This is a genomic window from Candidatus Berkiella aquae, assembly GCF_001431295.2.
Taxonomy (GTDB): domain Bacteria; phylum Pseudomonadota; class Gammaproteobacteria; order Berkiellales; family Berkiellaceae; genus Berkiella; species Berkiella aquae.
This window is the reverse complement of record NZ_LKAJ02000001.1, coordinates 865073-922743: the sequence shown is the minus strand read 5'-3', so window position 1 is coordinate 922743 and position 57671 is coordinate 865073. Positions and strand designations below refer to the sequence as shown.

The 57671-nt window shown below is 37.8% G+C and carries 56 protein-coding genes and 1 pseudogene (2 of these 57 running past the window's edge); 29 read left to right on the top strand and 28 right to left on the bottom strand.

The window, feature by feature from the left end; all coding sequences use genetic code 11:
- Positions 1-1849, bottom strand: partial view of an ankyrin repeat domain-containing protein gene (locus HT99x_RS04365; protein WP_259565484.1) — the 5' portion only. 281 nt of this gene lie to the left of the window's left edge; only the first 1849 of its 2130 coding nucleotides appear in the window; its start codon is at positions 1847-1849; the stop codon falls past the left edge of the window.
- A 350-nt stretch (positions 1850-2199) separates the two neighbouring features.
- Here HT99x_RS04365 and HT99x_RS04360 point away from each other — a divergent pair, with 350 nt between their 5' ends.
- Entirely contained in the window at positions 2200-3522 is a 1323-nt protein-coding gene (locus HT99x_RS04360; RefSeq protein WP_075066865.1) for a protein kinase domain-containing protein, read from the top strand.
- A 55-nt stretch (positions 3523-3577) separates the two neighbouring features.
- Here the strand turns inward: HT99x_RS04360 and HT99x_RS04355 are convergent, their stop codons facing one another.
- Positions 3578-5365 carry a protein kinase domain-containing protein gene (locus tag HT99x_RS04355; RefSeq protein ID WP_075066866.1) on the bottom strand — a complete coding sequence of 596 codons (1788 nt, stop codon included), beginning with the start codon at positions 5363-5365 and terminating at the stop codon, positions 3578-3580.
- A gap of 535 nt (positions 5366-5900) precedes the next feature.
- On the opposite strand from HT99x_RS04355, the gene HT99x_RS04350 reads away from it, so the two are divergent.
- Positions 5901-6479 (top strand): hypothetical protein, encoded by a 579-nt coding sequence (locus HT99x_RS04350; protein WP_075066868.1) that lies wholly within the window; start codon positions 5901-5903, stop codon positions 6477-6479.
- Positions 6480-6614: 135 nt separating this feature from the next.
- A complete protein-coding gene (locus HT99x_RS04345) occupies positions 6615-7985 on the top strand; it encodes an ankyrin repeat domain-containing protein (protein WP_075066869.1) in 1371 nt (456 codons plus the stop codon).
- A gap of 77 nt (positions 7986-8062) precedes the next feature.
- Here the strand turns inward: HT99x_RS04345 and HT99x_RS04340 are convergent, their stop codons facing one another.
- The 3 genes from HT99x_RS04340 to HT99x_RS04330 all read right to left on the bottom strand — a co-directional run bounded on the left by HT99x_RS04340 (position 8063) and on the right by HT99x_RS04330 (position 10210).
- Positions 8063-9013: a hypothetical protein gene (locus HT99x_RS04340; protein ID WP_075066870.1), complete on the bottom strand. Its 951-nt coding sequence runs from the start codon at positions 9011-9013 to the stop codon at positions 8063-8065.
- A gap of 97 nt (positions 9014-9110) precedes the next feature.
- Positions 9111-9932, bottom strand: a complete 822-nt coding sequence (locus tag HT99x_RS04335) for an aldo/keto reductase (RefSeq protein WP_075066871.1) — start codon at positions 9930-9932, stop codon at positions 9111-9113.
- 83 nt (positions 9933-10015) lie between these two features.
- Positions 10016-10210 carry a hypothetical protein gene (locus HT99x_RS04330; RefSeq protein ID WP_075066872.1) on the bottom strand — a complete coding sequence of 65 codons (195 nt, stop codon included), beginning with the start codon at positions 10208-10210 and terminating at the stop codon, positions 10016-10018.
- A gap of 533 nt (positions 10211-10743) precedes the next feature.
- On the opposite strand from HT99x_RS04330, the gene HT99x_RS04325 reads away from it, so the two are divergent.
- From HT99x_RS04325 to HT99x_RS04315, 3 genes are all read left to right on the top strand, one after another.
- On the top strand, positions 10744-11169 hold the full coding sequence (locus HT99x_RS04325) for a hypothetical protein (protein WP_075066874.1): 426 nt from the start codon (positions 10744-10746) through the stop codon (positions 11167-11169).
- Entirely contained in the window at positions 11150-11347 is a 198-nt protein-coding gene (locus HT99x_RS04320; protein WP_075066875.1) for a hypothetical protein, read from the top strand. Before HT99x_RS04325 ends, HT99x_RS04320 begins: the two co-directional genes overlap by 20 nt.
- Before the next feature lie 105 nt (positions 11348-11452).
- Positions 11453-12490 carry an arylamine N-acetyltransferase gene (locus HT99x_RS04315; protein ID WP_075066876.1) on the top strand — a complete coding sequence of 346 codons (1038 nt, stop codon included), beginning with the start codon at positions 11453-11455 and terminating at the stop codon, positions 12488-12490.
- Positions 12491-12544: 54 nt separating this feature from the next.
- Here HT99x_RS04315 and HT99x_RS04310 read toward each other — a convergent pair whose 3' ends face one another.
- Together HT99x_RS04310 and fabI are read right to left on the bottom strand one after the other, a co-directional pair.
- A complete protein-coding gene (locus tag HT99x_RS04310; protein WP_075066877.1) occupies positions 12545-13624 on the bottom strand; it encodes a hypothetical protein in 1080 nt (359 codons plus the stop codon).
- 205 nt (positions 13625-13829) lie between these two features.
- Positions 13830-14600: an enoyl-ACP reductase FabI gene (fabI, locus tag HT99x_RS04305; RefSeq protein ID WP_075066878.1), complete on the bottom strand. Its 771-nt coding sequence runs from the start codon at positions 14598-14600 to the stop codon at positions 13830-13832.
- 108 nt (positions 14601-14708) lie between these two features.
- Between fabI and HT99x_RS04300 the strand changes: the two genes are divergently transcribed.
- The gene (locus HT99x_RS04300; protein WP_075066879.1) at positions 14709-14996 is read left to right on the top strand and encodes a hypothetical protein; all 288 of its coding nucleotides are present in this window, start codon (positions 14709-14711) and stop codon (positions 14994-14996) included.
- On the opposite strand, the gene HT99x_RS04295 is transcribed toward HT99x_RS04300, so the two are convergent.
- The gene (locus tag HT99x_RS04295; protein ID WP_075066880.1) at positions 14993-16729 is read right to left on the bottom strand and encodes an ankyrin repeat domain-containing protein; all 1737 of its coding nucleotides are present in this window, start codon (positions 16727-16729) and stop codon (positions 14993-14995) included. The genes HT99x_RS04300 and HT99x_RS04295 overlap by 4 nt on opposite strands.
- Positions 16730-17036: 307 nt before the next feature.
- Between HT99x_RS04295 and HT99x_RS04290 the strand changes: the two genes are divergently transcribed.
- Positions 17037-20591 (top strand): hypothetical protein, encoded by a 3555-nt coding sequence (locus HT99x_RS04290; RefSeq protein ID WP_259565472.1) that lies wholly within the window; start codon positions 17037-17039, stop codon positions 20589-20591.
- 49 nt (positions 20592-20640) lie between these two features.
- Here the strand turns inward: HT99x_RS04290 and HT99x_RS04285 are convergent, their stop codons facing one another.
- Genes HT99x_RS04285 through HT99x_RS04275 form a run of 3 tightly spaced genes read right to left on the bottom strand, consistent with a single transcriptional unit; the run spans position 20641 to position 22878 of the window.
- Positions 20641-21375, bottom strand: a complete 735-nt coding sequence (locus HT99x_RS04285; RefSeq protein ID WP_075067687.1) for a M15 family metallopeptidase — start codon at positions 21373-21375, stop codon at positions 20641-20643.
- Between the two features lie 10 nt (positions 21376-21385).
- The gene (locus HT99x_RS04280) at positions 21386-22060 is read right to left on the bottom strand and encodes a GNAT family N-acetyltransferase (RefSeq protein WP_075067688.1); all 675 of its coding nucleotides are present in this window, start codon (positions 22058-22060) and stop codon (positions 21386-21388) included.
- 35 nt (positions 22061-22095) lie between these two features.
- The gene (locus tag HT99x_RS04275; RefSeq protein WP_075067689.1) at positions 22096-22878 is read right to left on the bottom strand and encodes an alpha/beta fold hydrolase; all 783 of its coding nucleotides are present in this window, start codon (positions 22876-22878) and stop codon (positions 22096-22098) included.
- 175 nt (positions 22879-23053) lie between these two features.
- Between HT99x_RS04275 and HT99x_RS04270 the strand changes: the two genes are divergently transcribed.
- The 4 genes from HT99x_RS04270 to HT99x_RS04255 all read left to right on the top strand — a co-directional run bounded on the left by HT99x_RS04270 (position 23054) and on the right by HT99x_RS04255 (position 26069).
- Positions 23054-23767: a hypothetical protein gene (locus HT99x_RS04270; protein ID WP_075067690.1), complete on the top strand. Its 714-nt coding sequence runs from the start codon at positions 23054-23056 to the stop codon at positions 23765-23767.
- Positions 23768-23925: 158 nt separating this feature from the next.
- On the top strand, positions 23926-24924 hold the full coding sequence (locus tag HT99x_RS04265; protein ID WP_075067691.1) for a hypothetical protein: 999 nt from the start codon (positions 23926-23928) through the stop codon (positions 24922-24924).
- Between the two features lie 126 nt (positions 24925-25050).
- Entirely contained in the window at positions 25051-25548 is a 498-nt protein-coding gene (locus HT99x_RS04260; protein WP_075067692.1) for a hypothetical protein, read from the top strand.
- 50 nt (positions 25549-25598) lie between these two features.
- A complete protein-coding gene (locus HT99x_RS04255) occupies positions 25599-26069 on the top strand; it encodes a VOC family protein (RefSeq protein ID WP_075067693.1) in 471 nt (156 codons plus the stop codon).
- 47 nt (positions 26070-26116) lie between these two features.
- Here HT99x_RS04255 and HT99x_RS04250 read toward each other — a convergent pair whose 3' ends face one another.
- Entirely contained in the window at positions 26117-27076 is a 960-nt protein-coding gene (locus tag HT99x_RS04250) for a mechanosensitive ion channel domain-containing protein (RefSeq protein ID WP_075067694.1), read from the bottom strand.
- Positions 27077-27180: 104 nt separating this feature from the next.
- On the bottom strand, positions 27181-27426 hold the full coding sequence (locus HT99x_RS04245; RefSeq protein WP_075067695.1) for a hypothetical protein: 246 nt from the start codon (positions 27424-27426) through the stop codon (positions 27181-27183).
- Positions 27427-27508: 82 nt separating this feature from the next.
- On the opposite strand from HT99x_RS04245, the gene HT99x_RS04240 reads away from it, so the two are divergent.
- Entirely contained in the window at positions 27509-28111 is a 603-nt protein-coding gene (locus tag HT99x_RS04240) for a short chain dehydrogenase (RefSeq protein ID WP_075067696.1), read from the top strand.
- A gap of 5 nt (positions 28112-28116) precedes the next feature.
- Here the strand turns inward: HT99x_RS04240 and HT99x_RS16035 are convergent.
- Positions 28117-28553, bottom strand: a pseudogene (locus tag HT99x_RS16035) (carboxymuconolactone decarboxylase family protein).
- A 161-nt stretch (positions 28554-28714) separates the two neighbouring features.
- Here HT99x_RS16035 and HT99x_RS04230 point away from each other — a divergent pair.
- Positions 28715-30583 carry a KUP/HAK/KT family potassium transporter gene (locus HT99x_RS04230; RefSeq protein WP_075067697.1) on the top strand — a complete coding sequence of 623 codons (1869 nt, stop codon included), beginning with the start codon at positions 28715-28717 and terminating at the stop codon, positions 30581-30583.
- A 147-nt stretch (positions 30584-30730) separates the two neighbouring features.
- Positions 30731-30880, top strand: a complete 150-nt coding sequence (locus tag HT99x_RS04225; protein WP_158003429.1) for a hypothetical protein — start codon at positions 30731-30733, stop codon at positions 30878-30880.
- Positions 30881-30916: 36 nt separating this feature from the next.
- Here the strand turns inward: HT99x_RS04225 and HT99x_RS04220 are convergent, their stop codons facing one another.
- Entirely contained in the window at positions 30917-31861 is a 945-nt protein-coding gene (locus HT99x_RS04220) for an IQM protein middle domain-containing protein (protein ID WP_075067698.1), read from the bottom strand.
- A 128-nt stretch (positions 31862-31989) separates the two neighbouring features.
- On the bottom strand, positions 31990-32442 hold the full coding sequence (locus HT99x_RS04215) for an NUDIX domain-containing protein (RefSeq protein ID WP_075067699.1): 453 nt from the start codon (positions 32440-32442) through the stop codon (positions 31990-31992).
- 179 nt (positions 32443-32621) lie between these two features.
- Between HT99x_RS04215 and HT99x_RS04210 the strand changes: the two genes are divergently transcribed.
- Together HT99x_RS04210 and HT99x_RS04205 are read left to right on the top strand one after the other, a co-directional pair.
- The gene (locus HT99x_RS04210; protein WP_075067700.1) at positions 32622-33314 is read left to right on the top strand and encodes a hypothetical protein; all 693 of its coding nucleotides are present in this window, start codon (positions 32622-32624) and stop codon (positions 33312-33314) included.
- 18 nt (positions 33315-33332) lie between these two features.
- Positions 33333-33683 carry a hypothetical protein gene (locus tag HT99x_RS04205; RefSeq protein WP_075067701.1) on the top strand — a complete coding sequence of 117 codons (351 nt, stop codon included), beginning with the start codon at positions 33333-33335 and terminating at the stop codon, positions 33681-33683.
- Positions 33684-33720: 37 nt separating this feature from the next.
- On the opposite strand, the gene HT99x_RS04200 is transcribed toward HT99x_RS04205, so the two are convergent.
- A complete protein-coding gene (locus tag HT99x_RS04200) occupies positions 33721-34620 on the bottom strand; it encodes a hypothetical protein (RefSeq protein WP_139016664.1) in 900 nt (299 codons plus the stop codon).
- Positions 34621-34744: 124 nt separating this feature from the next.
- On the opposite strand from HT99x_RS04200, the gene HT99x_RS04195 reads away from it, so the two are divergent.
- Positions 34745-35206, top strand: a complete 462-nt coding sequence (locus HT99x_RS04195) for a DUF4442 domain-containing protein (RefSeq protein ID WP_075067703.1) — start codon at positions 34745-34747, stop codon at positions 35204-35206.
- A gap of 5 nt (positions 35207-35211) precedes the next feature.
- On the opposite strand, the gene HT99x_RS04190 is transcribed toward HT99x_RS04195, so the two are convergent.
- The 5 genes from HT99x_RS04190 to HT99x_RS04170 form a co-directional block, all read right to left on the bottom strand.
- Positions 35212-36840 carry an FAD-dependent monooxygenase gene (locus HT99x_RS04190; RefSeq protein WP_075067704.1) on the bottom strand — a complete coding sequence of 543 codons (1629 nt, stop codon included), beginning with the start codon at positions 36838-36840 and terminating at the stop codon, positions 35212-35214.
- A gap of 144 nt (positions 36841-36984) precedes the next feature.
- Entirely contained in the window at positions 36985-37311 is a 327-nt protein-coding gene (locus HT99x_RS04185; RefSeq protein WP_075067705.1) for a hypothetical protein, read from the bottom strand.
- Between the two features lie 75 nt (positions 37312-37386).
- Positions 37387-38631: a DUF2608 domain-containing protein gene (locus HT99x_RS04180; RefSeq protein WP_075067706.1), complete on the bottom strand. Its 1245-nt coding sequence runs from the start codon at positions 38629-38631 to the stop codon at positions 37387-37389.
- A 158-nt stretch (positions 38632-38789) separates the two neighbouring features.
- Positions 38790-40313 carry a DHA2 family efflux MFS transporter permease subunit gene (locus HT99x_RS04175; protein ID WP_075067707.1) on the bottom strand — a complete coding sequence of 508 codons (1524 nt, stop codon included), beginning with the start codon at positions 40311-40313 and terminating at the stop codon, positions 38790-38792.
- A gap of 16 nt (positions 40314-40329) precedes the next feature.
- Positions 40330-41499 carry an HlyD family secretion protein gene (locus HT99x_RS04170; protein WP_075067708.1) on the bottom strand — a complete coding sequence of 390 codons (1170 nt, stop codon included), beginning with the start codon at positions 41497-41499 and terminating at the stop codon, positions 40330-40332.
- 273 nt (positions 41500-41772) lie between these two features.
- On the opposite strand from HT99x_RS04170, the gene HT99x_RS04165 reads away from it, so the two are divergent.
- Complete coding sequence (locus HT99x_RS04165; RefSeq protein WP_075067709.1) at positions 41773-42918, top strand: hypothetical protein; 1146 nt, start codon at positions 41773-41775, stop codon at positions 42916-42918.
- 46 nt (positions 42919-42964) lie between these two features.
- Here the strand turns inward: HT99x_RS04165 and HT99x_RS04160 are convergent, their stop codons facing one another.
- On the bottom strand, positions 42965-43375 hold the full coding sequence (locus tag HT99x_RS04160; protein ID WP_075067710.1) for a BON domain-containing protein: 411 nt from the start codon (positions 43373-43375) through the stop codon (positions 42965-42967).
- Positions 43376-43626: 251 nt separating this feature from the next.
- Here HT99x_RS04160 and HT99x_RS04155 point away from each other — a divergent pair, with 251 nt between their 5' ends.
- The 3 genes from HT99x_RS04155 to HT99x_RS04145 all read left to right on the top strand — a co-directional run bounded on the left by HT99x_RS04155 (position 43627) and on the right by HT99x_RS04145 (position 47611).
- Positions 43627-44655, top strand: coding sequence for a hypothetical protein (locus HT99x_RS04155; protein ID WP_259565457.1), 1029 nt, complete (start codon positions 43627-43629; stop codon positions 44653-44655).
- A 197-nt stretch (positions 44656-44852) separates the two neighbouring features.
- Positions 44853-45152 (top strand): hypothetical protein, encoded by a 300-nt coding sequence (locus HT99x_RS04150; RefSeq protein WP_075065534.1) that lies wholly within the window; start codon positions 44853-44855, stop codon positions 45150-45152.
- Between the two features lie 182 nt (positions 45153-45334).
- A complete protein-coding gene (locus HT99x_RS04145; RefSeq protein WP_075065535.1) occupies positions 45335-47611 on the top strand; it encodes an ankyrin repeat domain-containing protein in 2277 nt (758 codons plus the stop codon).
- An 18-nt stretch (positions 47612-47629) separates the two neighbouring features.
- Here HT99x_RS04145 and HT99x_RS04140 read toward each other — a convergent pair whose 3' ends face one another.
- Together HT99x_RS04140 and HT99x_RS04135 are read right to left on the bottom strand one after the other, a co-directional pair.
- The gene (locus HT99x_RS04140; RefSeq protein ID WP_075065536.1) at positions 47630-48475 is read right to left on the bottom strand and encodes a hypothetical protein; all 846 of its coding nucleotides are present in this window, start codon (positions 48473-48475) and stop codon (positions 47630-47632) included.
- Positions 48476-48634: 159 nt separating this feature from the next.
- Positions 48635-49234: a DUF4166 domain-containing protein gene (locus tag HT99x_RS04135; protein ID WP_083482810.1), complete on the bottom strand. Its 600-nt coding sequence runs from the start codon at positions 49232-49234 to the stop codon at positions 48635-48637.
- A 105-nt stretch (positions 49235-49339) separates the two neighbouring features.
- Between HT99x_RS04135 and HT99x_RS04130 the strand changes: the two genes are divergently transcribed.
- From HT99x_RS04130 to HT99x_RS04110, 5 genes are all read left to right on the top strand, one after another.
- The gene (locus HT99x_RS04130) at positions 49340-49747 is read left to right on the top strand and encodes a ketosteroid isomerase-related protein (protein ID WP_075065537.1); all 408 of its coding nucleotides are present in this window, start codon (positions 49340-49342) and stop codon (positions 49745-49747) included.
- 3 nt (positions 49748-49750) lie between these two features.
- The gene (locus tag HT99x_RS04125; RefSeq protein WP_075065538.1) at positions 49751-50341 is read left to right on the top strand and encodes a GNAT family N-acetyltransferase; all 591 of its coding nucleotides are present in this window, start codon (positions 49751-49753) and stop codon (positions 50339-50341) included.
- Positions 50338-51204 carry a nitrilase-related carbon-nitrogen hydrolase gene (locus HT99x_RS04120; RefSeq protein WP_259565451.1) on the top strand — a complete coding sequence of 289 codons (867 nt, stop codon included), beginning with the start codon at positions 50338-50340 and terminating at the stop codon, positions 51202-51204. The genes HT99x_RS04125 and HT99x_RS04120 overlap by 4 nt, the downstream gene beginning before the upstream one ends.
- Before the next feature lie 86 nt (positions 51205-51290).
- Complete coding sequence (locus HT99x_RS04115; protein ID WP_075065539.1) at positions 51291-51647, top strand: diacylglycerol kinase; 357 nt, start codon at positions 51291-51293, stop codon at positions 51645-51647.
- A 131-nt stretch (positions 51648-51778) separates the two neighbouring features.
- The gene (locus HT99x_RS04110; protein ID WP_075065540.1) at positions 51779-52327 is read left to right on the top strand and encodes a hypothetical protein; all 549 of its coding nucleotides are present in this window, start codon (positions 51779-51781) and stop codon (positions 52325-52327) included.
- A 48-nt stretch (positions 52328-52375) separates the two neighbouring features.
- Here HT99x_RS04110 and HT99x_RS04105 read toward each other — a convergent pair whose 3' ends face one another.
- The 3 genes from HT99x_RS04105 to HT99x_RS04095 form a co-directional block, all read right to left on the bottom strand.
- Positions 52376-52624 carry a hypothetical protein gene (locus HT99x_RS04105; protein ID WP_139016564.1) on the bottom strand — a complete coding sequence of 83 codons (249 nt, stop codon included), beginning with the start codon at positions 52622-52624 and terminating at the stop codon, positions 52376-52378.
- 259 nt (positions 52625-52883) lie between these two features.
- A complete protein-coding gene (locus HT99x_RS04100; protein WP_075065542.1) occupies positions 52884-54011 on the bottom strand; it encodes a D-alanine--D-alanine ligase in 1128 nt (375 codons plus the stop codon).
- A 107-nt stretch (positions 54012-54118) separates the two neighbouring features.
- On the bottom strand, positions 54119-55378 hold the full coding sequence (locus HT99x_RS04095; protein WP_075065543.1) for an aminotransferase class I/II-fold pyridoxal phosphate-dependent enzyme: 1260 nt from the start codon (positions 55376-55378) through the stop codon (positions 54119-54121).
- Positions 55379-55545: 167 nt separating this feature from the next.
- Between HT99x_RS04095 and miaB the strand changes: the two genes are divergently transcribed.
- Positions 55546-56868 carry a tRNA (N6-isopentenyl adenosine(37)-C2)-methylthiotransferase MiaB gene (miaB, locus tag HT99x_RS04090; RefSeq protein ID WP_075065544.1) on the top strand — a complete coding sequence of 441 codons (1323 nt, stop codon included), beginning with the start codon at positions 55546-55548 and terminating at the stop codon, positions 56866-56868.
- 47 nt (positions 56869-56915) lie between these two features.
- Positions 56916-57671: the 5' portion of a PhoH family protein gene (locus HT99x_RS04085; RefSeq protein ID WP_235528416.1), read on the top strand. It continues 294 nt past the right edge of the window; 756 of the gene's 1050 nt are visible here — the first part of the coding sequence; the start codon lies at positions 56916-56918; its stop codon lies beyond the right edge, outside the window.

Genomic DNA, 57671 nt, shown 5'->3' with positions numbered 1-57671 from the left:
CTCCGTGGATGTCTTGCTTATTTATATTAAAACCTTTTAAACTAGTAATAGCTTTAATAACATGACTATCTGCTCCATTACCAACAGCATGATGCAATATCGTTTTCTGCGATTGATCTACACGATGAATATCAACACTAGGCGCTTTTAGCAACCGTTTCTGCAAGTCAACATCGATGCCATAACTTAATGCATGAGACAATATGGTTCCACCCTCATTATCAATCACAAGGTGTGGATTGAGTTTCCCTTCAACAGCAAGTTTAGCGAGGAATGCTATTTCATCATTCGCACAACAATGCGTTATCTTTATGTTTGACACGTCGGCAACATCCTTTGCATTTTGTTTGTTGGCGTAGGATCTTAGTAAAGCTAAGAATATCTTTTCAGATTTAAGCATAATAGCTCGGGTGACAGGGCTGAATCCGTGTTGATCTTTAAGGGTTAAAGCAGACTGTGGTGCTGATTTTAATATATTGATTACTTTTTGTTCATCATTTTCCATTACTGCGTAATGTAATGGGGTAAATCCATTAGCAGAAGCCTTAGCTTGCGAACGCGCTTTTAGTGCTCGTTCATTTTTTGTTGTCATTTTGGGATTGTTATAAAACTTATAAGCATCAAAACCAATATCGATGCTTTCACCCGGAGCCAAATTGTTTTCTTTAATATAAAAACTTTTTATAATATGCTCAGCCAAGGATTGTGCACAAGTAAATGGTTGCGTTTTATTCTTAGCATTTGAATTATAATATTTAAATTGCCTATCTTTGGTTACATACAAGCTCACTGCATGTTCAGGCAAATGAATATCAACCACCGTTTCAGGCCAACGCTGCATAAACGCTAACATTTCAATTAATTGTGCTTTACTTAATGATAATCGGTTATACCCAAACAGGTGACGCAGACTTCGGTTGCTGGCAGCACTTTTTATTAAATCATATTGTTTAATTCTTTCTCTTTGTTGAATATTGAGTTGCAATTCATCTATTGCAGCAGAGTCGGAATGAAAAACTGCAAGATCATTAAGCAACTGATTAAATACTTCTTCTGGGTTTTTATAGAGCTTACGCAAAGAGCCTGGAAGATTATTTGCGTTTATTAAGAATTGTTTTTTACCGTTCCATTTTATCAACAATTCTAATATATCAAAATATTCTTGCTCTCTTCCTTGCGTTAAATAAACCATATATAAAAACGACCAACCATTACAATTACCAACATCATTTAATGCCTTTTGGCCTTTTTTATCTAAAAACCTCCTAAGCTTTTGCTCAAGGTTAAGTTGACCAATATCGTAGAAGGTTTTGCCATATCCTGCGATTGTATTGGGTTGAATATGCTTATTATTTAAAAGCAGTTTGATACCTTCATCCCATTTTGCATTCGCTGCGATATCTAAAGCTGTCCTACCAAAAATATCTTTATGAGCTAAAGACCCTTTAAATCGACTATCTTTCAATAGTGTGATAAGTGCTGATGCATCTTTTCTCTGAGCCGCAAGCTGTAATGCATTCATTTCTTCGAAATTGGTTTGCAATGGATTTTTTAGGATATTAGACTGTAAGAGAAAATCTATGATGCTTTTGTTTTTATTTAAAATTGCGACATGCAAAGCAGAATTTGAATCAGAATCTATGTGATTAATATCGAGCCCATGATTGATTAATGTCTTTAACGATTGAACATTACCATTAAAGCACACATACTGTACTAGACCAATACCTTCTTCATTGAGTACATTGATATCCCCAGTAGAAACAATCTCATCCAACAAATCCTGAGGGATAATAGCTTTGTTAACCAAGGTAACCAGATAGGATTTTAATCTTCTATTTAACGCCATGACATCTCACTTTGATTTCTAATTATTTTTAAAGATGTTAATAATAAAATGCCATATTACAAGCCATTAAAATTTTTATAACATCATTTCAGATGAGAAAGGTAAATAGCAGGACAAGAAATAAAAAGCATCGAACATACTTAAAGATCGGTGCTTGGGAAGGGGTATATCTCTCAATTTAGTTTTTTTTCATCATCAGGTAAGAATTACGTTGATATACACTAAATTACCAACTTTTCTTAGTCATAAAGTTAAGTTTTCTTGAAACTCTATGTTAAGCTGTCGACCCTCGAAAAATAAATAAAACGAGGCCTTACAACTTTAACCCGTTATTTACATGAGACAGCACTATGCCATTTTTAAAAGTGACAGCCAACGAATGGAAAAAAGCACGAGAATTCTTTGCGAGGCTTACTCAAAAACAAATTAATAAAGATCCTAAATTGAGTAGAAAGTCGCAAAATGGCACAGAGCATTCATTCGTAAAAATAAATGACAGAATTGTAGCGTTAGCAAATAAAAAAGAAGGTATTTTAGGTAAAGGGGGGTATGGGCTTGCTAAAATAGCACAAACGCAAGATGGCCAACCTTACACGATTAAGATTGAAAAAGGCACTTTAAGAAAAGCGAATAATACTGAATTAATGGCGATGAAACAGGCTGATTACTATCATGGTGAAGCTGCAAGAGGATCAAAGAACAAACGCTATACCTTGCTACCTTATATTGAAGGAACTGAATTAAAAAAATTAGTCAACAATAAGTTAAGTTACACCCAAAAACTGATTATTGCCATCAAATGTTGTCAAGCGATTCAACATGATTTTCATGCTAAACGTGTTATTCATGGTGATATAAAAGGAAGAAATTTTGTAGGTAGTATCGAAAATCAGAACATCCAGATGAAAGCCATCGATTTAGGTTATTCACTTGTATTACCCGAAAATACCAATAACATAACCTATCGTGCCAGAGGTACAAAGGGTTACACTGCCCCCGAGATATTATCTAAAAGAGAATATTCATTTGCTTCAGACGTTTATGCATTAGGAATGACAATGCGTAAGTCCTTGCGTTTACCCGCTATTCTATCTAAACCAATGATTCATACGCAAAGCAGTAAGCGTTGTTCTCTTGAAAAAGCTATTGCGACACTTATTCATAAATTAAAAAGTAGAGGCGACCTGCAAAAGCCCGCTATACAATTGATTACAACATGGGAAAATGAACAGAACAGTCGACAAGGCAAGCTCAAAAGTGCTCATGTTAATAAAGGCAAAAGAAGTAACGCTCAACATGAAACAGCTCAACGTCCCAGTATCAATCAAAACACCAACAGAAAATTCCCTGTAAAACTCTTAATGGGTTCATGCTTTGCTATTTTAATCGCTGGTTGTGCTTTATTACCATTAAGTCAGGGACTCATTTTGGGATTCACAGGCTGTCTGCTAGGTCTTGTAGTGAATAGTACCCATCAAAAATGGAGCACTATCTCAGCTAAAATAGCTGCGACTGCTACTCCTGCACTCGATCAAGAAAAAAATGAGGCTAATGAACATCCACCACAAAAGCATTTTTTACCCCACCAAAAAATTGTGAGGAAAAGAGAAATGCATCACACCCATACTACGGCAAGTACTAAAAAGAAAACGAGACGAACGATAGGCAGATGAGCTAGTAACAAGAGGATTTACCAAAATTTTAGTCCTCTTGTTACCTACATGTCATTTAACGTAGTACAAAGTTAGGTCGAGTATCGCTTTTATGTATGATTAGAGCAGCACTTTCCAAACAGTGTCTTAAGAGCCTTTCTTCACTTTCAAGATTCTCGAAACTAAATTTGTAAACTCTGTCAGATGCATACATAGCCTTAATACTATCTTTAAATTCAACGCATAAGCTAGCTAGCGCCGATTCGTACAGGTTATGCTCTCTTCGAATCGTTCTTTCCATATCATGCACGACGGCATACATTATTTTTGCTTTCTCGAATGTAGATAGATTTTCACCTTGAATATTATATTTTAATCTTTCAAAATCATTTAACCATGCCATACGCATTTCACGCTTATCACTGACTTTTTTACCCAAGGTTTTCATCCATTGTGTGGGTTTGGATGCTTGATGCTTTAGCTCTCGATATCGTTGCAGAACGTCTATCTCTAGAAGCGCTCTCCATTGTGAATTAATCCCACTCTCTTCCGGCTGTACTTTAATGTCAGGATTGGGTTGATATTCCATTCTTTGCGCAAAAGTAACATAAAATTCTTCTCGTCTTTGCGACACAGCAGGGCTCTTTACTGGAACGGGAGTGACAATCAGCTGGGGTACAGCGGGAGTCCGCATATTTGCCAATACTTGTTGGCAGTAATCTACATTATGACGATGATTTGGATCAAAATGTGTCATAAAATCGAAATTCCTTCCCAACTTTATATCACGATTAAACATCACACCCATTGCATAAATATCAGACGCGAAGGAATATCGTGATCTGTAATCATACTCTTTCATCTCAGGGGCCATATAAGGTTTCGACCCTAGACCTTTTGCCCTTATGTAATCACGGCCAGGAGGTAATTCTTTTGAAAAACCAAAATCAATCATTGCAATGGTATAATTGCCATCTTTTTCATTAATCACCAAATTGGCAGGCTTGATATCGCCATGAACTATCCGTTCTTTTTGCAAGGCACGTAACGCTTCACAACAAGCATTCGCAATTTGAATTTTCTGCATTTGGCTTAGTACATTATTTTTGAGAAAATGATCTAAAGATACTCCGTCATTATATTTAAATACGCTATAGTGCTTATACGTGGGGTGTATATATTTCATACTTCTAAAGGTTTTGTTGTAACTTCTAAATTCTTCACCACGAAGAATATCGAGTTTATTCAGAATACGAGAATCTTCTCCAATTTTTGTATTCTCTGCACCTTCAATTCTTAACCCAAAATCTTCTCCTTGCTTATTGATAACACGTTTAATTTTAGCATTAGTACCACGCGGTATGGGAAATTTATCAATGTGTCTATTATGGATCGCATAGATTTCACCATTGATATTGACAAAAGAGTGATTGAGTTTCGATATTTTTTTATCAAATTTGATAGCATGAGGAGAGCTCGCAAAAAATTCTTCTGCATACCTCCATTCCATCTGACTCACCGTAAATAATGCTGATGGTTTTACAGGTGCTACTGGTTTTACAGATGTTTCTTCTGTTGCTAATCTGAACGTTATTGCTTTATTTCTAAAATCATCTGAATTTGACTCAGAAGAAGATTCATTCTCATCAAAACTGGCATCAGAGATACCAGCAACTTCATTAACGGACGCAGATGCGTGTAATGATAAATTTTCTGTATAAACAGAAGATTCATTTGAATCAAAGGTTTCAGAATGATCAAAGATCGCTTTATAGTCAATGGTACTGCTCGAAGGTTCTGATTGTTCTTCTGCTTCAAAAGAAACCTGTGAATATGAAACATTATCATTTTCTAAATTTGGCATATTTCCCCCGTAAATTTGTCATTTACTTTGATTAATATTAATTAAAGCTATCAGAGGGAGGTATCAGATTTTTACCTAGATTTTCTGCAATATAGCTTTATTTCATTGATTATTAAGCTATTTTAATTTTACCGCAGCGAATATCGGTATTGGTGAGCAGATGAGTAGAAGGGGGCAAGTTGACTTGTCCCCTTTTTTACGGTTTATGCTGAACGCCTTCATCAGGAGAATTGGGGCTAGGAACTTCTTCACCTTCATAAACTGCGTCGTTTTATTGCTTTCATAATAAAATTCGCCAAATTTTTCTTTAAATTTTAGTGGTATATCAAGAAAAAAATAACTCCTAAGTTTACGACCTTCCATCTTAAAAGGCATACATCTTATCGACGCAATGTATGCCTTTATTGCAAAATAATGAACATTATCAAGCCTTTATTATAGAAACAATTCATTTCTAAGCAAAACTCTTACAGATGCCTCAAATGTCAAATGCTAAAATTGCATTCATTTTAGTACCACATTGCGAGTAAACAATATGTTAGGTGATTTTGATCGACATTCTCCTGAATTACAGTCTTCTTCGAATAGCTCTTCGACCCTTTGGGACTCTCTATTTTCAATACCAAGCCATATTGTCAATTTATTTTCTACCGCTGCCCAGTCTTCAGCAGTTAAACTAAAAGGCACTGAAGAAATATTGTTACCCAAACCTGCTACGGACAGCAGCTCCGACGGTGAAGGGACTGATAGCGATTATGATAGCGAGCTTGATGCCGATTTTCAGCCTAATTCAGAAACTGATTATGAGAGCGATGATAGCGAGCTTGATGCCGATTTTCAGCCTAATTCAGAAACTGATTATGAGAGCGATGATAGCGAGCTTGATGCTGATTTTCAGCCTGATTCAGAAAGTGATTATGAGAGCGAAGAGAGTGATTGCGACAATAGCAATGAATCAGAAGATCTTAACGATGATAGCAACTTTGATTTCAATGCCTATCTAGCTTGGAAAACGAAAGAAATAAAAAAGGAATCCGCCAAACGATTAAAGCGCGAAACAGATACCAGCGATAGTGAATGCAATAAGAACACAAAACGTCATTGTAAACGATAAAAGAAAGGGTTCGGCACTTACCCAGCCGAACCTATCTTACCTAAGACGCAGAATGAAAAAGTAAGACTTTTTCTGATTGCACCTCATGTTTGAATAAAGCAAACTAGCAAACTTCTTTGATTAGGAGTGGCTTCTATGACCAGCGGTGTTGGTGCATCTACAAATTCATATGTAAAAATACAAACAGATATTGAAAAAACTGATGTTGATATTTTTATCGAAAACATTATAAAAGCCGCAAAACAGCACAATCATCCCGAAATGAAGGCGCTCATCCTCAATGGACCTAATATCAATATCCTTGATAACAAAAAATTATCTGCCGCAATGTATTTAGTGCTAGAGGGTGATTTTGCCGCATGTCAATTCTTGGAAAAGTATAACGTCAATTTAGAAGACTTTGTATGTGGTGCAGCTATCACTGGCAATTTAGAAACCTACTACCATTACCGAAGTAAACTGGAAGAAAAGGGCATAACACAAAATTACAATCGTATTGCAGCCTATGCCGCATTTGGCGGCCATCTTGAATCCGTATTAAGCTTTCTCAATTCTCCTTATAATCCCAAACCTTCTTTTTACAAAGCAGCCAATTATGCGGCATTAAATAACCAATATGATGTTGCGCTTACTTTGTACAATCATCCTAATAATGTCTTTAAAGATCCTGCTGAGTTAATCGGCCATTTTGTTTTTGGTTGGCATGAAGAATCTGCAGTAAAAATACTTAAAAATCCAAGTGCCCTTGGCTTACCTGAAAATTACAATTATCATAAAAAGATAAGTCACTATGCTGCGGAAGGTAGGAATCTACGTCTTTTATTTGACCTATTAGATAATCCAAGCATCATCGAATGCAATATACTGAGCTCTCTCTCGGCTAAAGGAGGCCATTCTGCACTGACCTTCATGTTGCTTAAGCATCCCAATAATCTTCTTCCTGAATACAATTTGGCAGCATCTTATGCCGCCAGCAACGGCCATTTACGACTTGCCTCTACTTTATTAGCTGATCCAATGAATACACATCCTAATTTTAATAAAGTGGCTTCATTTGCTGCAAAAGGTAACCATCATGTGGGTGCAATGGCTTTGCTGACTGATCCAAAAAACCTAGAACCCGATTTCAACATGGCTGCAACCAGTGCTGCCAGTGAAGGTCACACGGCGTTAACGATGGCACTACTGCTCGATTCTCGAAATACGCAGCCTGATTTTAATAAAGCAGCAAGTGCAGCTGCATTTAACGGCCATCAGGGTTTAACACTTGCATTATTGACTGCCCCAAGAAATAATAATCCGGACTACGAACGAGTTAAATTGAGTGCTGTACAAAGTGGTCAGCATCAAATTATACAAAGTATTATACAATTAACAGCAGAGCCAATAATGGTAAGCGCCATGCCCCCTCTCCTCACTTTTGGTTGGAATCATGTCCAGCAAAATGATTTGGAACGACGAGTGTCAACTTATTCTGGGCAATTTGCGAAACGTCAACGACTTTAAAAATTTTCACCCCATGCCAATATGAATTGACAGTAGTGCGATTGGAGCAGAGTCATTTTATAGATGGCTTCACTGCATTATGGATTTTGCTTTTGTTGCGCCATCAGGGTGTTTATCTGCTTCAGCATCACCGCAAACACCAGCGCCATAATACCCGCTAATAATACCGTACCCGCAGAAGCGTTGAGATGCTCAAACCATTGGGTATAAAAATGAATGGCGCCAAAGATAGCAACGACATTTAATACCCAGCGACGTTTCTCATGCCAAGCCCAAGCACCAGTTGCAATCAATGCAATCGCCCACACCACCGCAAAAGTCACATCAGAAATTTCAATAGGTTTTGCTAAGTGCTCACTAAATTTATCGCCCCATAATGATCCAATCCAAAAACCAAGATTCACCATAAACAAACTGGTTCTAGCAGCAATAATGGCAAGCTGTGAGTAAACTAATGGGATAATTTTTGCCTGGATTATCTGCTGTGAAACCCAATAAAATCCTATCCCTATGACACTAAATACCACAATACTCAGTAAAGGTTCTTGTACGCTTATCATATAGGTTGCATGCATGTAACCTGAATTAGCACCGAGGATTGGCCCAATTGATAAAACGGCCAATGTGGTGAGCAAACCACTTTGGGCAAAAATTGCTGAAATAATATAAATAGCGGTAATGGCTATAAAGCTTCGCGGATTACCATTATCAGCAATGAGAATGCCCCCGCCTAACATAAGCGCACCTACTAAGATACAAATCTGCGCTAACAGTTTCCACTGGGCAACCCCTGTTTTCAGCAACGCAATTCCGCCGATAAGCACAAATGCACCAATAATAATGGCTGTAACCGGCGTTGGAACCAATGCTAATGCCGCCCCACTCACCGCAATCACGCCAAAGCCAATCAAGATATTAAAGGCAAGCGAACCAGTTGATTGATTCGCCAGCATCTTTAGCTTTTCATATTCTTGCTGAGTAAGGTGTTTATCCGCTAATAACTGTTCAAGATCAAGGGTTACTTTCATAAAATAATCTCGATTAATGAATCTAATTGTTAGGCAAAGGTTACTTGAACTTAGTTCCAATGCGTGTAATGCATCGAATTCCGTATTGTAATCACACTCAGATTAAATGGTGAATTTTAGCCATCTCTGCATCGGTAAGCTCAAAGCTAAAGATTGCTAAATCCTCTACCATATGACTATCGGAAGTTGTTCCTGTCAGAGGAACGATGCCAATCTGGGTTAAATAGCGAAATAGAATTTGCGCTGGCGTTTTATTATTTGCAGTTGCCATTGCGGTGATAGTGCTACTTTGAAGTAATGCGGGATTTGCCGTTAAGGTCCAAAAACTTTGATAAACAATTTTATTTTCTGTGCACCATTGACGAAGCTCTTTATCGTAATCCGTTTCTTTATAAAACCGGTTTTGTAAAACAGCAGGTTTAACAACAGCGTCTTGATAGAGACGTTGCATACTCTCTATATCATAACAATTACTGATGCCCAATTGTTTAACACTGCCTGATTCATAAATTGCCTCCATCGCTCTCCATACTTGTATAGTGTCATGGTGGGTGCTGAGCGGTGAATGAAGGATATAAGAATCGATAACTTCTGTTCCTAAATTTTCTTTTGAAGTTGCAAAAGATTGCATTACTTGCTCGTGCAAAGGGACACTTGGATCGTAAGGTATATTTTGAGGATCTTGTCCTTGTATGGCGGTAAACTTTGTTTGTAGAAAAAGTTGTTCTCGCGTAATACCCATTAGCTCTAAATCTTTCAGCGCTTGACCCACACCTGGCTCAAAATAATGCTTGGGTTGGCATGCCGTATCAATTCCTCTAAAGCCGTTTTTGATGGCTTTAACAACAAGCCCGGCTGTTTGTTCTTTCTTCCAAGCAGTGCCATAAATCAGGCTAGGCATTTTAATTCCATTGCTCATTTTTATATATCCATTATCTATTCATTTAACAGGGTAAGCATTGTGATTAGAATGCCTACCCTATTTGGGAGTCTTCACACTGATTATTTCAATCGATTTCGTGGTTTACCTGGTATCATTGCCCATACTGGAACAAACTTTGGTTTTTGCTCCGCTGCATCCGTATTAGACTCTCTTAATGTTTCTCTTATTGAACTCACTGCTCTTTCTGATAATTTGCTGCTAACTGCACCATAAAACCCACGAAACAGATTGAAAATAAAGGGTCCACCTATCATAACTCACCTCTTGAATAAATATAAAATAATCAATGTTTGTAATGCGACCCGGTATCCCTACCTTAATCGCATTACATCAAAGCTAATTAAGATAGGGTAAAGGGGAAAAGAGAAGAATCGCAAGGACAATAGGAAATACAGCCAAAACTGCTTGCTTCGCAACGCGGCGCTTAGAAACAAAATGAATGCAGTTTTGAGCTTGAAACATGATAATTCTTAATAATTCATTATTTTTTAATATTGAGATTTTTAACCTAACATAGCCTTTGCCATAACACAAGCATTCTACTTTGCATAATTTTACTTTTCGTCAGGTCCACAGTTAGTTAACTATTGCCCACTACTGCTTAAAAAGTAGATACACTTTTAAAAACAACATGCCAAACAGAACCAGAAATTCATATGAGACAATAGTTCATCAAAGGCTAGGGAAAATGACTGAATAATTTTTTTCAAAATGTAGTAAAACTTGTTAGATTTTAAAAGTTCTGCTCTAATTGCACTAGAAAAAATCAATTATTAAAATTTAACACATGGCATACATTGAAACCATTGATATAACAACTGCCGTCTCAAAGCAAGATACCATTGTTTATATCGGCTTTGATGAAAATGAGCTAAATCTTTTGTTGTTAGAACATAAAACAAGGCAATTAGCTGGCCCCTTTCTTGGTGAATATAATTCCTTATTAAAAATTTTCACTGATACCGGTGATGAATACACTGTTGTTTTTAAGGCGCTAGATGACGGCTTTTATCGTGTGCGTCATAGCTTCCCTCCCTTACTCATAAATGACAAGCTAATGCTTTGCGCCAATGGGCGGTTATATCGTTATTTAATTAATGAAAGAAAGAAAATGTATTTCAATTACAGATTACGAACTGCCACCTACCATATCGGCTCAACATTACACACTAGTCTCAGATCAATTCTCAATCATGATCATCGCCACCGTTGACGGGTTAGTTGCTATCCGTTGGGAAGATGAATTCTGGAAACAGCCATTTGATTGGGCCTATGCTGGCTATCTTGAGCTTCAAAAAATAGATAACGAACGACTTATCGTGAATTATGATTGCCCGGATTATGAAGGCCAGATAACGCTTGAATTGTTAACGGGTCAAAAGCTTGGCTAAATTCGCTATTACCTTATTTTTCTAGATCTTGCTCCCCTATCTTTGTTATAGTTTCTATTTCGCACATACTTAGAAATATAACAAACTTAATAAAGATGTCGAGCCATGCCCCCTACTGCAGTTCAAATTAAAGAATACCTTAAAAAAATTGGCTTTGAAGGTGAGCCTAGCGTTACCTTGGAATGCCTTACTCAAATTGTAGAGGCTCATTCCTTTGCCTTTCCCTTTGAAACGCTTAGCCTTCACGATAGCCATTTAGATCACCGCCCTAACCATCGAACGTCTTTAAACTTTGATGCACTATTTCGAAAACTAGTGCATGGTAATGGCCGAGGAGGGCGTTGTGTTGAACTCAATACCCTTTTACAAACCATGTTAAAAGCACTCAACTTTAAAGTGAGGCCTATTTTAGGTGAAGACTTATTGATGAGTTCTCATCTTCCGCGAAGAAAAAGACCTCGCCATAGCGCAGGGATTGTGAAAATCGGCGATGACAAATTCTTGGTAGATGCAGCATTTGGTGGAATAGGTATTATTGCCCCAGTACCCCTTAAACCGGGTGAATATCAGCAATATTCTGAAAAATTTAGATTGACCGCAAGCAAAGAATATACTTTTGAATTACAGATTTACCGAAATGGCCAACCTCAAAGTATTTATGGATTTAGTAAAAAAGCGGTAACCCAAAAAGCATTTGCTGACTTAAATAAACGAAATGCGAATGTATTAAATACTCAGTCTTTATTTAAAACATTTTTTTCCTGCACCAAGCCATTTAAAATCAGCGAACAACAAAATGGTCGTTACAATATTACTAATAATAAATTTAGTATTTCAAAAGATAACAATACGACTCATCGAGAAAAAATAGACAGTCAAGCAAGACTCCATGAACTATTAGGAGAGTATTTTAATATTGATCTTTCCAAACACTACATTCGACATAATGAAGTCGATATGTTGGCTTATCAGCAAGGCATTACTCGCCCCCCGACTCTTCATCGCTTTAATACCCGCTTGAAAGAGCGATATCAAACTATTAAAGACTCTGTAGAGACTAAAAATGCTGCAAAAGAAACCGCAAAGGCAACCTGTATCGTTTGCGATGATCCTAATCCTAAATGTCCGAAATTAAATCCCTAATTAGTGAAATGGCCGAAAAATCTTTCGGCCCAATATTAGGATGACGGGCACCCGTTATCTGCGTTGTCTGATGCGCTGTCTATTTGCATGACGAATATAACCCAAATCATTCATGAGTTTGGTCATCTTAGGGTTATTACGTTGATAGGCATCATTATTAACGATCATACCTAATTCAGGCGTCATCTTTGCGCCATCACGCAATGCGTGCCGTGCACCTAATTGCAAGCCATTCTTTATGCACCGCTCTAAATAAACTTGAGGATCGATAGATCGCTGCGGTCTAGGAGCTGCTTGAATACGTCGCATTGGCTGCTCACGCGGTGTGGCTTGTACACCTGGCACAGCTTGCACCACTCGTGGTAAGGCTCTACATTGTACAGGTTGTACTACTTGTGGGTTCACATGTCGCGCGGCGTATCGATTCTGCATTTGAACTTGTGGATTAGCTTGATTCTCAATTCTTAATAGATAATTAATGCGTTGCTTTGCAGCGGCAAAAGACGTAACACCTTCAAATTTATCACTATCCCTTGGATCTAGAACAGATTCACCATCATGATTACTAAATGCAAAACTAAGAAATCCATCTATAATAGGTTTTTCATTTATTTTACGTTGTGATAAAGATTGAGGATTGATAATTTTGGCATTGCCAAAATCAATAATATTGACATCAAAATCTCCGTTTTGTTCATAGCAGACAAAATTATCTGGCTTACCATCATATTGACATATCCCTTTATTGAGCATCGCTTCAAGGGCTTCAACCATTCTCAGTGCCTTTAAAAGATTTTTTCCTTTTTGTGACACAAATCCTGCAAAACCATTTTTTTCAAATGCTTCAAAATAATTTAAAAGTAGCGCATTGCATGAGCGATTTTGACCTGTATTCTGGAAAGGGGTTGGAATTTTTTTTTGATAGCCATAAGCTCTGCCTAATTTCTTATTGATTGCATATTCTTCTTCACCAACAGAATCAAAACCACTTATGTATGATGTTTTAAGAACGTATTTCTTTCTATTTTGATCTTCTACTAACGTTGCGAGACCATTCCTGCCGATTCCTAGTTCTTTAATTTTTCGCAGTTTTAATCCAAATAAGTCGACTGTTTCCGATGAACCATTAAGCATGTTGATATCCCCATATAATTTTTTTTGATGGCCTATTTCTACAACACACACAGACAGTTATCAAATCAAATACGACTAAACTTAAAAAAAATCAGACAAAAATGAAAAAGCTCATTGTTCTAATATTCCTCAAAATATTCGAATAATAAGGCTTTGATTTGATTGTGTTATTGAGAAAGAAGCGTATCAACAGTATATAGTTTTATTAACCTAGAAGATGGAATCCTGCATCAATATAAATAGTATCCCCGGTAATATTTTTGGCATAATCACTCGAAAGATAAGCGACCATTGCACCCACATCATAAATATCGACCAACGTATGCATGGGTGATTCTTGCTCGGCACGTTGCATTAGCTTATCAAAATCTTCTAATCCCGATGCAGCTCGTGTTTTAACAGGGCCAGGAGAAAGCGCAATCACGCGAATTTTTTGTGGCCCAAGATCAACCGCCATATAACGCACACAAGATTCTAAAGCGGCTTTAACAGGTCCCATCAGATTGTAATGTTCAACGACTTTGACGGCACCATAATAACTCATCGCAAAGAGGGCTCCCCCCTTAGGCATCAAGGGTTTTGCAAGTTTTGCCATACGTAAAAACGAATGACAAGAGATATCCATTGCTAACAAAAACCCTGCTTTTGAGCAATCTACAATTGAACCATGTAAATCCTCTTTGGGAGAAAAAGCGATAGAATGAATAATGATATCCACGCTTTGCCATTTTTGCTTAATTTTATCAAACAGGTTATCAAGATCATTGTCAATCGTTACATCACAGCGTTCATAAATAGTTGGTTCTAGTTTTTGTGCAAGCGCATCAACAAAGGGCTTCGATTTTTCATTCAAATAGGTTATTCCTACTTCTGCTCCTGCCGTTTTGAGCATCTGTGCACAGCCATAAGCAATTGAATTTTCATTGGCAACCCCGACAATGAGTGCCTTTTTGCCTGACAACAGTTTTTTATCCATGCTACCCTCATCACCTACTGTGCTATGTTTGTAAACATAATCTATATTTAAATGAATATGTTTAAGCAATGCTTAAACATCCAGCACAAGGTAAGTAGTGAGGGAAAGATGGATAAAAGCCCAGAAGATGAAATCGTGATCACCGCAATGATGAAGCGATTTGCTGATCACCGTTTACCTAGAGCGCTTGATTTGGAAAAAAAGGTATTAAAAGGAGAAGTCCTTAATGATAATGATCTAACTTTTTTAGATGCCGTCTTTAATGACGCAAAATATGTTTTAAGCCTTGCAGATAAATACCCTGAATATCAAGAGCTCGTCGTAAAAGCAATTCAGCTCTATGCTGACATCACGCAAAAGGCTTTGGAAAATTCAAAAAGAAATAAAAAATCTTAATAGCTTAACTTGCTTGTCCTCGTTGAAGAATTCCATTTTTCAATCACCTTTTTATGTGAAGAAAATCCAGAAGCGTTTAATTGAATAACTGATGAAGCATCATGTGAGAAAACTTGCTCTTTGGTATCTGACGGTAGTTTTGCTATGCTACTCAGGTTAAATGGAACCACATGGTATTGTTTAGTGTTAATGACTGATTCCTCGTCATTCAGTAACCCATAGAGATGATCAGATCCAGTCACCAATACGCCATTCTCATTGGCGGTAGATATTTCTTGAGCTATATAAACATTCCTATCTTCAACTGTAGCAGAATAATCTCTCTCAGGATGCGTATCAACCGCTATTAGTTTCATTCCCATATTCTCTTTTGCTTTAAGCTGTAATGGAGAATCTGCATTATCTTCTTGAGTTGCTTCAGCATATACATTTAAAATCCCGAGTTCACGGGCAACTTTAAGCATTACTTTTTCGATTTGATATATTCTATAATTACCATGTGTTTCACCCAATATAACAAGTATTTTTTTTCGTTTCATTTTAGCAACTTGCATTTCCATGGTAAGTAGTTGACGAAAATCATTTTCACCTTTATGCAATAGTTCTTTTGAAAGCCCAATATGTTGTTTAAATAACCTTGACATAGGAGTATGTTTATAATGTTTTTTCGTCATTTCGACCACATTTGTTTGGAGCCCTAATCCCTCTAGCATTGGATTATATGCCATGAGAAGTTGTACCAAATCTAAATCACCCGTGGATATAGCACAATGCAATGCTCTAAAATTACGATTATCTTCTGCTTCTAAAGCTGCGCCATATTTTAAAAGCTTTTTCACTAATACGGAATTTTTAGCTAGCGCTGCTGAATGTAAGGGTGTTTCACCATAAATATTAACAACATCTAATCGACTTCCCATTTTTATAAGCTTCACTGCTGTATCATATTTTTTTAAAGTGATAGCTAATTGAAGTGGGGTTTCACCAGCTCTATTGGCAACATTAAGACTCTCATTATTTTCATCTACGAGCTCATCAATTTTGTCTAAATCATCCAAAACAATAGCATTGTGTAATTCAGTTTTAGCTAAGTCAATGGGGACATAATCATCATTATACTCTTCAGCACCATTCTCTAATAAATAATTTTTAATCTCTGAATTTGTGCCACAAATAGGAGGATAACCTGCCTGATTAACGATATTTAATTTTGCACCATGTGAAACAAGCATTTTCACCGCTTCAAACTGATTATTAAGAACGGCACTATGTAATGGCGTATTTCCTTGCATATCAAGTGAATGTAGTAAAGTATTATTCCGAGTTAACAAAATCCTCATTGTTGAGACATCGCCTAAACTTGCTGCTGTATGTAATTCTGAGAATAAATGAGGATACGCTGCACCATTTTTCAATAAAAGTTCTTTTATATCTTCATTTTCAAAAGCGATATGAATTGGCAACAAACCATAATAATTATAACTATTTAATTCTGCACCCTGTCGAATTAATTCTTCAACCATTTTAAAATCTTCTTTTTGAACTGCAAGATGTAATGCTGCATAACCTTCTGCGTCTTGTAAATCAATTATTTCTTTGTTGCGACTTAATATCCTTTTTACTTTTTTTAGGTTCCCATTCAGCACAGCCTCATGCATATCAGCCACTAAAGAAGCATTTGTTCTTCTCTTCTTAAATCTAATATTTTTACGTCGATTCGGTCCACGTTTCATATAGGTACTCAAATTAAATTACTAGACTTTAACTAACATAAATTAAGCTTTACTTTAACCGTCACCATATAGACGGCATTATTCAAGCAATGATTGGTAATTTTATTAAGGTAAAGATGGGCAGATACACGTTGTTATAAAAAAAATTTCGATATCTGCAAGAAGTAAGTGCCTTATTAGTTCTGTTTTAATATTCAGGCTTAGCGCTGAACAGCACTCAAAATAATACCAAAGTTCACTTTCCCAGAAGAATTAATTTTTATGTAATGGAATGCAATAGTATTTCTGTTCTTGGGGGTATTCAATTATGGGCATTCACAAAAATTCCTCTCTCTCCGACGCTATTCATAATCTCCTTAACACTTCAAAAATTAAAAGCGACACAATTATCAGCACTGACTTGACAGTAGAAGCTAAAGCTTCACATTTATTGAATGCCAAAGTTAATGCCAATACAAACACGCAATTAGATCTAATTCATGCATCATCGCATAATGAACCTTCTAATCATCAAAGTTCATTTATTAAATCAACCATCGATGCGAATGCTAAAATAGATATTGATTTATTTAATCACAAGCAATCTGGTAATAATGAAAATTGTCCGTCACCGAATGAAGAGCCAAGTCACCACCATAGCTCTATTATTAATACGGTAGTCGATGCTGCCGCTAAAATTGATATCGATTTATTTAATCATAAACAAGGTGGCAATAATGAAAACTGCCCGCCATCGAATGAAGAGCCAAATCATCATGGTTCTTTGATTAATGCCGTGGTCGATGCTGCTGCTAAAATCGATTTAGATTTATTCAATAAGCACTCTGAAGGCTCAGAAAACTGCAACCCCGAAGGCGGTGAAGAAACCAATCACAACGGCTCATTGATTAATGCCGTCGTCGATGCTGCTGCGAAAATTGATCTAGATTTATTCAACAAGCACTCTGATGGTTCTGAAAACTGCAATCCCGAAGGTGGCGAACAACCCAGCCACAATGGCTCATTGATTAATGCTGTCATCGATGCTGCTGCGAAAATTGATTTAGACTTATTCAATGAAGCTTCAGAAAACTGCAATCCAGAAGGTGGCGAAGAGACCAACCACAATGGCTCATTGATTAATGCTGTCGTCGATGCTGCTGCTAAAATCGATTTAGATCTCTTTAACCATAAAGGCGCTGAAAACTGTGATCCCGAAGGCGGCGAAGAACCCAGCCACAATGGCTCAATCATTAATGCCGTTGTCGATGCTGCTGCTAAAATTGATTTAGACTTATTCAATAAACACAGTGAAGGTTCAGAAAACTGCAATCCAGAAGGTGGCGAAGAACCCAGTCAAAATGGCTCAATCATTAATGCCGTGGTCGATGCTGCTGCGAAAATTGATTTAGATCTCTTTAACCATAAAGGCACTGAAAACTGTGATCCCGAAGGCGGCGAAGAGCCCAGCCACAATGGCTCATTGATTAATGCTGTCGTCGATGCTGCTGCTAAAATCGATGTCGACCTCTTTAATCACCAAGGCGTTGAAAACTGCAATCCCGAAGGCGGTGAAGAACCCAGCCACAATGGCTCATTGATTAATGCCGTCGTCGATGCTGCCGCCAAAATCGATTTGGATTTATTCAATAAACACTCTGAGGGTTCTGAAAATTGTAACCCTGAAGGTGGCGAAGAGCCCAGCCACAATGGCTCATTAATTAATGCTGTCGTCGATGCTGCTGCTAAAATCGATTTAGATTTATTCAATAAGCACTCTGAAGGTTCAGAAAACTGCAATCCAGAAGGTGGCGAAGAACCCAGCCACAATGGCTCAATCATTAATGCTGTTGTTGATGCCGCTGCTAAAATCGATGTCGACCTCTTTAACCATCAAGGCGCTGAAAACTGCAATCCCGAAGGTGGCGAAGAACCCAGCTACAATGGCTCAATCATTAATGCTGTTGTTGATGCCGCTGCTAAAATTGATGTCGACCTCTTTAATCACCAAGGCGCTGAAAACTGCAATCCCGAAGGTGACGAAGAGCCCAGCCACAATGGCTCATTAATTAATGCTGTTGTTGATGCCGCTGCTAAAATTGATGTCGACCTCTTTAATCACCAAGGCGCTGAAAACTGCAATCCCGAAGGTGGCGAAGAGCCCAGCCACAATGGCTCATTAATTAATGCTGTCGTCGATGCTGCTGCTAAAATTGATGTCGACCTCTTTAATCACCAAGGCGCTGAAAACTGCAATCCCGAAGGTGGCGAAGAGCCCAGCCACAATGGCTCATTAATTAATGCTGTCGTCGATGCTGCTGCTAAAATCGATTTAGATTTATTCAATAAGCACTCTGAAGGTTCAGAAAACTGCAATCCAGAAGGTGGCGAAGAGACCAACCACAATGGCTCATTGATTAATGCTGTCGTCGATGCTGCTGCTAAAATCGATGTCGATCTCTTTAATCACCAAGGCGCTGAAAACTGCAATCCCGAAGGCGGCGAAGAAACCAATCACAACGGCTCATTGATTAATGCCGTCGTTGATGCTGCTGCTAAAATCGATGTCGATCTCTTTAATCACCAAGGCGCTGAAAACTGCAATCCCGAAGGTGGCGAAGAAACCAATCACAACGGCTCATTGATTAATGCCGTCGTCGATGCTGCTGCTAAAATCGATTTAGATTTATTCAATAAGCACTCTGAAGGTTCAGAAAACTGCAATCCAGAAGGTGGCGAAGAGACCAACCACAATGGCTCATTGATTAATGCTGTCGTCGATGCTGCTGCTAAAATCGATGTCGATCTCTTTAACCATGAAGGCACTGAAAGCTGTGTTCCTGAAGGCGGTGAAGAACCTAGTCATAGCGGTTCATTGATTAATGCTGTCGTCGATGCTGCTGCTAAAATCGATGTCGACCTCTTTAACCATCAAGGCACTGAAAGCTGTGATCCTGAAGGCGGTGAAGAACCTAGTCATAGCGGTTCATTGATTAATGCTGTCGTCGATGCTGCTGCTAAAATCGATGTCGACCTCTTTAACCATCAAGGCACTGAAAGCTGTGATCCTGAAGGCGGTGAAGAACCTAGTCATAGCGGTTCATTGATTAATGCTGTCGTCGATGCTGCTGCTAAAATCGATGTCGACCTCTTTAACCACCAAGGATCTGAAAGCTGCTCTCCTGAAGGTGAGTCTAATCATGAACTGATTAACTTAACTGTCGATGCCGAAACTAAAGTGGATGTTGCTGACAAATTATGCATCACAGGCAATGTTCTTTCTCAATTGAACATTGACGGCGAAATACTTTCTTTTAAATGCACATCACAAAATCAAAGCACCATTGAAGCAAACGCTGGAGCCACCATTAATACTGAAAATGATGGACAACTGACGATTGAAGCAAATGGCAATTTTACTTACACTCATGAAAATGCGCCCAATTCCTTCAATGAACAAATTGATTTTAAAGTCCAATCTGCTAATGGTTCTTGTGAAACTTCCTCATTTAATATCCACACCGCTGATATCACGCCTAGTTTAGATGTTTCAATAGCCAATGATGATTATCTGGTTCATATTGATGATGTCAAAGTAACAGATACCATTTCCTTCAATGATTTGAACCTGAAATCACTTGATTTTAATCACTTGACCGATACACCCACACCTGTCAGTCAAGAGATCAAAGCAAGCACAGCCATTGATTCGATTTTAAGCTCAAACACCCTGACAGCGACGACAAATACGACAGCAGAATCCAGCAATCATGGCTTACTTTCTTTATTTAGTGCCATTCATTTGGGTTCAGCTCAAAATGATAATCATGTCATTGAACAGCACATGCAAGCGGCGCTTGCCGATAGTCACGTTGCGAAGTAACCTGCGGATGGAGGAACCCAATATGGGTTCCTCTACTATTCAACCTTACTTAAGATTGTTTGATAGCATGATTAATTGCCTGTTTTTGCTTTGCATGATGCGCCCAGTAACGATCACCATATGACCAATGCCAATATTCGGTAGGATAATTCACAAACCCCACGCCTTCTAATGCCGTGTTCATGATTTTACGATTTTCTTTAGCTTGTTGTGAAATCACATTAGAATTTGTTTTACAAAACTCGCCGGTTAAATCTTGGTAAGTATCATCCAATGTTATACCCATATCGACGATTTTACCTTGACTATCGACAAGATACACATCAATAGCCGCGCCGGTAGAATGAGGAGGCACATTTTTAGACCCATCTAAATTAACGACAGGCGACACGAATTTGGTTGATTCTCTAAAGAGTTCTTCATGGGTCATTTTGGGATTAGCTTTGTGTAGTAATTGGTAACGTTCGTCAAAAATTTTCTGTTGTAAATCGAGGCTGCGATAACCTTCATATAGACAAAACTTTAATCCATTCGGTAATGTTTTTTGTGCTTGTTTTAGTTTTTCATAAACCGTTTTACGCATTTTGGTATAGTCAGTATTGTTAGGATCAATAGGTGCAGGCCCATAGGTGATCTCTTTTTGATCGACGAGATTAATCAGTGGATCATTATTTTCTTGGATAGGAATAGCCAAAATTTCCGGATCGGCTATTAAAACTATTTTTTCTTCTGCATGAACATTAAACACGGTTAAAAGACTTAAGGTAAGCAACAAAGTTTTCATTTTTATCCCTTTATACTTCTAAAGCTAACATCTGCAATTGTGTCGAATTTTTAGTGATATATTCAAAATCGGGCCAATTAGGCGTCGATTCATTAAATTGCTTAAATCCCCAGGCACGATAGGTTTCAATCGCTTTTTGATTGCTTGAGCGTGTGTGAAGAAATATTCGACGGGTATCCGGTAGCAATTTAAAAATAGTACTCATGAGTATTTTATCTAAACCCTGATTTTGCGCAATGGGCATAATACCAAAATAACAGACTTTCACGACATCATCACCAAATTCAGGGCTAATGAGAAATTGAATCAATCCTAATGGATTTCCAGTTTCAAGATCTTTAGCGACAATAAATAAGTAAGTTTCATTAGATTTTGCGAACTGTGAAAAATCGGTAGTAGCAAAAAATTGTTGAAAAATATCTTTTATTTTTGCTTCTATCAACAGCCAATCGATGTTTTCACCTGCTTTAATGAATGGTGCAAGTGATTTCAAAAAGAATTCATTCGGTACAGCCTGTGGATATGTTTGAGAAAATTGCAATTCCATCTGTGTATAAGTATGAACAAGAATGTCACTCAAACTTCTTATTTTTTGATTAAATTGTGGCGAATCAGGTTCTAAATATTCCCATTCTAATAATACCGTTTTTCCTAAGGTATTTTTTACTTTGAATTGATCTTTCATTATTTTCTTCGCCTTAAAGGACACGGTTTGCTATTTTATTTTTCTTTTCTTGTCGCTTCAACTGCCGCAATAATAAGCTTGGCAACCTCATTAGGATGAGAAAGCATCGCAACATGACTTGAAGAAATTTCAACGGTTGTTGCTTTCATCGCATGGGCAAATTGACGCTCCAAATCGGGTTGAATCATTCTGTCATGCTTAGCGACAAGATAAAAATTGTTTTTATCTTTCCAGGCTGCTGTTTTCACTTTTTCATTAAAAACCTTCGTTGCAGTCGGTGTTTGAGTGACAGTCAATATTAATGCTTCTTGATGTGGAATATCGGGAGCAAGATTTTCCAGTAATGATTGGGTTGATAAGTGGTAAAAACCAAATTTGTCCGTCGTCAAGCCGATAGTACCGGGTGAAGGAGGTAGATGAGTTCCTAAATCAGATACCGACTGCCCTTTTTCCGGAGCAAAAGCGGCAATATAAACCAGCGCTTTTACCTTATCAGAATTCCCAGCTTGTGTGATCACCGCACCTGCATATGAATGGCCGACCAAAACAATGGGGCCAGAAGTAATATCTATCGTTCTTTGTGTTGTTGCCACATCATCGGTGAGCGATGTCAGTGGAATTTGCGTTGCGATAACATTAATATTATTCACTTGTAATAGCGGGATCACTTTAGACCAAATAGAACCATCCGAAAATGCACCATGCACTAAAACAACGGTTGGATTAGGTTTCACCTCAGCAAAGACATTGGTATTGATAATGAATGTTAAAACGATTACAGCCAGTAACCTAAAGCGGTAAAAAATGGGATTCTTCATTAATCTATCCTTGATTAGAAAAGCATAAAAACAACAAAATTACAGTATTCTCCTGCAAAAGACAAAAAATAGCGTCTAAAGTAGGGATTTTTATGATTACTTTTTAACAAACACCATGATAAAATCAACTAACTTTATTTAAAGTAAATACAACAAACCAAAAAGAGGTAACCCGATGTTTCAAACCTTAATCAATCCTTCTTTCCCCGCTGATGATTTTCACCAACTGGAAGGACTTATTTCCCGATTTATCGTGATGAATGGCATGCCTATTGACGGCACGGAAGTGGCTCTTTTACAAAGAATGCTATTCTCTTTTACTTCTGCTGAATGGCAGCAAGATGCATTAAATGTATTTTCTCATCTCATTGAAACGGCCCGTCATAATTCAAATGAAGTTGATCATTACTTAAAAGCACTGGAAGAATTAAGTGCTCATATTAAAACGCAAGATACTCAACAAAAGGAAGAAATATTAACGTTATGTTATACCGCTTATCATCTTGGTTTGTATGAATATTCTCCACAAGAACAGCTTAAAGAAATTGGATTTTTCTTTAAAGTGGCATTAGCAGATAATGTTGATCCACAAACACGTGGAGTGGGCTCTTTAAATGGTTATAAAGCACGATTAAGAGATTATATTGGCATGCAACTTCAAGAACATAAAGAACTCATCAAGCAAAAATTACTTAAAGAGCATGGCACGAAAGACACTCCTAACCCTGTGGCAGAACTCCGCTCCACTGAAAAGCGCCCTCTTGAACCCGAAGCTGCTCCTATTACGCCATTACGGAAACTACGACGCCAATTTGAGAACAATACAACACCATCCACGGTTCCCGCTGCTAAACCGAAGATTAAAAGATCACATTCATGCAATTTTTAAGTTAAAACCAAATAACTTAGTTTTCTCACTATCTGCAAGAAACTGCGATGCCGATCAGTTTCTTGCATTTTTTTCCTCTTCTTTGTCATCAATAGGTCTGTTACGATTATCCCCTTTTTATTCTTCAGTTCTTCAACCATCACTATTTAGGAGATAGTATGCAAAATGGACCCATAAACACCCAACAATCTGCCCGTTTAGAAAGAGATTATGTTACTCCAATCGTTCAAATGTTATTAGAGAATATCAAAGAACTCGAGTTACCTTCTGACCAAACAGAGCTAATTTTGGGCAATCTTTTAGGAATCATAACCGAAGAAAAAATATCAGCAAAATCCACCGCTTTACCCTTTCATCAAGATGATCATGATTTAAAAGCACATATAGCATCCACCCTAGCGTCCCATGTTGATAAAGAAAAAGCAGAAAATGCGTTGGATAATTTTTATCACCTCCTTCATATGCTGGTGCACGAATATTATTTAAATAAAACCCCTGACAGTGACGAAGACATACAAAAAAATACAGAAACGGCAGACAAATTTAGCCAAGATCAAATTACAGGCGAACAACTTTATGAACAAAGCTTAAATGTTTTTAATAAGCTAAGCATTCGCTTACTGGCATATGGTCCAGAGATTGCTGATGAAGATCTGAAGTCAGCCGTCATTAGCGCCACAAAAAACGCAATCACTATTGCGCTACAGCCCTCTAAAATAGAAATTATACAAACATCACCTCCCACTTTTACCCCGGCCTACCGCGACCCTATACTCTTGAAAAGGGCTCAAATCTCTCAAGATGCTGCACTGGCTGAAGATTTGGCAAAACAACTTCAAGAAGAAGATGATCGGGCATTTGCATTAAGATTACAAAATGAACCAAGCCAAGAAGAAGAGCGTGGTCAAAGTTTTGAAGACTCTAATGTGGATTCAGAAGGATCGGATGAAGATAATACAGTCTATTATGATCAGGAAAATAGCGCTGAAGAAGATGATTCTGGCGACGACAGGGTTCAACACCGTAGTCAAGATGGGAGCTCTGATGAAGATAGCGCTCAATACTATGATCAAGCAGATACCCCTGAAAATTCAGAAGCCTCTGAAGAAAGCTCGAATGATTCGTATTCACCGGTTAGAAGAAGACGAAGCCTTTGATTGTGTTTTTTTCATCCCTTTCCCGTCATTACGGTAAGTGCAATAACAAATCATTCCTTCGTCATTGCGAGGAGTGTAACGACGAAGCAATCTATAAGGAGATTGCTTCGCTCTGCTCGCAATAACATGCTGCAATTTCTTCTAAATCGTTCGCTGTGCCCACCATATCAAAATAATGATTTAAATAAAAAATTCCATGGTTTTAAAGAATCACCCATTGAACTCTATATCAAACCAGCGATTGTCGAAAAAGAAAAAGCGCGAGGTATTCCCCAACCAACACCACCTGCTGATGTTATTCCACGTTTTAATGTATGCAGAGCAAATGATTTTGGTTTTTCTTTACCAGATAATCCTGTGGTAACACCGGTCTATTGTTCACAAGCAGGTCAAGCAGCACGAAATCCAACACTTTTTGTTAGATGGGTTGGCATCCCCAAAGCAGAAGAGAGTGTCGCACGGCAATTTCAAGATATGCTCAATCCTCAACTTGCTGGAATTTTAACGGTCGGAATGTATAATCAGCAAGGTGCAAAATTATGGAAAAGCCCGGATGGTTTGGGCGATAGCTGGCACCCAATGGACAGTGTAACCACACGATTATTAAATAAGCTGTACTGCTAAATTTTTACTCTATATTGATAGATAAGCACTTTTCAATGCGGGAGGATTTCATGAAATCCATCGCAACCTGCCTGTGGTTTAATACTGAGGCTCTTGAGGCTGCAACATTCTATCTCTCTATTTTTAAAGACGGCAAAATAGGAAGAATATTGCATTATGGCAAAGAAGGTTTTGAAATTCATGGTAAACCTGAGGGTTCTGTTATGGTTGTTTACTTTGAAATCAATGGACAAGGATTTCAAGCACTCAATGGTGGGCCCGAATTTAAATTCAATGAGGCGGTTTCCTTTGTTATTCCTTGTGAATCTCAAGAAGAAATAGATTATTATTGGGAAAAATTAACATCAAACGGTGGCAAAGAAATACAATGTGGTTGGTTACAAGATCAATATGGCGTGTCATGGCAAGTCGTACCTAGCATTTTACCTGAATTATTGGAAAATGCCGATCCGAATAAATCCAATAAAGCCATGAAAAATCTTCTGCAGATGAAAAAAATCATTATTCAAGATCTGCAATAATTAGCTACGCTTGCAATGACACAATCCGACATCTTTGGCTGCGATCATTAACTCTTAATATTATTCGTTAATTTAAGTGATTCATTTTCCGCTGGAGATGCCACTGATAACGTTTGGGAAAACAATTCTAAGGCAATAGGAGATTTAACATTTTCTCCTTGCAATACGGTTTTTATTTGTTTTAACACTTTATTTTTGGCTTTAGAAATTTGACCATTAAAGGGACCTGTTGACCATGAACACTTCAAAGTAACCGCATTAGAATTAATACTTGCAACCGATACACTAGGCGCTGGTTCTTCCATCACTTCTTCAACGTCTTGAATAGCTGATAATAAAATATCGCAAGCTTCTTCAATATTGTTATTCAGATCAATACTTATTTCACAAGAGGAACGGCGGCAATGCGATAAGGTATTTACAACAATGGTATTTGAATATATTTCACCATTGGGAATTAAAAATTTTCTACCATCAAAGCCAATTAAAACGGTATAACGAATATGAATAAAATCAACCACACCTTCCATATCTTTGTGTTTGATCTCATCACCCACTCGAAAGGGTTGCTGTAATAAAATTAAAATGCCAGATAAAAAATTGTTTAACAGATCTTTAACCGCAAAACCGACAATTAAACTCACGACGCCAACCCCACCAAGCAAATCAACCGGTTTGATTGAAGGAAAGATGATGGCTAAACCCACAAAAAAACCAAATAGCATAAATGCAATGCGACTCAAGCGTTCTAATACCAAAGCAACGCTTTTAGGTAATTTTGGCCGTCGCCTAATCACACTGCAGCAAAAACGGCTTGTCAGCATGAGAAGACTGAACACAATAATGGCAATAACAATATTAGGTAATGCTTCCAAAAAGGTATGCAGCAAAGCATATGATTTTTTTACGACGATTTCAAAATCCAGTTTAAATAAATGAAGTTCGTCGTAACCTGCTTCTTTTATGGTATTTAATAGATCAGATGAAGTTACTTTTAAAATTGACATTATCACCCCATGTGATGATGAAAGCATTATTTATTAAGTCTTAAACTTAATAAATTTCCTTACTTAAGTCAAACTTTAAGAACACTAGCTAAATAAGATGGGACTTAGGGTTTGCCAAATTTGCCGTTATTTAAATCAAGTAAAAAATCATGTAACCAATTTTTATCAATACGCTCTTCGTAACGATGGGTAATGTGATGAGAATGGCGAGAAACAATAACTCTCGTTGCAATAGGCTCTGGATCGCCTGCATAAATGGGTTCATCAATAAATTCAAATTCGTTGAGATCGTAACCACCATCATTTAAAATATTTTCAAAGTCCTTTTTCTTATTATCATTTGCTTTCATATCTTTCTAAACCTTATATGTACATACAGGAGCGAATACCAGCTATGTTATATATAAAATAGTATTAATAGGAATATATCATATGAAGATTATCATTGTCGGTGGCACTGGTACTATTGGGAGTGCGGTTGTTAAAGCACTCAAAACTCGGCACTCACTTGTGATAGTTGGGCATCAGCATGGTAATTTTCAAGTCGACATCACAGATATGGCTTCCATTGAAAAAATGTACCATGCCATTGGGCATTTTGATGCGCTTATTTCAACAACGGGTCAACTGCATTTTGGTCCTTTCGAAGAAATGACTCCCAGTGATCATATGCGCGGTATTAACAGCAAATTAATGGGACAAATCAATCTTGTACATGCAGGATTAAAGCAAATCAATAACCATGGCTCATTTACACTAACAAGCGGTATTTTAAGTGATGATCCAATCCGTTTTGGTGCCTCTGCCTCCATGATCAATGCCGCTCTCAATGGCTTTGTACGTGGTAGTGCGATTGAAATGCCACGAGGTATTAGAATTAATATTGTCAGCCCCACTGTCATCACTGAGTCGCTTGAATCCTATGGTGATTTCTTTCGAGGTTATGAACCTGTCCCTGCTGATAAAGTTGCATTAGCTTACTGTAAAAGCGTCGAAGGATTGCAAACCGGTCAAATCTATAAATCAGGATGGTAATTCGTTCATTTAGGCGATTTACGAAAACCAACCGCTAATCTATTCCAACTATTGATTGTGGCAATGGCTATCGTTAAATCAGTGGCCTCTTTCTCATTGAAATGTTTCATCAACTCTTGATAAACATCATCCGGTGCATGAGTTTCAGATATTAACGTTAATGCCTCTGTCCAAGCCAATGCCGTTCTTTCACGGTCGGTAAAAAAAGGAGTTTCTCGCCATACGGCGACTGCAAACAAACGTTGTACATTTTCGCCAGATTTAATTGCATCTTTCGTATGCATATCAACACAAAAGCACAGCCATTAATTAATGATGCTCTTAATTTAATAAGATGAAGTAGCGATGATTCTAATCCAGATTTACTCACAAGTGTTTCTAACTCAAGTAATCCTTTAAAAGTTTCAGGCGATGTTTTATAGAAATCTAAACGAGCGTTCATATTTAATAAACCTCTATTAATTGATTTACTAACAATAGCACCTGAATCAAATTTTTTCTGTTTTTTGTATTTACAACAATTAACAAGGTTTTTCGCTTTTTACTCTACTCTTTAAATAGAGTTAATGATTTAAACAAACCATTTAAATTAACAGTAGATCAATGAAAGAAAACACCAAAAGAACAATGTCACTCACATTAGCGGCAATTGGTATCGTCTATGGTGATTTAGGTACAAGTCCTTTATATGCCTTCAGAGAGTCTCTTAAAGGTTTAGAAATTACCCCTGATAATATTTTAGGCGTTCTCTCGCTTATTTTTTGGTCATTAATCTCAATTATTTCCATCAAATATCTCATATTCGTCTTACGCGCAGATAATGACGGCGAAGGCGGCATTCTATCTATGTTAGCATTGGTTAACAAAAAAAAGATAAAAAAAGTTTTTTTTAGCATTGCCGTTTTTGGTGCGGCACTCTTAATTGGCGATGGTATCATTACACCTGCTATTTCCGTGACCAGTGCCATAGAAGGGCTCGAGGTTATTTCTCCTGCTTTGGCAGAATACACCGTTCCCATTAGTTTGATTATTTTAATGGTACTCTATTTCTTCCAATATCATGGAACCGCTAAAATTGGACTGTTGTTTGGCCCTATTATTGTTTTGTGGTTTCTCACGATTGGCACATTAGGCGCGCTTCATTTAAATGATAACCCACTTATTTTTCAAGCACTCAATCCTTATTATGCTGTCTATTTCTTAACTGAAAATGGGATTACAGGTTTTATCTTGCTCGGTGCTGTTTTTCTTGTGGTAACGGGTGGCGAGGCACTCTATGCTGATTTAGGACAATTCGGACGCTTTCCTATTCGATTAGGTTGGTTCGGTTTAGCATTACCCGCTTTACTGTTGAATTATTTTGGTCAAGGAGCTTATGTACTCAATCATCCAGAAGCTATTGTTAATCCATTTTATGAATTGGCTCCTAAAGGGTTTGCTTATCCTTTACTCTTCATCTCAACACTCGCGACAATCGTTGCTTCACAGGCGGTTATTTCTGCAACTTTTTCAATTACCAAGCAAGCCATTTTATTAGATTTATTTCCTAAAATACGCATTGTCCAAACCTCAAGTGAAGAAAAAGGACAAGTCTATTCTCCCAAAATGAATTTTTTCTTAGCGATTGCAACCTTAAGCTTTGTTCTAGCGTTTAGAACTTCCAGCAATATGGCTTTTGCTTATGGTATCGCCGTTAATTTACATATGATTTGTGTTTCAATTTTATTGATGTATATTGCTTCTGCTTTATGGAAATGGTCATGGATTAAAATTGCTGGTTCACTATTCATTTTCTTCCTTATCGAAATGACATTTTTAGCGGCTAATGCGCATAAAATTCTAAGTGGTGGCTGGGTACCTATTCTTTTTGGGATGGTCTGCCTTGTGATCATGATTACTTGGTATCAAGGCATACAATCGCTTAGAAAAATATTTCGTGATGAAGAAATAGAAGATTTTAATGAGATTATTTCAGAATTTGAAAAGGGTAATTTACATTACTTGCCAGACGCTTCTGCTATCTTTATTACTGAACCTTATCATCGCAGCACTTCTAATTTATTACATTATTTTAAACTGAATCATACATTTCCGGGGACTGTTTTAATTGTTCACATTAATAATACGAATGAGCCTTATATCTCAAGCGATAATCGATATGAGCTCAAACAATTAAATCAGCAAATTTATCGCATGATTATTCACGTTGGTTTTATGCAGCTTATTAATATTCCATATAGTTTGTCGCTCGCTAAGAAAAAAGAAATTTTTCCATTTGAACTTGATTTGAAATCTGTTTCTTATCTTGTCGAGATTACACAAATCTCAGCAACGCAAAGAAAATCGACATTGCCTTTTTATTGGCAAGAAAAATTATTTGCCTTTCTTATGCGCAATTCAACGCATGATATTGAATTCTATCATCTCCCCTACAACCGAACGATAGCCATTGGAAGCTATTGTGAGTTTTAATCTTTAACAAAGACAAAACTGCCTTGATTTGTATCGCACTTGTGGTTATTCAGTGCTTATACAATTGAAACTTAGTTACTGGAGATCCTCACATCAAACTATGGTCTATCATAGGATTAAGTGCAATATAATGGAGGCGGTATTACTATGTCTCAAAAAAATGAAAAAACGCTTGAAGAAGAGCAGCTACAACGCAGAGAAGAAGAAAAACAACGTCAATTAAAAACGCTTGATAAAGCAAAATCCAAAGCCACGGAAAGAAAAAGGCAAAAAACCAGCAAAGGTACTAAATTTTAATGAAGGAAGAACATCCTGTTCTTCCTTCTTTGCTAATTACATTGTACGTCTTAAGGTACTTTTTGAGGTGCAATTAAAACGGCTAATTGGAAGTTTCGTTCCAATACTCCGTAGACACGTCAGTCCTTGTAACGCCGGAAAATCTAAAATAGATAGTTCAGTCGAATGGGATAAAATCTTAATTTTCACATCTTGTTCCGCGCTAAGATAAACATCGTCACCTGTCTCATCTATATAACCATCTGCCATCTCTGTATCTTGCCAGCTTGAATATGAAAAATCTGCAAAAACACTATTCCACAATTTTGACAAAACGATGGGTAGTTGAGAATTTTCAATATAATTTATTGAAATAGTTCCTCCATCATTGGGTTGTACATCGTAGAAATGAATACCATTAAATTCCTCAGTTGGTTTTTGTTCAGAGTGATCTTCAAATACAAATGATTGAGCATTTGTTTGCTTTAAAAACCACTTTATGGCGTCCTGCATTTCTGCAAATGTTGGCTTATAATGACCCGATTCATTACTTAAAGTGATTAACCTACCATTAATAAAATAAGCCATTCCTGCAGCTTTAAGATCAATACCACGACTTAAATAAGAATGATGCATGACATCCTTAGTGGTGCCACCATAAAGTCTATTATCCGGAAAAAAAACATAGAGAAAAAGCCCGTTTAATTTAATACCTTCATTATTATAAAAAAGACCATCTCGATTAAAAATACGAAATTTTTCTCGTTCCACCGTATTTAAATAATGTTTAGGACAAATACTTTCTACCTGTAATTCTTTATGGAAGGCTTTTTTAAGCGTAATAAAACCGGTTGGTGCTTTAAAGCTTGGCAAAAAGGTTCGAATACCTGGGCTATATCGCCCTGACCAGTCGCTTGGTAAACGAACACGGCGAGTATCAATCGTGGGACTAGGTGGGGCTGACTCCTCACCGAGAATGCGCAATAAAGTCTGGCTAAGCATTACTACCTCCGAGATCAAAATTTAAGCATCGCCCTCTTTTATAACGAATCTCTATTAAAAAATAAACCTGTTTATTTTTAATGCATTGAACAATTTTTCAAATCAATTCGGATAACTAATTTGATTTCTTATACCCAAGTCCATTCCGTCGCAACCTCAATTCCACTTGTTTTAAGCCACTGCGGTATTTTCCTGACCAGGAGTTTAGGAAAAAGATTTATTGTGTCAAGCTTGTTGATATCTATCCATGACAAGATCAATTCATTTTCTTGAGAGGTTAAACGAGAGATTAAATTCCCATGAGCGGCGTCCACACTAAAAATTAAATGAATCCCATGATATAACGCTCCCTTGTAATCCCAGCCATCTTCAACAACACCTAGCAAATTATTCACCATAAAAGCTTCACCTAACTCTTCAAGCAGTTCTCGTTGTAAAGCCTCTTTACTCTTTTCACCATAATGAATATGCCCACCCGGTAAAAAAGAAACTTGACGCTTAATATCGGTTGTTACCAATAAACGATTATTTTCAATAATTACTGCTCGAGCCAAAACATGAATACCTTCTTCATTTTTCATGGTAACCCTCCTTTTCTATTTTCTGCTTTGCAAAATAAATTGTTTTTAAATTAAAAATTCTTAAAAAATCAAGCAACTGCAAAAATCCTCTTCGCAAGAAGCCAAATAAATTGATGTATCATACCAATAAGAGTATATTTACTCATTCGAGTTAGTGAATACTAAGAAAAGGGGGAACAATGGCAAACCTTGTCATTATGGTTCATAGCCAATTTTCTGAAACCCTATTAAAAGGTATGTTTGGAAAATTACCCTTTAATATGGTTATCGTTCCTTATAAAGAAGCCCTTCTCTCTGTTGAAAATCACCCTACTGTTTTTCAACAAAATATTCATGCTCGTAACCTGCGCGAGAGCGATATAGACTATATCCTAATTGAATCGAATTATGGCGCCCCAGCTACTGAAACGATTAATCAAACCTTATTTAACTACATTTTAACCAATTGCCCTGAAGCAGAAATTTTTGCTTTTAGTGGCACCGCTAATTCGCTGGTTACAGCTTTAGAGCACCATGCTCGTATTAGCGCTATCTGTAAAGATGCGACCTTCCTGAGCGATCTCTCAAGATTTGGCTTAGAGCGCGTTATGACGCTGCCTGATTTGAAAAGACGGATCGATCCTAGCAATCGCCGAGCATCAGCTCCTCCTATGATGGCGCCACTAGAAAATTCACAATCGATAATCATAGAAAGCCCTAATATGACACGTAATCGTAGTGCTTCTGAACCCTCAGAACCCACCTTTACTCCCTATTATCATGCTTATGGTGAGTCTGCAACGCCTCGCTCTGATTATACTTCTAATACCTCAACAACATCGGCAGATTACACGCCAAGCACCTCTTCTGAAGTGCAGAAAATGAGATTTTAAATATAAAAGAGTACACAGATGCCACAGATTATCTTAGAATGCAGCGATAATATCTTAGAAAAAGATTTTAAGCCCTTACTCTCACAAATTCATCAACTTCTCGTTGAAAAATTACCCACTGAACTAAAAAGTTGTAAAAGCCGAGTTTTAAGACACACCAATTACCTGCTTGGCGATGGAAGCTCTAATCAAGCATTTGTTCACTTATCGATTAATATCTTATCTGGCAGAAGTATGGAACTTAAGCAATTGGTTGGAGCGACACTCATGGAGGTATTAATGGAAGCATTTCACCAATCGCGAGAAACGTTGGAACTACAGCTCTCGATTGCTATCCAGGATCTACCTGGCATCTATCTTAAAGGCTAACCCAGCATAAGCTGGGGTTAGCAAATCAACTTTCTTGTTATCTAGCTCTGTGCCTTTTCTTCGCTTGCTGTTTAGCCTCGACGGTGGCAATCCGCTTTGCTTGTGCTTGCGATGGCTTACGTGAACGATAAGAATGTGTAATAGCAGGCTTATCTTTTGCTTTATCCAATACTTTATTCTTCAGCCATCCCAAACGCTCAATCGATTTTTTAATATTTACGTTCTGATAATCTTCGCGTTTAAATTCAACTAAAGAAAATCCATTAGTACGAGCCGCTTCTTGCAACTGCGCTACATATCGCTTTGCCTGGAAATATTCATATTTTCTAATAGGATCATACAACCATGCTAATATACCCAGTCGAGGATAAGGATCTTGAGGCACACTATAAAAATAAGCGATATTTTCTTTTTGAATACCCGGATTTTTGCTCTTTATTTCATCAAGCAACGAAGTAAAAAGATTTCGTCCTAGTTTATTTTTAACAAATGACCAATAGCCTTTGCCCGGAAGTGTTCTCATGCCGGTCTTTCGTTTAATATCTGCCAAATGCAAAGGATTTGATCCCAGTATCAGATTGATCTCAAATCCCTGCTTTTCAAGTGCTCGTGCTTCTTTAAGCGCATTTTTGGTCACATCAGTGACGATTTGCATTGAATTCCAAGCAGTATCAAAGTCAGCATCGCTAATGCTTACATTTGGAAACTTACCACGAATAGCATCACGAAACGCTCTCGTATTCAGCCTACCTGAACGGTATTGATCAAAAAGATGCGAAAGAGAAGGGCCCCGAAACCTTTCTAAGAATGAAGGCAAGGGAAAGAAATGCCACAGTAAAGAAAATCGGTTAATGCCTAACCTAATAAACGCTTCCTTAGCCCTTTCTTGCTGATTATCGATAAACAAACTAAGCGGTAAAATAACAACTTTTTTCATGGTAAACTTATTTACATCACTAAAAACTGCGCAGTTTACCATATTCTTTTAGATGGTTTAAGCCTTCATTTTGCCAATCTTAGGGCTATAATTAAATTAACTACGATAATATCGGTGTTTTGCAATGAAAAAGTCATTTCTGTTACGACTGATGAATTTCTGGCCTCCCTATTTAGGTGCAGGCGTACGCGTCAAAAACATGTCAAAGGATATGACGCATATCGAGGTTGAAATGAAGCTTCGATTTTGGAATAAAAACTATGTAAATACGCACTTTGGAGGATCCCTCTATTCCATGGTAGACCCCTTTTATATGCTGATGCTGATGGAAAATTTAGGAAGAGAATACATCGTCTGGGATAAAGCCGCTACCATTCGCTTTGAAAATCCAGGAAGAGGCAGGGTTCATGCTATTTTTGATCTTAACCAAGAACAAATACAAAAGCTTCGTCACGAAGTTGATATTGCTGGTAAAATAGAACCTCATTTTAATGTTGAAATTCTCGATGACAACAATGTGTTAATTGCTGTTGTCGACAAAACGATATATATACGCCGAAAAGATGCCGTAAAACCATCGTTATAATTTATTTAAAGTTTATGTTTATTATCCCTCTGAGATTGCACTTTCTCTCTTAATTGCTCAGCCCAAGACTGTGCTGTTGTATTATTAAATTTATAGTAGGCGGCTAATGCTTTATTGGCATCCGTCGCCATCGTCGTAAATTCTGACATCATTGAACTAAATTTTGAATGATCACCAAAATGATTTAATAGTCCTTTTTTAGGAGGCTCTGCCATTTTCTTTTGGATATATTGATGCATGATCTTTTGTAAGTTTTCAAGACCTGTGGCATATTGTGCAGGATTAAACTCGTCTGTTCCTGGTTTTGCCATTTTTTCCACAATAACAAGTGCTTCTTTCACATTATCATCATTCATTTTTTTTGCCATTTTTGTTAATTTTTCTATTTCAATCTCCATTTGGCCTATCACTCTTGGCAAATTAGTCTCGGGACCAAACGCCTCTAACCTCATTCGAGTGTTTAGCGTCTTTAATTGCCGTGCTTGATGAGCATCATAAGCTGTAAAGTCAAAGGTATGATCAGATTGGATACTTTCAATCGCTTTTCTTCCATCTTGGATAGCATCATTCATCCCATGCCCATAAAAAAAGTTTGCATTTTTATAGGCATCGCCAATTAATGCAAAAGCGCCGCCTTGACCTAAGGTCACTGCCGATTTATCTGCACTCGCTAGTGTTAACTCAAATGCGGTAGTACGTAAATTACTTTTTTCCTTTGCTCTTGCCGCTCTTTGTGCATCGTTACTGGTAACACCACTCTTAATGGGGAGCGCAATATCTTGAGGCTTAATGCCCATTTCAATACTGATAATCAATTTTGCCCATGATTCTAGTGCTTGTTGTTGTACTTGTTTATTTTGGATACGAAGGATACTTTTAGGGACTTCACCAGAAAAGAAAAATTTCGAATTTTCTTCATCTCTAAAAACCCGTACTTTAGGAAAATAATCTTGATCCCACCCCAATTCCCGCAGCGGTTTCATATGCTCAAATTCAAAATTCGTACCTGAACTTTCTGGTGGCGTATTGGGTATGGTCACACCAGGCTTTACTTCAAGCGCCGCTGTTCCCACTTGAGTTTGCCTTGGTTGCATTGCCATCATTTGATGTGCAATATGATATTTAGCATCTTGTGATTGATTTAATAAGGCGGTCACGCCTCGGCGAGCCCCATCCGCCGCTAACACATGACTAAATTTTACAGATTCTATCGTTCCATCGTCTTTTTTAAGTGATACAGTTTGAGTATCAGGATCAATGGCTGTAATCCCTTGTTGTTTTCCCATTCTAATATCAACATTCTGATATTTTTTTAACTTCCTTAATAAAAATGCCTGAACATCTTTAACTTCAACAACCCCATCAGCGTAACTCCCATCCGCTCTTTTCTCTCGGTAACACTGATGTTCAAAGAATTTTGTATCATCAGGATCGGTTGAGTCACGTAATGAATCCAAAAATTCAAAAGTTCGACCATCACCATGTAACCGTTGCACACGAGAAAAATAATCTCTATTCTCAACGATGATAACAGGTATTCCTTTTTTGGCGGCTTCAAGTGCAGCAGTTAGCCCCCCAGGCCCCATGCCAACGATAACAATAGGTTCTGGTTGTGTCGGTCCTTTCGATGCCATAAGCCCTCCCTAAAACTTGAAAATTGCTTTATTAAAGTGACCTTTTCAATGGTTGCAAAGTTCAGATTTAGGGGAAGATGCACCTATTAGATATCAATGTGAGATGAGTTCCCTCTCACATTGATTGGCAAGGGTATTAAATGATTATTTAATTTTCTTGATCTGAGAACGCCTGTCAGAGGATCCTGACATTGTTATATCTGAATCCTGACTTGATTTCTCATCGTCACCATCGTAAGCATCTGGACTGCTTTCGCTGTCTTGAACAAACGTCGGAGCACTAAAAATCTGTTGTTGCATTAATCTTTCAATTTGTATTACAAGCGACTTATACGCTTTAACTTCGGTATTTTTCTCACTTTCTTCGGTACTAAGAAGCTCCATAAATTGTGATCTCGTTTCTTCCGAATATTCGTCAAACTTCGCTAACAACTCTTCAAGTTCTGCTCTTTGCGCGCCTGAAAGGGCCATATTAACCTCTCAAATTTATTTATAAAAAAAGCATTCTATTATGGATCCACAATACTGAGAAGAGTGAGATCTATCTTAATAGGTCACAGAAGATATTTTATGATCCAAGACAGTTTGTTGGGTAATAGCCAGACCTGCCTGCTTTGCTTGATTATCTGATGCTTCATGTTCATATAGTGGCGTTAAAGTTTTTGATTGATTAAAAACAAAATCAAATTCAATACATTGTTCGAATGATATCAAATGTTGTTCTTTTAACGAAAGATAGATTGGCTCAAATTGAGTTAACGTAAATTGAAACCGCCAAGCCAATTTCTTCTTTCCATTAAATTCTTTAACATTTCCGACTGTCTGGCAAGCATGTAAATCAGGATAAAGTGACAATAGCTTTTCATACATGACATACTTATGGCAAGAAACAGTCACCATATCTACTACTAACTGGCAATCGATCGTCATGTGATGTTGACGTTGCTTTTTCTGCTCTGCTTTATCAATCATAGCAGCATGCTCATCCGATAAAATTCTTTGTAGGTATTTGCGTTGTAATTCTAAAACGTTTGGATTAACTTGATTCACCACATGATCTAAACGACTATAGCGAATACCGATAAATTTTACGGGAACAAATGTTTTATCTTCCGGCATTTTTTGTTGGTTATATCTTTCGATGGAATCTCTTACTTTTTCTAAATTGCTTAATTTATCATCCCACATTACAATCAAATCTGGTAACTTCTTTTCTGCAGCAATCGCGGTTAACAGACATTCCCCTTTATGTTGACCACTTGCTAACACTAAGCCTTTTGTAAACAAACCTTCAGCACTTTGCGGTAGTACTTTATCTTCAAGCTTTCCATAATAACCTTGATTAAAATTAATTTTGAACATGGCAAGCTGTGCAATCGTTTCTTGTAGTAGCAAAGAACCTCGGCTGGTCAATGCTAAGGTATGTACTCCCATTTGCTGCAATTTATCAATTAAGGCAGGTGTACTCTCTTCTACAACATAAATATCTTCAGGGTGAATTTTACGTATCGCTTCTAAATAAAATGATAATGTTTTATTTTTAGCTTCTGAAACTGAATATCCCTGTTTCATAAATTCATTCAAATCAAAGTCAAACCATTGATCTGTACATAATGTATGGCGATAACTCACTAAGGTATTATCAAGATCAAACAGCCCCATTCGCTGTAATTGTGGGAAAAGAGAGGCATGCTTTTCAAGAAAATAAGCACCATCTGAGAATTGGTCGGTTTCGAATATTTTGCAAGTATTAGATTTAGAAAGTTGCTTTAGCGTTTTTGGTTTTGGCATGATTTTTGCCCCCAACTTTCAAGAATGAATATGATTTATCCTCTTACTTCAATTATTTTTTAACATCAAGTAAGGGCAATTTGCAAGACAATGCTGAAACCAATTTTCTCTTCTTTGGGTGAAAGCGAAAGCTAGGCTTGCGCAGCATTTAAACAAGATTATTCTGCCATTGAGGCTTGTTTGGCAACAAACGGTGGGCGCGCAAACCAAACTAAAATCAATAAGCTTAGAAAAATAAAGCCTGAAAGCCAGAAAATATCATTGGTTGCTAACATATAAGATTGATTAACTAGCATTTTAGTAATTTCTGCGTAACTCATTTTGTCACTGAACCCAAGCATTTTTAATTGATTGACGACCTCTAACATTTGTGGTTCATAAGCAGTTAGAGTTTCAGTTAATTTACTTTGATGAACCGCCTCACGATGGTTCCATAACGAAACACTGATAGAAGTACCAAAACTTCCTCCTAAAATGCGTAGAAAATTGGAAAGTCCTGCAGCACTTGCAATGCGATCATTAGGCAATCCCGATAACAAAATGGTGATAAGAGGTATAAAGAAGCAAGGCGCACCAACACCTTGTACAAATCTTACCCATGCAACATTATTGAAAGTGATATCGGTATTAAAGTTTGCTATCCAAAAAGAACAGAATGCAAAAAAGAAGAAACCATTTGTCACAACTACTCTTGCATCAACTTCGTTTAATAATCTGCCAACCAAGGGGGAAAGTAATATGGGCAAAATACCAATCGGAGCTGTGGCTAAGCCTGCCCAGGTAGCCGTGTAATTCATTTGCGTTTGTAGCCACAAAGGTAAAACAACAACACTACCAAAAAATGTCATATAACCAATACTGATTGCTACTGTACCCACTGTAAAATTTCTGATTTTAAATAAAGTAAGATCGATAATAGGGTTTTCATCGGTTAGCTCCCAAGCAATTAAAAAAGCAATACAGATTGTAGAGATTGCAGCTAACGCACAAATAAAGGTTGAATGAAACCAATCTAAATCGTGCCCTTTATCTAATAATACTTGTAAACAACCTATGCCTACCGCTAATAAAATTAAACCAACAAAATCAATGGGCTGTCTAACCGTGTTCGTTTCTCTATTTTTTAATATATGCCAGGTAAAATACACTGAGAAAGCACCAACGGGAAGATTGATGTAAAAAATCCAGGGCCAAGAATAATTATCCGTAATATATCCCCCTAAAATAGGGCCTATCACGGGAGCTGCAACCGCAACCATCGCCCATAATCCCGTCGCTAATCCTTTTTTGTGATCAGGATAATTGGCAAGTAATAAACTTTGCGATAAAGGAATCATAGGGCCTGCAACAGCCCCCTGTATCACGCGAAAAATAACGAGCATCGGTAGGCTCTCTGAAAGCCCACATAATAACGAAGCAATAGTAAAAAGCGCTGTTGAACAAACAAATAATCTAACTTCACCAAATCGTTTTGCTAACCATCCGGTTAAAGGTAAAACAATGGCCATACTCACCGCAAATGAAGTAATCACCCATGTACCTTCATCTGCACTCACACCCATGTTACCGGCAATCGTTGGTATAGCGACATTGGCAATAGATGTATCTAAGACATTCATGAAAATGCCTAGCGAAACCGCTAAGGTAAGCAATACTAATTGGAATCCTTGGATTGCTGGCATGGTACGACCTATAGCGTTAAGGCGTTACGGGTTCAATGTTCTTGCTATTGGCTTTTAGTATGGTTTCAATCAGTTTTTCTGCATCATTAAGATCTGAACTGTAATCAACGGCTTCATAAATGACTTTAGGGGATGTTTGTGCATTTAATGGTTCTCCTTTTCGTTCATGCGTATCGATGTAAACCGTCATCGATAACCCCACTCTTAAAGGATGATCTTTGAGTTGGCCATCATCAATGCTAATTCTAACTGGTAGACGCTGTACTATCTTAATCCAGTTTCCTGTTGCATTTTGTGGCGGTAATAAATCGAACGCACTGCCTGTTCCTGGATTAATTCCGACCACATGACCTTTGAATTTTATTTGGTCTCCATAGGCATCTGCTATCATTTCTGCTGGCTGACCTACTCTAATATTTTTTAACTGTGATTCTTTAAAATTAGCCTCAATCCATAACTCATTCAGTGGCACAATGACCATCAAGGTGGTGTCAGCACTGACTTGTTGACCTACTTGAACGGGGCGTTTAGCAACATAACCCGAAACTGGCGAATAAAGGACAGTGCGACGCCAATTTAAAAAAGCATTCCGAAGATTAATAATAGACTCTGTCACTTGCGGATGATGATAGAGATCGGTATCACCTGCTAGTTTAATACCAGCCGATAATTGTTGTTCAGCCAACAGTAAATCATCTTTTGCCGCATTGAGGGCAATCAAAGAATGGCTTAAATCTTCTGCAGAAATCGTTTTGTTGACGACTAAACCTTGACGACGCTTATAATCTTCATTCGCTTTATCAAGATTATCTTTTTTTAAGCGTAAATTTGCTTTTAATTCATTTACGCTATCATAATATTGACTAACTTGACGTGTCACGACTGCTAAAGTCGACTCAGCTTTTTTCAAGGCAATTTCAGCATCGATAGGATCAAGCTTAACAACGATATCGCCTTTTTTAACACGATCGGTTTCATCCACAAAAATAGAAAGCACTCTTCCTGAAATTTGTGGCATAACCTGTACGGAGTTACCATCAACGTAAGCATCATCGGTTGAGACGGAATATTGTCCCCAAAATAGCCAATAACAAAAATAAATAAGCCCTAGCACAATAAAAACAAGCGTAATGCTCAGCATCCATCTTTTGCGTTTTTCATGATTATTTTCAGCAGCTTGGGTCATATTAAAATCACTTTATTCAACTGAATTTATCTAAGCTTTATTTATTCTAGTTGCCAAAGGTTATTTAGGAAATAAAATACCCTCATTGGTTAACTTAGAATACTAAATATAGTGTATTTTTTTTCAGTAGCTAGTTATCAACGATTCCAATACCAGGGTTATTAGTTTATAATCCAACTTCAAATGGATTTCCTCGCTTCCAATTAGGGAACAGCGCTAACTTCCTGCGGTGTTAGCACATGTCATCATTCAAGAATAAAGAGATACCGACGTATGAGAGAGTGGAAACAATTATTTGTTAATGAAACATTATTTGAAAAGACAAAAATCAATAAAAATCAACTGATACTGACATTAGCTGATGATTATAAAACCTCTCGGCATATGCAAAGTCTTATGACCAATCTCAAATATCTTTACAACAAATCGACACAGTTTAGTCAAACCTTTACGCTACCCTATGCACAAGACCACTCGATTGTATTCACACTGAACCCCAAGCAAAGAAAAGTTCATATTAATAATGCATTTAATACAATCGCCGCAATTATCAGTCAAAGTATGACTAGAAAAAATGATGTTTTAGAAAGATCAAAACCTGAAAAAATCGAAGATGAAAAACCTCAAGCCTTCAAGGCTGTGTCTAAAAAACGCGATACGAAAGCGCTTCAACTTTCTGTCAATGACGCTTTTGAAAAAGGTGAACTTTTCCAATCTGTTAAAATATCAAAAAGCGGTGCTACCTTTGAAATCGCTGAAGCGTTTAATTCAAAAGAGTACTATCGTTTTATCAGCCAACGCTTAAATAAGCAGCAACGCACATCGCAAGCACTCGCTGCAGTCTCTTTACCTATTAAAGATCTTCGTCACAAACCCTCTTTAAGATTGAAGGCAAATCATCAATTAACTGCTGAAAAATTACTAGATTTGTTTAAAACCCCCAGTGCTGATGCGGAAAAAGAAGCCGTCGCCACAGTGCCTGAACTGACTACTCAGGAAGTGATAAAGGCTCCTGAAGTTGCTACCGGTGCTACGATAGGAATGCCTGTGACAACCACGATTCCATTATTAGAATCTGAAGTGACTGAATCTTCACCGGATATTACTCCCAATAGCTCTCCAGAGATCACTCCAGAAAGTGATGATTCTGCATTTGAAGGTCTTGATGACATGCTAGAACAACTCAATAGCATCAGTTACCGCCCAAGCTCTTATCTCGATCTTAATGATCTGTTGGCAAGTGGAACAGAAGGTTATTCATGGGATCCAGATAATAATGCCTTTGATAATAATGTATTGTTTCAATATAACAATTTATCGTGGGGAGATTTATGGTCAGAGGATTTTAATATTCCTTCATCACCCGAACAGCAACAAAATAATCTATTTTCATCGATGTTAAAAATGAAGAATTTTTGATGAAACCAAAGCTCCCGCGCAAAGCGGGAGCTTTGTTAGACAGGCTTTATTTTTTTTCTGCTTTTTTTGCAGGCTTAACAACAATGGTTGATTTAACGTCTTTAACGCCTTCAATACCTTTAGCAACTTTAACAGCATTATCTGCTTGTTCTTTATCAGTTACTTTACCAGAAAGATAAACAACGCCTTTCTTTGTTTTTACGTGCACTTTGAAAGCAGCGATATCTTTTTCATCTAATTTTTCTTCAATGAATTTAGCTTTTACTTTCGCAGTAATTTCTGTATCTGAAAGTGCGCTTTTAACTTTGCTGGTTGTCGATTCAGCTGGTTTATCAGCGTTCTCACTGATAACAATCATTTCATCTTCTTCAATCACATCGGGTGCAGCAACTGCTAAACCTTGTGCAAGAAAGAATGCGGGAACGGTGCTTAGCAAGATTTGAGTTAATTTTTTCATAAAGTAGCATCCTTGATCTTAACTAGAAATCTAAATTGACTGGTACTTTCTTACAATGGTTATCCCATGATTGACTTACAATGAAGACAACCCGCTTAAAAATATTATGGATCTTTAATTCAAGTCAAATAGATAACAGCTTCCACTAACTCAATGTTTTACAGCAAAAATCTATCGGGACATCCACCTTAGGTTGACCTGCTAATTGCAGTTAATTTATTGTTGGCGCTTCAGTCTTTCTTTGGTGAATTATGACAGCGGCCCGTGCTACCAAAATCGATTTAAGCGCCACACCTTACTACCATTGCATGACGCGATGTGTACGTCGTACTTTCTTGTGTGGTATCGATTCCCAGTCCGGCCAAGATTATTCTCACCGCAAAGCCTGGATTGTCGGTAGAATCAAACAACTCACTGAAGTCTTTGCCATTCGCATCTGTGCTTATGCGGTCATGAGCAATCACTATCATCTTGTACTGTGGGTCAACGATAACGACGCTAATCAATGGACTGACGAGGAAGTCTTCCTGCGATGGCAACAACTCTTCCCTAACGACGCTAATCAAGTAGAAGTCTTGGGCTATTCAAAATTAGAAATCAAACAAAAAATAGCCCTCTGGCGGCAGCGACTTGCCAGCATTAGTTGGTTCATGCGCTGTCTCAATGAAACTATCGCTCGATTATCTAATAAAGAAGAAGCCGTCACCGGACGGTTTTGGGAAGGCAGATTTAAATCGCAAGCCTTGCTTGATGAAGGCGCTTTGCTTGCCGCTATGGCTTATGTCGATTTAAATCCTATTCGCGCTAAAGTCGTTAATACCCCTGAACAAGCCGAGTTCACTTCTATCTACGAACGCATACAAATGGTGGCCAAGCAGTTAAAGAAAAAAACGATTACAACCACCTCTTCTTTCAATCTCGCCTCTTTCGTCAAACAAGCTAATAGTCTTAAGCAGCCTTTAAGCTTAATGCCCTTTGCCAATGAGAAAGCCAATAACAAAACACCTTACATCGATTTCAAATTAGCTGATTATTTTCAGCTCATCGATGAAACCGGCAGAATCTTACGTGATGGTAAACGAGGTGTAATACCCGACAATCTTGCTCCTATCCTGGATAGATTGCAGCTATCTGCCAACGGATGGATGAATATGGTTCACGACCTTGAGAAAAATTTCTTCCATGCCGTCGGCAACTCAATCATACTCGTCGACTTCGGTTCGCAGCATCGGGAACGTAAACCAAAAGGCTACCATGCCGCTAAAAAGTGTTATTTATAGTCTTTGTAATTAACCATTCAATTAATTTCTTACTCTTATCTTTATCGATCCTCTCATTCATAAACAGGGTATTCATTCTGTGATTCCTGTGCAAAATCTTTTTAATACCAATTGCATCTTTCAATTAATATAAAAATGGGTGTCCTCATTTATATTTGTGTGCTAGGATTCGCGAAGATTTATAAATAGAGGTAATTATGCAAGCAACATTAGCTAGACTTTCTGAAACATTGAAAGCATTGGGAGAAGCAAAATTAGAAATTTCTGGTATTAAACTCACTGCAGCAGTAGGGATAGGCTACGGGCTTTCGCGCTGCGTATTAGGCCATACCTCTCCTACAGATGTTGCAGTTGATGTCATGGCAACGGTTGGTACTTATGTCATCTCTGAAGCCGCTATAAAACTTGGCCAAGGTATTAGAAGCCAATTTATCAGTAATGACACAACCAATACATCTACCCTATCTACCTCTTCAGCCAAAATAAAAGTAAAGTAAAGTAACAGTTCTAATCTATGATGTGCTGCTAACAACCTAGCAGCGCATTGAAGTCTGCTCTTAAAGTGGATGTCCTCTTACCTTTACGTGTAGTTCCTCTTAATATATTTTTTGCCAACTGGAATTTTCAGGGAAACCGTATTGTCCAATCAGCATCATTTGATCATTGCTACAGATACTGTATGAAAACCATAGATAGTGAAATTGAAGAAAGTTTAAAAAACCTCAATATATTATTGCGTAAAAGACAATTACAACGCAAAGAAATATTAGCAGCGCAAAAGCTCCATGAAGAAATACAAAAACTCGTTAAAATAAAGCAATTTCTCGATGCTAATGGCTTCATACATATCAATCAAGTCAAAGAACAAAACACTCCATTAATTGCTGCCATTACGCAAAATAATATAGAAGTTGTTGATTTACTACTATCACATCCCAAAATCAAAATTAACCAACCGAATAATTTAGGTCGAACCCCCGTATGGATAAGTGCTCACCAAGGTAAAGTTGAATTTCTTAAAAAGCTTTCCGACAGAAAGGCAGATTTTAGAAAAGCTGATAACGGTGGCAAAACCCCTTTATTTGCTTCTATGATGAATGGCTTCTCGCGAGCAACCGCATTTATCGTTCATAAATTAACGGGCCTTTCAATCTACGATGATAATGAATATGGACAACTACCAGTCCATGCATTAAAAAATTCAGCAAAAACGCAAGAAGAGTTTGAGAATATCATCAAATTATTTAAAGAAAACAACATCGATATTGATGCAAAAAATGATAATATGCAAACCGCCTTAATTGCTGCCGCCAATGAAGATAACCTTCCTTTAGTAAAGGCTTTAATTGCACAAGGTGCTGATCTCACAGCGGTTGATCGCGATAATGGAACGTTTTTAGATGCTCTGGGCAAACCGAATCGTTCTGAGATACTGCTATTCATGAAAGAAAAAAATATGAATACCGAATGGTTTGAAAATGTGGATGATGTTAAACGATATGGCCATATTCTCGGTATTGGCACTTTTTTAAAATTAGGACATCACTTAGGCTTAGGAGGCGTCATTCGCGTGCCAATTGGCAAAGCGCATAAAACAGCCCCAGTCTATACTGAAGCATGGCACCGTGATCAAAGCTTTAAAACATTGATGCATGAAGTCAAAGTTTATGCAGATAATCAAACTTTACCCAATGATGATTTTTCAAGAATTGAAGAAGCGCTTATTATCTCTAATCATCTTATCACCGATCAAAACACGTTAAATTCCTATAACGACGCTTATCAATCTTATGTCGATGGCAATCCACTGATTCTCCCTGTGGTAACACCAAGCCATGGAGTGGGTCTAGCCCTTTACAAAGACAAGTTAATCTATACCGACCGCTTTTTACCCACTGGCGGCAAAGTAAATGAATGTACGAAAATTTTTCAACTCAATAATACAAGCGAAGCGGCCATTCGTGACTTGATCACATCATTAAGAAATGAAGTTGAAGGAACAACCGTCACGGATAAAATTCGACAATACGTGGATTTTGAACATCCTATTATAGAAACTGGGGATAGATTGCAAATGCATGGCACCTGCACTTATTCTAACCCTCGTAGCAATATCGAGGGATTGTTATGCGTTATGCAAGCTGATAGGTTAAATAGTAATCGAGATACCATACCAATAGAAAACATTCACTCGTGCAGAATCAGTGCTCAACAGGCGTATAAAGACTTCAATTATAAAAGTCGTTTTAGAAACGTACAGTCTCTCATGACTAAACTGAGTGAAGCAGAAAATCAAGGCGAACATGACAAAGCCAATATGTATTACGATATTGTTGAAAGTTACATGAAAGGCCATACCAGTCGCTTCAAAAACCATGGCACAGACAGAGCCAATAGCTTAGAAATGTACCAACGACTACCACCTCGCCTGAAAAAGGAATTTGATAGAAATAATCGTTTTCTTGCTAGAAGATTAAAAGGGTCGACCCTTTATCATCGCGTACATAAAGTATTGAAAAAAAACAAAAAACCACTAACCAATACTATTTTAAATGAAGTGTTACATCAAATTAAGTTGCAGCAAGCAACTGATCAATCGCCTAATTTGCACCAAGCGGTTCTCGAAACATTTAAGTTGATAGCCGAATCTAATCCTGATCTATTGAAAACACTACCTCAGATATTAAATGCATTGAAAAAAGACAATGCCTTAACCGTTCCTGATAAAAAAGAAATTTTACGTCATCTCCATGGTGAATCTGCAAGAGCGAAGTCTGTCGTGAGCACCCATCGAATTTCAAAAGCCCCACACGAGAGGGAAAAGAGTAGTAAACAAGTTGCAAAAAAGAGAACGGCACAACCTTTACTTTTTCAAGAGCTTCCTCCCTTACCTTCTCTTAAAGGCACTGTTGAAGAAAAGCCTCAATGGAAATCTTACAAACCTAAGAAAAGTTAATATGGTAGAATCTTTATTCTACGGCAACGGCGTTCTACTGAACGTTGTTTCATTATTGTGAGATGATGACTCAATATTATTACCTATTTTACAAGAATCTAATAAAATAGGTAATGAAAATAGTAGTAACTCAACCTTATCCGACCCAATTTCCAATGAATGATCTTTAAGGGTTGATATAAAATCTCTTGCATCGGCAAATGCCATTTCTTCTACCTCTTTGGCAGAATAATCTTCAGGTATTTGTTTGAAAAATTGAAACGCGTTATTTCCAAAAGCAAATTTTTCGCATTTGATACCATAGGGCGTTCGCTCAGTATTTTTATGATTACTAGTATTGATAGTAACCACATGAAAACATTCTGGCAATTTTGTTTCACACAACAATCCATATAAATGATTAAATCCTACAATGCCAACTGCATCTCTTTTCGTCATAGTATTTGCAGTTTTGCTCATCATTTCATTTCTTTTTCTAACACCCTGAAGTGTGATATTCTGGAATTTATTTTCACTGCTGCTCAAATCAATCGGTATTATATGAGCAAATTTTTCTTTATCGTTCATGTAAAATAAACTTTGCATATTGCCATGCCCCATATTGCTGTTTTCATAGACATGTTTGCTTCTTTTAAAACTCTCAATTTTAGTTTTATCTAATTCAAGTAATAAGTCTTTTATTGAAAATAATTCTTTTGCAAAAATCATTATGATTAATTCTACATAATAAGAATTTAAGGAGTGATGAGATTCCCCCACTAGAACCAGCAAGCGTTTTTCTTTGCTTTGTGCGATTGCTTTATGTTTGGCAATTTCATTATACAATCTTAAAAGTTGTTCTTTATCACGATCAAAACCCAACATTTTATATTCCCCAATAAATGATTATAATTATAATCATTTTAAGGATACAAAATATATTAAATTTAGCCCACTAGTTTATGATGGTTGGTTATATTATCATGTCGATTGGTTTTTGATTCGAACATATTAAATTTTCATTATCAATGTCGCCAAACATCTCTAATCAAAATGAAATGTACCAAAATATTCATAGAGAATACCAAACCAAGGATGCTTAAATTGCATTGCCATTTTGAAGGTATTGTCGGAAACAGGGATTTCATAAGAATTACAATGCCCTAACAACCATTCAATCGGTAATGGTATAAACCATTTCCCCAATTTAAAGACGAAGGCCTGATGCGACAACGTAATTTGATTATCCTGATAATCGTAAGTAAACTTCCATCCCACATTGCATCGTGTTAAATCAACCATGATATTATCGTTTAATAAAATCATTTTCGTGTTAAAGATAAAATCTGTTCGGTCTGGATAATGAAAAATTCTTTCTAAATGAAATGCATTCGAATCAGGATAACAAGCATAGGTTACCGTAATTGGGATCTCTTTCGCAGGCTTGGGTGGCAATAATCCCATCATTCCCATTATAGGGCCCAACCATTTCATCAAGCCTTTAGCATTAACGGTAATGGTGCCTGTGACCGTGATTCGATCATGACTATTCGCATTAAGGTTATAGTGACGTTGAAAAACCGGGGGAAGTTGCTGCCATTTCTGCGCGAAAACCTGTTGAAAAATACTGGAAGTCTCAACCACACTTTTCCCCTTTTAGTTTGAAAACTAATAAATATCACAACGAATGTGATTATAAATGATATAAATGTTATTCTCTTGTTCCTCAGTTATTCCTGTAGGCTCACTATGAAAACTAGCACACATTCTCTTATTCAGCATTATTATGAGTACTTTAATCAGGGTGATATTCCTGCTTTTTTAAACTTACTCAATGAAGATATTGTTCATGATATCAATCAAGGCGAAACAGAAATTGGGCGTCAGGCTTTTGCAACTTTTATGGATCGCATGGACACTGCCTACCAAGAACATATCGAAGATCTAACGATTATGACAACACCAGATGGCGATCGTGCGGCCGCTGAATTTACCGTGATTGGCACTTATAAGAAGACCGATTACAATCTACCCACTGCTAAAAATCAATCGTACTCACTACGCTGCGGTGCATTTTTTGAAATTAAAAATGGCAAAATCAGCCGAGTCACCAATTATTACAACTTAAATGATTGGCTAAAACAGATTAAGGAATAACTCTTGGGCAATTTGACGGTAAATCGTTTTAAAGGAAAGCAAATACTCGATTATATCGAGCAATTAGCCGCATTGCGGATTAAAATATTCAGAGAATATCCTTATCTTTATGAGGGGGATTATGAATATGAAATGAAATATCTCAGCACCTATGCAACCTCTGAAGAAGCGATTTTAGTCGTCGCAAAGGATGACGATAACATTATCGGGTTATCAACAGCCATCCCCCTACAATTTGAAACGCCAGAAGCCCAACAGCCCTTTAACGATTTAAATCTCCCAATTGAACCCTTTTTCTATTTAGGAGAATCGGTCTTATTACCTGAATATCGAGGCTCTGGTATTTATCGACAATATTTCCAGGAACGTGAAGCTGCGGCAATCGCTTTTGGCTGTAAAAAAGCAACTTTTTGTGGCGTTGTACGCGATGCCAATGATCCAAGACGCCCCCATGATTATATACCTTTAGATAATATTTGGCGTCATTTTGGCTACGAACGACATCCAAAACTTTGTGCTTACTACGAATGGCAAGAAATCGGCGCATCCGAGCAAACTAAAAAACCCATGGCATTTTGGATTAAATCGTTATGATAATAGTTGCCACTACACAATATGCAATTGAATCTGCTTTAACGTGGGAACAATTTATTGCCAAACATCAAGCGCTGGTCAAAGAAGCTAAATCTCATCATGCACAATTATTATTGTTACCCGAATATATGGGCATTGAAGTATCGGGAAAAAGCCCAGCAATTGATTTAGAATTATTTCAAGATATGCAATACCGACTACCGCATTATCTCAATTTCTTTCAACAGCTTGCTATCGATAACCAACTTTATATTCAACCAGGCACTATTATGGTTGAAGTATCACCCCAACGTTTTGCTAATCGAGCCTATTTTTTTAGCCCAAGCGGCTCTTATGGCTATCAAGATAAGTTACAACTAACCGCCAGTGAAAAGTCCGATCATCTTTTTATGCCAGGAACGTTGCAAACGCTTTTTAAAACTACCTTGGGTTTAGTCGGCATTGCCGTTTGTTATGATAGTGAATTTCCAGAAATTGTGCGCAACCTGACGCTTGCGGGCGCTAAACTGATTCTGGTTCCAAGTTATTGTCCTTCTCTCACCAGTTTGCATCGGGTTTATTTTTCTTGCCGTGCACGCGCGCTTGAAAATCAATGCTATGTATTAACATCACATGCCGTGAGTCAGGTAAAATTTGGTAATGCAGTTGAAACCTTATCTGGCCAAGTCGGTTTATTTGGTCCTGTGGATCAAGGCTTCCCTGTTGATGGTATTATCGTACAAGGAAAACTCAATCATATCGAAATGATTCTCGGCCAACTCGATTTTGCCAAACTGGATGAAATTCGCACCTACGGCCAAGTACAAAATTTTTTAGATTCACAGCAATTGCTCTCTACTGAACTTATTGTTAGTGAATTGTGATTCAAACCTGCCGCTAGTAAGTTTATCATCCTACATATATAGAGCAGCCGATTGACTTAAGATTCGCATTCAGGTCTACTCATAAAATGAATATCATTACTTTCCATGTTGTCCGCCTGGTTAAAGCTTTAGGTTATTCCTTACAAGGTTTATTTGAAGCAACGCGCTCGGAACCGGCTTTTACTTTAGAAGTCATCCTCTTCATCTTCTTGTTGCCTATTGCGCTGTTACTCAAGCTGACATTACTGACTAAAGCACTACTGATTGGTAGCTTATTACTCGTATTGATTGTTGAGCTTTTAAATTCAGCCATTGAAGCAACGGTTGATCATATCTCACTTGAACGCCATCCGCTGGCTAAAAAAGCCAAAGATATGGGTTCCGCTGCGGTTCTGCTTTGCATGTTAAACGCAGCTCTTATTTGGTGCTTCGCGCTGCTTTGATTTTAAATTGGCCTATTATTTGCAGACAACTTTATCATTTGACACTCAGCGCTAATTTTCATATCTTGAAAATGTAGTCGATAGAAAAGTCATCATATCACTCACGTTCTCACCTCTTAGGAGAGCACATCATGCCTTACCAACTCCGCCACCTCCAACATGCTGTTAATTATATTGTTGAACAACTTCGTTATAATGATCCTCGTAAAGGTCTGCAAACACTCAATGCTTCTACTAAAAGACAGCTTGCTGATGAGTTATTGCTAGCCATTGATCCCTTGCAGCTTCGCAATCCTAAAAATATTGCAATTAATCCTTCAAATAGTTATTTAAAAGATTTTTTCTTACAACTGGCTGAAAGAAATATTGTTTATCCAGAAGCCACAACGTATTTACTCAAGCGAAATAATATTACTTATGAATGCCATGATGGTGAGAGAAAAGAAATTTATAATCGACAAAAAGCCAAAGCGAATGTTAAAGCATCAAGGATGTCAGAATTACAAGAGCAGTTAAGTGAACAATTAAGCGCTCTTGAACTTGATGATTATTCGGATAGCGAAGTTAGCGATGAAGAAACTCAAGCCTATCTGCCTTATCACGGAGCAACTTCATCAAAACTACAAACCGTTTACTGTAATCAACAAATCGCTCATTTAGCCAGTAAAGCGAGAATGTAACAATCCTTTGCGACAAACCGCACTCATTTTCTGAGTGCGGTTATTTTACTATTTTCCACCTCTATTAGTTGGGCGGCGATTCATTGGCGTGTCACGATTTTCATAATGCGTTGGCTTTTGTTTTTTAGGGATTTGATTATTTTTATCAAGTGCTTGTTGGCGTAATTGCATTTCATTGACTGGTTTTTCAACAGGTAAAGAAAACGTAACATTGTCTTGAGGATTATGTGCAAGAATGGTTTGCATTTGCAATAGAAGTAATTGAGTTTCTAAAGTGCGTGGGCCTTGTGATGACATAAGATGATCGCTCCGTGAAATGATTAGATGCCGTGATAAACGCACAACATCATAATCAATCAACATACTCTTCGCAATTGAATTTTAGGTGTTTCCTTACGCGATGGGGTTATCAGGGGGATAATCGCGATTTTCTCCCTGATTGCAAGCGCAGAATTGCTCTGCGCGTAGCATTCAAACAAGATTATACCGCTCGCTAGGAATTTTGAAATCTCGCATCTTCAGGACAAGCGGTATATAAGAGTTCAACTTTTTGTCTTTAAGAGGCGGTTTGCACCAGGGGTTCATTGGATTTTTCAGGTAATGCAACATCTGGGCATAAGTGTATGGTTTGTTTAGACGCATATTCTTCATAAGCAAGCTCAATGAGCTTACTGATTAATTGCCGATAAGCTAATCCTGATGCTTCCCACATTTTGGGATACATGCTAATTGCCGTAAACCCTGGAATCGTATTGATTTCATTCACATAAACTTTGTTATGATCAGAAACAAAGAAATCGACTCGCGCAAATCCTTTGCATTCAATGGCTTTAAATGTTCGAATGGCCAACTGGCGTACTTCTTGTGCAATCTGTTCAGGTAACTTAGCAGGAATAATTAATTCTGCGCCATTGGGATCTAAATATTTTGCTTCATAAGAATAAAATTCATGATGAGGCACAATTTCCCCCACGCAAGAAGCAATGGGATCTTGATTACCTAAGACTGAACATTCAACTTCTCTGCCTGGTAGATATTTTTCAACTAAGACTTTAAAGCTATATAAAAATGCCTGTTCTACGGCAGCTTCATATTGCTCTTTAGTACTTACTTTACTAATACCAACGGAAGAGCCCATCACTGCGGGTTTAATAAAGAGAACTTGTGAATCGAGTTGTTTGCTCACATCAGCAAAAGAAGGTATCGCTTCTGGATTGGAAATCGTCACAAGAGGACCAACGGGAATATCATGCTTCGCAAGTACCTGCTTTAACATGTCTTTATCCATACCGATGGCAGATGACAGCACCCCTGAACCCACATAGGGAATATCCATCATTTCCAATAAACCTTGTAACGTTCCATCCTCTCCCATCGGACCGTGCACTAAGGGAAAAGCGGCATCAACAGCTATCTGCTTACCAGATAAGGTTAATAATATGGTTTGCTCTGGTAAACGCATCAACGTGCAGATTTCACCGGAAAGAATCACTTGGTCAAAATCGGAGTGTTCATCAAAAAAGGCTGCCTCATTCAGAACATGCCAACTACCCGAACGACTGATGACGATTGGGATTGGCAAAAAGGCGGTTCTATCCATCGCACTAACAATATTTCGTGCCGATAATAAAGAGACTTCATGTTCTGCAGACTTGCCTCCACATATGACTAGGATGTTTTTCATTATTGCTCCTTCGAGTCTGCACTATTATTTAGTTAAATTGCATTGATGCAATCCATTTTGCTTTATACCTTAAATTGTACAAGCTAAAGCGGATAAGCACCAAACGATTACTTCGCTTTCTGAATAGCCCGTTCTAACGCATCAAGCCCTCGCTGTAGTGATTTCATCTCTGGCCCAAAACTGATTCTGGCATATTGATCGTACTGCGCATGTGAACGACGTTTTTCAGGATTCACGTCAAAAAAGATGCCAGGTACGGTGATCACTTTTTCCCGCAAACCAGCTTCGAAAAAGGCCATCCCATCCTGCAGCGGTATGGGCAGTTTGGATAAATTTGCCCATACATAAAATGCGCCTTCTGGCTTCACTTCAATTTCCATGCCCATTTCCGTGAGCCTGTGTATCGTGTAATCACGTTTTTCTTGGAAGCAATGCTGTAGGGCTTTGGCTTCTTGCTCTACATAGTCAGGCTCTAACAATTTGAGTGCTTCTGTTTGGAAAAGGTTAGAGGCGCCCCCATCCAGAAAAGAACCTGCGCTTGCGATATTCTCAATCACCTGTTTAGGCGCCAACGTCCAACTCAAACGCCATCCAGGATAACGCCAATTTTTGGTCAATCCATCGATAATGATCACCGGATCATGATTCACCTCATCAATAAAAGCAGCGGCTGAATTGGTGGTTGGAAATGTACCTTGTCCAGCAGAATCATAAATATAATGCGAGTAGAATTCATCAAAAATCAATGAACATTGCAGGGATTTGGCTAAAGATACCCAATCGTTTAACAAATCGCCGCTAATCACTTGCCCTGTAGGATTGCAAGGATTGCTAATTAATAGGGCTTGTAATCCACGCCCTAAAATTTCTTTTTTGATCTGCTCTAAGGGAACCTTATAACCAGAATCGGGAGACAATAAAATAGGAATAGGAATAAATGCTTTAAAAATGCTCAGCAGTTCTTCATAAGCGGTGTAATCTGGTAAAAAATGTCCCATATTAATATTGCCTAACGCCGCAACAATACGAGTCAAGGCAACACGCCCACCGCCACTAATGCTAACATTTTCCCACGTATACTGAGACTTTTTATTTTTGCGATATAAGGTATTGTAAAGATCGGCCACTTTCTGTCGTAGTGTCTGCTGCCCTGTGACAGGGGCGTACTCATATTGACTCATCTCAACGGTTAATTGCTCAATTCGCTGACAAGCACCAGGGATATAATCGGTTTGTGGGGCCCCTTGCCCTAAATTCACCCATGCCGCATCATGCATCGAATATCCCATCTCTTGTGCGCGATGCATAACGTAGATGACCCCTGTACGGGGTACTTTTCTAAATCCGGGGATATGTGGGTGTGTCATGATCTTTTTTTCCAATATTGATTAACAGACTGCCTATCAAATTAGCGTATTTTCAACGCTTTGTCTTTAAAGTTAATCAGTTAAATTATTAACAACAATAGCATCCCCAAGCAAAACTCGTTAAAATTTGTCTTTGATTTTGTTCAAAAATGAGGTTTTTCAAGACAGTGAGTAAGCGGTTATATATCGAAACCTGGGGTTGCCAGATGAATGAGTACGACTCAAAGCGAATGGCAGAGTTATTAGAAGCCACACACGGCTTAAAGTTAGACAGCTCCCCAGAAAATGCAGATGTCTTACTCATGAATACTTGTTCTATTCGAGAAAAAGCACAAGAAAAAGTCTTTTCTATGTTAGGACGGTGGCGAGACTTGAAGGAAATTCGTCCTGAAATTGTCATTGGTGTTGGTGGTTGCGTTGCCTCACAAGAGGGTGAACTGATTCGTCAACGTGCGCCCTATGTCGATGTGGTCTTTGGTCCACAAACCCTGCATCGTTTACCCATGCTCATTAATGCCGTCAAACGCGATGGAAAACCCGCGATTGATGTTTCATTCCCCGAGATTGAAAAATTCGATAGACTCCCTGAACCTAAAGCGGAAGGTCCTTGTGGCTCTGTCTCTATCCAAGAAGGCTGCAGCAAATATTGTACTTATTGCATTGTTCCTTATACTCGCGGTGAAGAAGTAAACCGTCCATTTGATGATGTGATTGTAGAAGTTGCCCATCTTGCAGCGCAAGGGGTCAAAGAAATTACGTTGCTTGGACAAAATGTGAATGCCTATCAGGGTAAAATGCATGATGGTCATTTAGCAGATTTGGGCTTACTCATTCGTTTTGTTGCGCAAATTGATCATATTGAACGTATTCGTTTTACCACCTCGCACCCTAAAGAATTTTCACCCAGTTTAATCGCGGCTTATCGAGATGTGCCACAATTGGCCAATCAATGCCATTTACCTGTGCAAAGCGGTAGCGATCGTATCCTGAATTTGATGGGAAGAGGTCATACGGCGTTAGAATACAAATCGAAAATTCGACAATTGCGCGCGGTACGCCCTGATATTTGTATTTCATCCGATTTTATTGTCGGCTATCCTGGTGAAACTGAGGAAGATTTCGCACAAACGCTTGAACTTGTTAAAAGCGTCGGCTTTGATCAATCCTACAGTTTTATATTCAGCGAAAGACCTGGCACCCCTGCTGCCAATTTACCCGATCAAATACCGCTTGAAATCAAAAAAGCGCGTTTGCAAATTCTGCAAGATCAATTGCTCTTACAATCCACACAAATCAGCGAAAGTATGGTGGGTAGCGTTCAGCAGGTGCTTGTTACCGGCGCCTCGAAAAAAATGGCAGATGAATTAACCGGACGTACCGAGAATAATCGCATTGTTAATTTTATAGGCTCCCCCTCCTTAATCGGGAAAATCGTGCCAATACACATTACGCAGGCACACCGGATTTCATTAAGAGGAACCACACTATAGTTTTGGTCTTTATAATAAATGTGCTTAAATAGGAATAAGGCATTCTAATGATAATGGATGTAAACAATAAATTGAGCGACAAAATTAGCTCTTGCGAGATCTCCTTAAGTCCTGTTGATAATCGCAGGTTAATGAACTTGTGCGGTCGTTTTGATGAACACTTACGACAAATTGAACGAAGACTTCATGTTGAAATTAATAATCGAGGCAGCGTTTTTCAAATTTTGGGTGAGCGCGATGCGGTTCATATTGCGCATAATCTTATCAATAAACTCTATGCCCAAACTGAAAATGGTGAAGAGCTCACCCCTGCCAAAGTTCATCTGGTGCTGCAGGAAAGCTATCAAAAATTGGAAAAAAATAAACAAAAGCAGCATGGTGAAGAACCTAACGCTGAGCAAAGTAATCTTTCCTCATCTGAACTTGCTATTAAGACGCGTAAAGGAATTATTAAACCTCATAGCAAGAACCAACGCCTTTATCTCAAAAATGTCCTAACACACGATATCAATTTCGGGATTGGTCCTGCTGGTACCGGTAAAACCTATCTTGCCGTTGCATGCGCTGTCGCTGCTTTAGAAGCAGAAAAAGTCAAACGGGTTATTTTGGTGCGCCCAGCTGTTGAAGCAGGAGAACGTTTAGGATTTTTACCTGGGGATTTGAGTCAAAAAATCGATCCTTACTTACGCCCTCTTTATGACGCCTTATATGAAATGTTAGGCTTTGAGCGCGTTAGCAAATTAATTGAACGAAATATTATTGAGCTTGCTCCCCTTGCTTACATGCGTGGGCGAACCTTAAAT

Bases quoted from the DNA above. Each gene is read 5' to 3' on its own strand.
- HT99x_RS04240 (WP_075067696.1), top strand. From the start codon at position 27,509: ATGAAGATTATCATTGTCGGTGGCACTGGTACTATTGGGAGTGCGGTT.
- HT99x_RS04145 (WP_075065535.1), top strand. From the start codon at position 45,335: ATGAAAACCATAGATAGTGAAATTGAAGAAAGTTTAAAAAACCTCAAT.
- HT99x_RS04160 (WP_075067710.1), bottom strand. From the start codon at position 43,375: ATGAAAAAATTAACTCAAATCTTGCTAAGCACCGTTCCCGCATTCTTT.
- HT99x_RS04320 (WP_075066875.1), top strand. From the start codon at position 11,150: ATGATCATCGCCACCGTTGACGGGTTAGTTGCTATCCGTTGGGAAGAT.
- HT99x_RS04150 (WP_075065534.1), top strand. From the start codon at position 44,853: ATGCAAGCAACATTAGCTAGACTTTCTGAAACATTGAAAGCATTGGGA.
- HT99x_RS04190 (WP_075067704.1), bottom strand. From the start codon at position 36,840: ATGGCATCGAAAGGACCGACACAACCAGAACCTATTGTTATCGTTGGC.
- HT99x_RS04200 (WP_139016664.1), bottom strand. From the start codon at position 34,620: ATGAAAAAAGTTGTTATTTTACCGCTTAGTTTGTTTATCGATAATCAG.
- HT99x_RS04250 (WP_075067694.1), bottom strand. From the start codon at position 27,076: ATGTCAATTTTAAAAGTAACTTCATCTGATCTATTAAATACCATAAAA.
- HT99x_RS04325 (WP_075066874.1), top strand. From the start codon at position 10,744: ATGGCATACATTGAAACCATTGATATAACAACTGCCGTCTCAAAGCAA.
- HT99x_RS04290 (WP_259565472.1), top strand. From the start codon at position 17,037: ATGGGCATTCACAAAAATTCCTCTCTCTCCGACGCTATTCATAATCTC.
- HT99x_RS04215 (WP_075067699.1), bottom strand. From the start codon at position 32,442: ATGAAAAATGAAGAAGGTATTCATGTTTTGGCTCGAGCAGTAATTATT.
- HT99x_RS04280 (WP_075067688.1), bottom strand. From the start codon at position 22,060: ATGAAAGATCAATTCAAAGTAAAAAATACCTTAGGAAAAACGGTATTA.
- HT99x_RS04310 (WP_075066877.1), bottom strand. From the start codon at position 13,624: ATGCTTAATGGTTCATCGGAAACAGTCGACTTATTTGGATTAAAACTG.
- HT99x_RS04245 (WP_075067695.1), bottom strand. From the start codon at position 27,426: ATGAAAGCAAATGATAATAAGAAAAAGGACTTTGAAAATATTTTAAAT.
- HT99x_RS04265 (WP_075067691.1), top strand. From the start codon at position 23,926: ATGCAAAATGGACCCATAAACACCCAACAATCTGCCCGTTTAGAAAGA.
- HT99x_RS04185 (WP_075067705.1), bottom strand. From the start codon at position 37,311: ATGGCCCTTTCAGGCGCGCAAAGAGCAGAACTTGAAGAGTTGTTAGCG.
- HT99x_RS04330 (WP_075066872.1), bottom strand. From the start codon at position 10,210: ATGATAGGTGGACCCTTTATTTTCAATCTGTTTCGTGGGTTTTATGGT.
- HT99x_RS04155 (WP_259565457.1), top strand. From the start codon at position 43,627: ATGACAGCGGCCCGTGCTACCAAAATCGATTTAAGCGCCACACCTTAC.
- HT99x_RS04120 (WP_259565451.1), top strand. From the start codon at position 50,338: ATGATAATAGTTGCCACTACACAATATGCAATTGAATCTGCTTTAACG.
- HT99x_RS04100 (WP_075065542.1), bottom strand. From the start codon at position 54,011: ATGAAAAACATCCTAGTCATATGTGGAGGCAAGTCTGCAGAACATGAA.
- HT99x_RS04295 (WP_075066880.1), bottom strand. From the start codon at position 16,729: ATGAAACGTGGACCGAATCGACGTAAAAATATTAGATTTAAGAAGAGA.
- fabI (WP_075066878.1), bottom strand. From the start codon at position 14,600: ATGGATAAAAAACTGTTGTCAGGCAAAAAGGCACTCATTGTCGGGGTT.
- HT99x_RS04205 (WP_075067701.1), top strand. From the start codon at position 33,333: ATGCCACAGATTATCTTAGAATGCAGCGATAATATCTTAGAAAAAGAT.
- HT99x_RS04255 (WP_075067693.1), top strand. From the start codon at position 25,599: ATGAAATCCATCGCAACCTGCCTGTGGTTTAATACTGAGGCTCTTGAG.
- HT99x_RS04210 (WP_075067700.1), top strand. From the start codon at position 32,622: ATGGCAAACCTTGTCATTATGGTTCATAGCCAATTTTCTGAAACCCTA.
- HT99x_RS04315 (WP_075066876.1), top strand. From the start codon at position 11,453: ATGCCCCCTACTGCAGTTCAAATTAAAGAATACCTTAAAAAAATTGGC.
- HT99x_RS04170 (WP_075067708.1), bottom strand. From the start codon at position 41,499: ATGACCCAAGCTGCTGAAAATAATCATGAAAAACGCAAAAGATGGATG.
- HT99x_RS04095 (WP_075065543.1), bottom strand. From the start codon at position 55,378: ATGACACACCCACATATCCCCGGATTTAGAAAAGTACCCCGTACAGGG.
- HT99x_RS04180 (WP_075067706.1), bottom strand. From the start codon at position 38,631: ATGCCAAAACCAAAAACGCTAAAGCAACTTTCTAAATCTAATACTTGC.
- HT99x_RS04165 (WP_075067709.1), top strand. From the start codon at position 41,773: ATGAGAGAGTGGAAACAATTATTTGTTAATGAAACATTATTTGAAAAG.
- HT99x_RS04285 (WP_075067687.1), bottom strand. From the start codon at position 21,375: ATGAAAACTTTGTTGCTTACCTTAAGTCTTTTAACCGTGTTTAATGTT.
- HT99x_RS04275 (WP_075067689.1), bottom strand. From the start codon at position 22,878: ATGAAGAATCCCATTTTTTACCGCTTTAGGTTACTGGCTGTAATCGTT.
- HT99x_RS04195 (WP_075067703.1), top strand. From the start codon at position 34,745: ATGAAAAAGTCATTTCTGTTACGACTGATGAATTTCTGGCCTCCCTAT.
- HT99x_RS04140 (WP_075065536.1), bottom strand. From the start codon at position 48,475: ATGTTGGGTTTTGATCGTGATAAAGAACAACTTTTAAGATTGTATAAT.
- HT99x_RS04130 (WP_075065537.1), top strand. From the start codon at position 49,340: ATGAAAACTAGCACACATTCTCTTATTCAGCATTATTATGAGTACTTT.
- HT99x_RS04300 (WP_075066879.1), top strand. From the start codon at position 14,709: ATGGATAAAAGCCCAGAAGATGAAATCGTGATCACCGCAATGATGAAG.
- HT99x_RS04230 (WP_075067697.1), top strand. From the start codon at position 28,715: ATGAAAGAAAACACCAAAAGAACAATGTCACTCACATTAGCGGCAATT.
- HT99x_RS04360 (WP_075066865.1), top strand. From the start codon at position 2,200: ATGCCATTTTTAAAAGTGACAGCCAACGAATGGAAAAAAGCACGAGAA.
- HT99x_RS04110 (WP_075065540.1), top strand. From the start codon at position 51,779: ATGCCTTACCAACTCCGCCACCTCCAACATGCTGTTAATTATATTGTT.
- HT99x_RS04355 (WP_075066866.1), bottom strand. From the start codon at position 5,365: ATGCCAAATTTAGAAAATGATAATGTTTCATATTCACAGGTTTCTTTT.
- HT99x_RS04115 (WP_075065539.1), top strand. From the start codon at position 51,291: ATGAATATCATTACTTTCCATGTTGTCCGCCTGGTTAAAGCTTTAGGT.
- HT99x_RS04345 (WP_075066869.1), top strand. From the start codon at position 6,615: ATGACCAGCGGTGTTGGTGCATCTACAAATTCATATGTAAAAATACAA.
- HT99x_RS04220 (WP_075067698.1), bottom strand. From the start codon at position 31,861: ATGCTTAGCCAGACTTTATTGCGCATTCTCGGTGAGGAGTCAGCCCCA.
- HT99x_RS04270 (WP_075067690.1), top strand. From the start codon at position 23,054: ATGTTTCAAACCTTAATCAATCCTTCTTTCCCCGCTGATGATTTTCAC.
- HT99x_RS04350 (WP_075066868.1), top strand. From the start codon at position 5,901: ATGTTAGGTGATTTTGATCGACATTCTCCTGAATTACAGTCTTCTTCG.
- HT99x_RS04225 (WP_158003429.1), top strand. From the start codon at position 30,731: ATGTCTCAAAAAAATGAAAAAACGCTTGAAGAAGAGCAGCTACAACGC.
- HT99x_RS04105 (WP_139016564.1), bottom strand. From the start codon at position 52,624: ATGTCATCACAAGGCCCACGCACTTTAGAAACTCAATTACTTCTATTG.
- HT99x_RS04175 (WP_075067707.1), bottom strand. From the start codon at position 40,313: ATGCCAGCAATCCAAGGATTCCAATTAGTATTGCTTACCTTAGCGGTT.
- HT99x_RS04260 (WP_075067692.1), top strand. From the start codon at position 25,051: ATGCTGCAATTTCTTCTAAATCGTTCGCTGTGCCCACCATATCAAAAT.
- HT99x_RS04340 (WP_075066870.1), bottom strand. From the start codon at position 9,013: ATGAAAGTAACCCTTGATCTTGAACAGTTATTAGCGGATAAACACCTT.
- HT99x_RS04335 (WP_075066871.1), bottom strand. From the start codon at position 9,932: ATGAGCAATGGAATTAAAATGCCTAGCCTGATTTATGGCACTGCTTGG.